Source organism: Acidiferrobacter sp. (genome assembly GCF_054609335.1).
In genome coordinates this window covers 56593-113694 of sequence record NZ_JBTRWP010000001.1, presented here as the reverse complement: position 1 = coordinate 113694, position 57102 = coordinate 56593, and the positions used below count along the sequence as shown (strand labels likewise).

Annotated in this window: 56 protein-coding genes and 1 tRNA gene (2 of these 57 cut by a window edge); 17 read left to right on the top strand and 40 right to left on the bottom strand. The window is 62.5% G+C overall.

Going from position 1 to position 57102, the window contains the following annotated elements:
- The 5 genes from ACYCTF_RS00585 to ACYCTF_RS00565 form a co-directional block, all read right to left on the bottom strand.
- Positions 1 to 51: the beginning of an ATP-binding protein gene (locus ACYCTF_RS00585; protein ID WP_461282246.1), read on the bottom strand. It extends 1332 nt beyond the left edge of the window; only the first 51 of its 1383 coding nucleotides appear in the window; the start codon lies at positions 49 to 51; its stop codon lies off the left edge, out of view.
- Positions 48 to 941: a phosphate/phosphite/phosphonate ABC transporter substrate-binding protein gene (locus ACYCTF_RS00580; RefSeq protein WP_461284404.1), complete on the bottom strand. Its 894-nt coding sequence runs from the start codon at positions 939 to 941 to the stop codon at positions 48 to 50. Before ACYCTF_RS00580 ends, ACYCTF_RS00585 begins: the two co-directional genes overlap by 4 nt.
- 130 nt (positions 942 to 1071) lie before the next feature.
- Positions 1072 to 2250 carry a porin gene (locus ACYCTF_RS00575; protein WP_461284403.1) on the bottom strand — a complete coding sequence of 393 codons (1179 nt, stop codon included), beginning with the start codon at positions 2248 to 2250 and terminating at the stop codon, positions 1072 to 1074.
- Positions 2251 to 2437: 187 nt separating this feature from the next.
- Positions 2438 to 2677 (bottom strand): hypothetical protein, encoded by a 240-nt coding sequence (locus ACYCTF_RS00570; RefSeq protein ID WP_461282243.1) that lies wholly within the window; start codon positions 2675 to 2677, stop codon positions 2438 to 2440.
- A gap of 391 nt (positions 2678 to 3068) precedes the next feature.
- Complete coding sequence (locus ACYCTF_RS00565) at positions 3069 to 3992, bottom strand: sulfurtransferase (protein WP_461282242.1); 924 nt, start codon at positions 3990 to 3992, stop codon at positions 3069 to 3071.
- 292 nt (positions 3993 to 4284) lie between these two features.
- On the opposite strand from ACYCTF_RS00565, the gene ACYCTF_RS00560 reads away from it, so the two are divergent.
- The 3 genes from ACYCTF_RS00560 (at position 4285) to ACYCTF_RS00550 (ending at position 6165) form a co-directional block, all read left to right on the top strand.
- A complete protein-coding gene (locus ACYCTF_RS00560) occupies positions 4285 to 4425 on the top strand; it encodes a hypothetical protein (RefSeq protein WP_461282241.1) in 141 nt (46 codons plus the stop codon).
- 199 nt (positions 4426 to 4624) lie between these two features.
- Positions 4625 to 4831, top strand: a complete 207-nt coding sequence (locus ACYCTF_RS00555; RefSeq protein ID WP_461282240.1) for a hypothetical protein — start codon at positions 4625 to 4627, stop codon at positions 4829 to 4831.
- A gap of 98 nt (positions 4832 to 4929) precedes the next feature.
- Positions 4930 to 6165, top strand: a complete 1236-nt coding sequence (locus tag ACYCTF_RS00550) for a multiheme c-type cytochrome (protein ID WP_461282239.1) — start codon at positions 4930 to 4932, stop codon at positions 6163 to 6165.
- A gap of 12 nt (positions 6166 to 6177) precedes the next feature.
- Here the strand turns inward: ACYCTF_RS00550 and ACYCTF_RS00545 are convergent, their stop codons facing one another.
- On the bottom strand, positions 6178 to 6528 hold the full coding sequence (locus ACYCTF_RS00545) for a heavy-metal-associated domain-containing protein (RefSeq protein WP_461282238.1): 351 nt from the start codon (positions 6526 to 6528) through the stop codon (positions 6178 to 6180).
- A gap of 9 nt (positions 6529 to 6537) precedes the next feature.
- On the bottom strand, positions 6538 to 6918 hold the full coding sequence (locus tag ACYCTF_RS00540) for a mercuric transporter MerT family protein (RefSeq protein WP_461282237.1): 381 nt from the start codon (positions 6916 to 6918) through the stop codon (positions 6538 to 6540).
- A gap of 192 nt (positions 6919 to 7110) precedes the next feature.
- On the opposite strand from ACYCTF_RS00540, the gene ACYCTF_RS00535 reads away from it, so the two are divergent.
- Entirely contained in the window at positions 7111 to 8961 is a 1851-nt protein-coding gene (locus ACYCTF_RS00535; protein ID WP_461282236.1) for a glycoside hydrolase family 15 protein, read from the top strand.
- Here the strand turns inward: ACYCTF_RS00535 and ACYCTF_RS00530 are convergent.
- The 3 genes from ACYCTF_RS00530 to ACYCTF_RS00520 all read right to left on the bottom strand — a co-directional run bounded on the left by ACYCTF_RS00530 (position 8937) and on the right by ACYCTF_RS00520 (position 12174).
- Positions 8937 to 9593, bottom strand: a complete 657-nt coding sequence (locus ACYCTF_RS00530) for a class I SAM-dependent methyltransferase (RefSeq protein WP_461282235.1) — start codon at positions 9591 to 9593, stop codon at positions 8937 to 8939. The genes ACYCTF_RS00535 and ACYCTF_RS00530 overlap by 25 nt on opposite strands.
- Before the next feature lie 91 nt (positions 9594 to 9684).
- Complete coding sequence (locus ACYCTF_RS00525) at positions 9685 to 10476, bottom strand: sulfite exporter TauE/SafE family protein (RefSeq protein ID WP_461282255.1); 792 nt, start codon at positions 10474 to 10476, stop codon at positions 9685 to 9687.
- Positions 10477 to 10575: 99 nt separating this feature from the next.
- On the bottom strand, positions 10576 to 12174 hold the full coding sequence (locus ACYCTF_RS00520) for a gamma-glutamyltransferase family protein (RefSeq protein ID WP_461282234.1): 1599 nt from the start codon (positions 12172 to 12174) through the stop codon (positions 10576 to 10578).
- A 698-nt stretch (positions 12175 to 12872) separates the two neighbouring features.
- On the opposite strand from ACYCTF_RS00520, the gene ACYCTF_RS00515 reads away from it, so the two are divergent.
- Complete coding sequence (locus tag ACYCTF_RS00515) at positions 12873 to 13169, top strand: hypothetical protein (RefSeq protein ID WP_461282233.1); 297 nt, start codon at positions 12873 to 12875, stop codon at positions 13167 to 13169.
- Positions 13169 to 13867 carry a nucleotidyl transferase AbiEii/AbiGii toxin family protein gene (locus tag ACYCTF_RS00510; RefSeq protein ID WP_461282232.1) on the top strand — a complete coding sequence of 233 codons (699 nt, stop codon included), beginning with the start codon at positions 13169 to 13171 and terminating at the stop codon, positions 13865 to 13867. The genes ACYCTF_RS00515 and ACYCTF_RS00510 overlap by 1 nt, the downstream gene beginning before the upstream one ends.
- A 460-nt stretch (positions 13868 to 14327) precedes the next feature.
- Here ACYCTF_RS00510 and ACYCTF_RS00505 read toward each other — a convergent pair whose 3' ends face one another.
- The 5 genes from ACYCTF_RS00505 to mtnA all read right to left on the bottom strand — a co-directional run bounded on the left by ACYCTF_RS00505 (position 14328) and on the right by mtnA (position 19895).
- The gene (locus ACYCTF_RS00505; RefSeq protein ID WP_461282231.1) at positions 14328 to 14717 is read right to left on the bottom strand and encodes a cytochrome O ubiquinol oxidase; all 390 of its coding nucleotides are present in this window, start codon (positions 14715 to 14717) and stop codon (positions 14328 to 14330) included.
- On the bottom strand, positions 14714 to 15349 hold the full coding sequence (locus ACYCTF_RS00500) for a cytochrome c oxidase subunit 3 (protein WP_461282230.1): 636 nt from the start codon (positions 15347 to 15349) through the stop codon (positions 14714 to 14716). Before ACYCTF_RS00500 ends, ACYCTF_RS00505 begins: the two co-directional genes overlap by 4 nt.
- A gap of 98 nt (positions 15350 to 15447) precedes the next feature.
- On the bottom strand, positions 15448 to 17526 hold the full coding sequence (locus ACYCTF_RS00495) for a cbb3-type cytochrome c oxidase subunit I (protein ID WP_461282229.1): 2079 nt from the start codon (positions 17524 to 17526) through the stop codon (positions 15448 to 15450).
- A 15-nt stretch (positions 17527 to 17541) separates the two neighbouring features.
- The gene (locus ACYCTF_RS00490; protein WP_461282228.1) at positions 17542 to 18414 is read right to left on the bottom strand and encodes a ubiquinol oxidase subunit II; all 873 of its coding nucleotides are present in this window, start codon (positions 18412 to 18414) and stop codon (positions 17542 to 17544) included.
- 419 nt (positions 18415 to 18833) lie between these two features.
- Positions 18834 to 19895 (bottom strand): S-methyl-5-thioribose-1-phosphate isomerase, encoded by a 1062-nt coding sequence (mtnA, locus tag ACYCTF_RS00485; RefSeq protein ID WP_461282227.1) that lies wholly within the window; start codon positions 19893 to 19895, stop codon positions 18834 to 18836.
- A 77-nt stretch (positions 19896 to 19972) separates the two neighbouring features.
- Between mtnA and ACYCTF_RS00480 the strand changes: the two genes are divergently transcribed.
- From ACYCTF_RS00480 to gph, 5 genes are read left to right on the top strand one after another with little or no spacing between them, the layout of a single operon-like run.
- Positions 19973 to 20788 carry an ABC transporter permease gene (locus ACYCTF_RS00480; protein ID WP_461282226.1) on the top strand — a complete coding sequence of 272 codons (816 nt, stop codon included), beginning with the start codon at positions 19973 to 19975 and terminating at the stop codon, positions 20786 to 20788.
- An 8-nt stretch (positions 20789 to 20796) separates the two neighbouring features.
- On the top strand, positions 20797 to 21528 hold the full coding sequence (locus ACYCTF_RS00475) for an ABC transporter ATP-binding protein (protein ID WP_461282254.1): 732 nt from the start codon (positions 20797 to 20799) through the stop codon (positions 21526 to 21528).
- Positions 21529 to 21552: 24 nt separating this feature from the next.
- Positions 21553 to 22875: a TRZ/ATZ family hydrolase gene (locus ACYCTF_RS00470; RefSeq protein WP_461282225.1), complete on the top strand. Its 1323-nt coding sequence runs from the start codon at positions 21553 to 21555 to the stop codon at positions 22873 to 22875.
- Complete coding sequence (gene ubiG / locus ACYCTF_RS00465) at positions 22872 to 23585, top strand: bifunctional 2-polyprenyl-6-hydroxyphenol methylase/3-demethylubiquinol 3-O-methyltransferase UbiG (RefSeq protein ID WP_461282224.1); 714 nt, start codon at positions 22872 to 22874, stop codon at positions 23583 to 23585. Before ACYCTF_RS00470 ends, ubiG begins: the two co-directional genes overlap by 4 nt.
- Positions 23582 to 24229, top strand: coding sequence for a phosphoglycolate phosphatase (gene gph / locus ACYCTF_RS00460; RefSeq protein WP_461282223.1), 648 nt, complete (start codon positions 23582 to 23584; stop codon positions 24227 to 24229). Before ubiG ends, gph begins: the two co-directional genes overlap by 4 nt.
- On the opposite strand, the gene queD is transcribed toward gph, so the two are convergent.
- Complete coding sequence (queD, locus tag ACYCTF_RS00455) at positions 24212 to 24586, bottom strand: 6-carboxytetrahydropterin synthase QueD (RefSeq protein WP_461282222.1); 375 nt, start codon at positions 24584 to 24586, stop codon at positions 24212 to 24214. The two genes, gph and queD, sit on opposite strands and share 18 nt — an antisense overlap.
- A gap of 7 nt (positions 24587 to 24593) precedes the next feature.
- Positions 24594 to 25358: an HAD-IA family hydrolase gene (locus ACYCTF_RS00450; protein WP_461282221.1), complete on the bottom strand. Its 765-nt coding sequence runs from the start codon at positions 25356 to 25358 to the stop codon at positions 24594 to 24596.
- 135 nt (positions 25359 to 25493) lie between these two features.
- Here ACYCTF_RS00450 and dksA point away from each other — a divergent pair, with 135 nt between their 5' ends.
- From dksA to ACYCTF_RS00430, 4 genes are all read left to right on the top strand, one after another.
- Complete coding sequence (gene dksA / locus ACYCTF_RS00445; RefSeq protein WP_461282220.1) at positions 25494 to 25934, top strand: RNA polymerase-binding protein DksA; 441 nt, start codon at positions 25494 to 25496, stop codon at positions 25932 to 25934.
- A 156-nt stretch (positions 25935 to 26090) separates the two neighbouring features.
- Positions 26091 to 26732: a DedA family protein gene (locus tag ACYCTF_RS00440; protein ID WP_461282219.1), complete on the top strand. Its 642-nt coding sequence runs from the start codon at positions 26091 to 26093 to the stop codon at positions 26730 to 26732.
- A 629-nt stretch (positions 26733 to 27361) separates the two neighbouring features.
- The gene (gene acs, locus ACYCTF_RS00435) at positions 27362 to 29338 is read left to right on the top strand and encodes an acetate--CoA ligase (RefSeq protein ID WP_461282218.1); all 1977 of its coding nucleotides are present in this window, start codon (positions 27362 to 27364) and stop codon (positions 29336 to 29338) included.
- Complete coding sequence (locus tag ACYCTF_RS00430) at positions 29335 to 30339, top strand: hydrolase (RefSeq protein ID WP_461282217.1); 1005 nt, start codon at positions 29335 to 29337, stop codon at positions 30337 to 30339. Before acs ends, ACYCTF_RS00430 begins: the two co-directional genes overlap by 4 nt.
- A 52-nt stretch (positions 30340 to 30391) precedes the next feature.
- On the opposite strand, the gene ACYCTF_RS00425 is transcribed toward ACYCTF_RS00430, so the two are convergent.
- From ACYCTF_RS00425 to rimP, 9 genes are all read right to left on the bottom strand, one after another.
- Positions 30392 to 30880 (bottom strand): DsrE family protein, encoded by a 489-nt coding sequence (locus ACYCTF_RS00425; RefSeq protein WP_461282216.1) that lies wholly within the window; start codon positions 30878 to 30880, stop codon positions 30392 to 30394.
- A gap of 64 nt (positions 30881 to 30944) precedes the next feature.
- Entirely contained in the window at positions 30945 to 31958 is a 1014-nt protein-coding gene (locus ACYCTF_RS00420; RefSeq protein WP_461284402.1) for a class I SAM-dependent methyltransferase, read from the bottom strand.
- A gap of 128 nt (positions 31959 to 32086) precedes the next feature.
- Positions 32087 to 34171 carry a polyribonucleotide nucleotidyltransferase gene (gene pnp, locus ACYCTF_RS00415; RefSeq protein ID WP_461282214.1) on the bottom strand — a complete coding sequence of 695 codons (2085 nt, stop codon included), beginning with the start codon at positions 34169 to 34171 and terminating at the stop codon, positions 32087 to 32089.
- A gap of 42 nt (positions 34172 to 34213) precedes the next feature.
- A complete protein-coding gene (gene rpsO, locus ACYCTF_RS00410; protein WP_461282213.1) occupies positions 34214 to 34483 on the bottom strand; it encodes a 30S ribosomal protein S15 in 270 nt (89 codons plus the stop codon).
- A 54-nt stretch (positions 34484 to 34537) separates the two neighbouring features.
- Positions 34538 to 35449 (bottom strand): tRNA pseudouridine(55) synthase TruB, encoded by a 912-nt coding sequence (gene truB / locus ACYCTF_RS00405; RefSeq protein WP_461282212.1) that lies wholly within the window; start codon positions 35447 to 35449, stop codon positions 34538 to 34540.
- Positions 35446 to 35919 carry a 30S ribosome-binding factor RbfA gene (gene rbfA / locus ACYCTF_RS00400; protein ID WP_461282211.1) on the bottom strand — a complete coding sequence of 158 codons (474 nt, stop codon included), beginning with the start codon at positions 35917 to 35919 and terminating at the stop codon, positions 35446 to 35448. Before rbfA ends, truB begins: the two co-directional genes overlap by 4 nt.
- Positions 35829 to 38312 (bottom strand): translation initiation factor IF-2, encoded by a 2484-nt coding sequence (gene infB, locus ACYCTF_RS00395; RefSeq protein WP_461282210.1) that lies wholly within the window; start codon positions 38310 to 38312, stop codon positions 35829 to 35831. Before infB ends, rbfA begins: the two co-directional genes overlap by 91 nt.
- 13 nt (positions 38313 to 38325) lie before the next feature.
- Positions 38326 to 39828: a transcription termination factor NusA gene (gene nusA / locus ACYCTF_RS00390; protein ID WP_461282209.1), complete on the bottom strand. Its 1503-nt coding sequence runs from the start codon at positions 39826 to 39828 to the stop codon at positions 38326 to 38328.
- Between the two features lie 18 nt (positions 39829 to 39846).
- Positions 39847 to 40326, bottom strand: a complete 480-nt coding sequence (gene rimP, locus ACYCTF_RS00385; RefSeq protein WP_461282208.1) for a ribosome maturation factor RimP — start codon at positions 40324 to 40326, stop codon at positions 39847 to 39849.
- Between the two features lie 128 nt (positions 40327 to 40454).
- On the opposite strand from rimP, the gene ACYCTF_RS00380 reads away from it, so the two are divergent.
- A tRNA-Met gene (locus ACYCTF_RS00380) sits at positions 40455 to 40531 on the top strand.
- 592 nt (positions 40532 to 41123) lie between these two features.
- On the opposite strand, the gene ACYCTF_RS00375 is transcribed toward ACYCTF_RS00380, so the two are convergent.
- The 3 genes from ACYCTF_RS00375 to ACYCTF_RS00365 all read right to left on the bottom strand — a co-directional run bounded on the left by ACYCTF_RS00375 (position 41124) and on the right by ACYCTF_RS00365 (position 44180).
- A complete protein-coding gene (locus ACYCTF_RS00375) occupies positions 41124 to 41492 on the bottom strand; it encodes a zinc ribbon domain-containing protein (RefSeq protein WP_461282207.1) in 369 nt (122 codons plus the stop codon).
- Complete coding sequence (locus ACYCTF_RS00370) at positions 41450 to 41584, bottom strand: hypothetical protein (protein WP_461282258.1); 135 nt, start codon at positions 41582 to 41584, stop codon at positions 41450 to 41452. Before ACYCTF_RS00370 ends, ACYCTF_RS00375 begins: the two co-directional genes overlap by 43 nt.
- A 220-nt stretch (positions 41585 to 41804) precedes the next feature.
- A complete protein-coding gene (locus tag ACYCTF_RS00365; protein WP_461282206.1) occupies positions 41805 to 44180 on the bottom strand; it encodes a TonB-dependent receptor in 2376 nt (791 codons plus the stop codon).
- 251 nt (positions 44181 to 44431) lie between these two features.
- On the opposite strand from ACYCTF_RS00365, the gene ACYCTF_RS00360 reads away from it, so the two are divergent.
- A complete protein-coding gene (locus ACYCTF_RS00360; RefSeq protein ID WP_461282205.1) occupies positions 44432 to 45127 on the top strand; it encodes a cytochrome b/b6 domain-containing protein in 696 nt (231 codons plus the stop codon).
- Between the two features lie 44 nt (positions 45128 to 45171).
- On the opposite strand, the gene ACYCTF_RS00355 is transcribed toward ACYCTF_RS00360, so the two are convergent.
- The 11 genes from ACYCTF_RS00355 to nuoE form a co-directional block, all read right to left on the bottom strand.
- Entirely contained in the window at positions 45172 to 45627 is a 456-nt protein-coding gene (locus ACYCTF_RS00355) for a c-type cytochrome (RefSeq protein ID WP_461282204.1), read from the bottom strand.
- 234 nt (positions 45628 to 45861) lie between these two features.
- On the bottom strand, positions 45862 to 47295 hold the full coding sequence (nuoN, locus tag ACYCTF_RS00350; RefSeq protein ID WP_461282203.1) for an NADH-quinone oxidoreductase subunit NuoN: 1434 nt from the start codon (positions 47293 to 47295) through the stop codon (positions 45862 to 45864).
- Positions 47296 to 47304: 9 nt separating this feature from the next.
- Complete coding sequence (locus ACYCTF_RS00345) at positions 47305 to 48804, bottom strand: NADH-quinone oxidoreductase subunit M (protein ID WP_461282202.1); 1500 nt, start codon at positions 48802 to 48804, stop codon at positions 47305 to 47307.
- Positions 48805 to 48812: 8 nt separating this feature from the next.
- Positions 48813 to 50774, bottom strand: a complete 1962-nt coding sequence (gene nuoL, locus ACYCTF_RS00340) for an NADH-quinone oxidoreductase subunit L (RefSeq protein ID WP_461282201.1) — start codon at positions 50772 to 50774, stop codon at positions 48813 to 48815.
- A gap of 4 nt (positions 50775 to 50778) precedes the next feature.
- A complete protein-coding gene (gene nuoK / locus ACYCTF_RS00335) occupies positions 50779 to 51084 on the bottom strand; it encodes an NADH-quinone oxidoreductase subunit NuoK (RefSeq protein WP_461282200.1) in 306 nt (101 codons plus the stop codon).
- Between the two features lie 34 nt (positions 51085 to 51118).
- The gene (locus ACYCTF_RS00330; protein ID WP_461282199.1) at positions 51119 to 51730 is read right to left on the bottom strand and encodes an NADH-quinone oxidoreductase subunit J; all 612 of its coding nucleotides are present in this window, start codon (positions 51728 to 51730) and stop codon (positions 51119 to 51121) included.
- A gap of 12 nt (positions 51731 to 51742) precedes the next feature.
- Entirely contained in the window at positions 51743 to 52231 is a 489-nt protein-coding gene (nuoI, locus tag ACYCTF_RS00325; RefSeq protein WP_461282198.1) for an NADH-quinone oxidoreductase subunit NuoI, read from the bottom strand.
- A 12-nt stretch (positions 52232 to 52243) separates the two neighbouring features.
- Entirely contained in the window at positions 52244 to 53290 is a 1047-nt protein-coding gene (gene nuoH, locus ACYCTF_RS00320; RefSeq protein WP_461282197.1) for an NADH-quinone oxidoreductase subunit NuoH, read from the bottom strand.
- A 3-nt stretch (positions 53291 to 53293) separates the two neighbouring features.
- Complete coding sequence (gene nuoG, locus ACYCTF_RS00315; protein ID WP_461282196.1) at positions 53294 to 55669, bottom strand: NADH-quinone oxidoreductase subunit NuoG; 2376 nt, start codon at positions 55667 to 55669, stop codon at positions 53294 to 53296.
- A gap of 17 nt (positions 55670 to 55686) precedes the next feature.
- A complete protein-coding gene (gene nuoF, locus ACYCTF_RS00310; RefSeq protein ID WP_461282195.1) occupies positions 55687 to 56964 on the bottom strand; it encodes an NADH-quinone oxidoreductase subunit NuoF in 1278 nt (425 codons plus the stop codon).
- A 2-nt stretch (positions 56965 to 56966) separates the two neighbouring features.
- On the bottom strand, positions 56967 to 57102 hold the final stretch of the coding sequence (nuoE, locus tag ACYCTF_RS00305; protein ID WP_461282194.1) for an NADH-quinone oxidoreductase subunit NuoE. It continues 335 nt past the right edge of the window; 136 of the gene's 471 nt are visible here — the last part of the coding sequence; its start codon lies beyond the right edge, outside the window — the gene reads right to left on this strand; the stop codon is at positions 56967 to 56969.

Below are 57102 nucleotides of genomic sequence, written 5' to 3'. Positions count from 1 at the left end.
CGAGGCGACCACCTTGAAGCGAAAGGTCTGGTAATAGCGCAGCGGTCTCATGGCACAGGCGCCATCTTGCGGGAGATAGGCCAGCGTGGGATGGCGGCATAGTCAGCTGGCGTGGCAATGGCAAACCCGCCAGGAATCCGCATGCGCCGTAGAAGGCTGCGCCCCGCGACACTCCGCGTAAGACCCATGAGTGCTTGTTGCAGGGCTTTCACCGTCTTCTCGCTCAAGCTGTCGCGCACGACGATCGGCATCTCCGGTCCCGGCGGCGTCCGCGCCAAAACGCGCACCCGCGCGCGCACGCTCGCCGGCTCCTGGTCGAGCGACCAAGGCCAGGTCCCGCCCAAATCCACAAGACCGCGCGCCACCGCCAAGATCACGGAATCCTGGCTGCGCAAATAGATGGGGTGCATCTCGGTATCCACGTTCACCCCGCGCGTCTGCAGATAGCGCTTCACCATGAGGGTCGCCGCGAATGCTTGGCGATCTGGAAACGCGATGGTCCGCCCCTTGAGGACCCGGGGCGTCAAGGCCACGATACCGCTTCCCTTGTGGGCGATCAAAAGGCCAATGAAAGGGAGACCCTTGATACGCGCCACGGCGCGGTACCCGGAGAGCTGCCGATAGAGATAGGGGTTCAGAAACAGAATATCGTAGCGGCCGGCCTGGGCACGCGCCATGAAACGCTTAAAGTCGGGTGCGGTCGCGAAGATGACCGGCCTATGCAGAACCGTCGCCAAGCGCGCACACAAGGGTATGAAGAGCCGCGCCAAGACCACCGGGGTTTGCAGGGGCAACACGCCGAAACGCAGCGCAGACGCCCTGGTCGCGCCCCACGCAGGGATCCACATCAGCCCCAAAAGAAGAACGCACAACGCGAGCGGACGCAAGCTGCCGCATCCCGTATACCTGCGAACGCTTACCAACACGCGTTTCAGGTTCATGTCATGCCCCGCATGCGGTCTCGCGCCCGACCGCCAAGACACAAGACCCTGGAGGCCGATGAAGAAAAAAGGTGGGGAGGATCACTCCTCCCCCAATCTAACGACGCTAGGAGAACCTCTGCATCACCCCTCAGTGGAGTAGGCGCACACCAAACGGCACGCTCAACATGACGCTCACCGCGTTATCACTGGGCATAGCGCTGTTGTTGTTAAACGTCGTATGGTCGAACTCCACGTAATAGCGCACCCCCTTGCGCGCCAGATACACACCGATCAGGCTGTCCTGATTGAGACTCACGTTCGTCGTCGCGGTGTTAAAACCGGGTGTGAATACGGGCCCCGCCGTGTTCGCCGTCACCGAAAGGAGATTCTCGGTGTTATAGGCGCTGTAGCGGAACACCCCCATGAACTTCTTCACGGGATGGAAGCCTGCGGCCGCAAACCAACCGCGCGCCGTGCCATTCCCTTCGCTGCTTGGCTGCCCATTATTGGCATGTTGATACTCATACCACAGCCACAGCGGGTCCTTTATGTAGTTCCCGAAACGCACATCGATCGCGTACTTGTTTTGATGGAAGCTTTCATGCAGATATGCGCCCGCTCCGCTGATCACCTGCCGCCCCGCTTCGTAGCTGCCGGCAATCCCCAAGGGACCGAAGTCGAAACCCCCATGCACAAAAGCCTGATCCGGATGGTTCATACTGCTTTCGGTCTGCGATAAACCCGTACCGTTGAAATACCCCACCGCGTAGTCGATGGCCATCGGCCCATGGACGAACTGGTTGAAGGCCATCACCCCCATCTCGCGACCGCCATTGAAGAGGCCGGCCCCAGGCGCGTCAATAGCATTAGGAGCGGGAGCCGAGGCAAACTCGTTGTAGTCGATGTTATAGGTGGCGGGCGAGTAATTCACCCATGGCAAAACGCCAGCGGCCGTCAACCCCTCCTCGCCGAATGGCACCAGCATCTGCCCCACCTGGACATGAACGCCCGGGATGTAGTTCAAGGTCACATTGCCATCCAAGACATGCGCGTGGCCCACCACGCCGTTGTTGGGATTCGCCGGATTATTCCCGAACTCAGCGAGAAAATAGTAATCGATGTTGGGCCCTATCGAACCGCGCACGCCCGGACGCAGGCGGTAGAATTTGAACTGCCCATTGCCCGTGACGGTCGCAGTCGCAGGCGGGCCCGACTGGATGTAGGAGTACCCGGGCTGCACCACACCAAAGAGCAACATCGTCGGTTTCTGTTGCGGTTTCTCGGTGCCGTAGACCATGGTCCATGCCGGCATTGGTTTTTCACTCATGGAAGGCAACAATCCTGCGAATGCCGTGGCCGACGTCGCCAACATCGCACCCGCCCCCAGGACCCGTGCCCAGCGCACTTTTCTTCTATTCGGCTGCTTCATCACACTCCTCCAGTTCCTTTTATGGTTATGACGAGATGACGGCGCGGGAAGTCCGCGTGTCGCCTCGCTGTTTCACGAACCCCTCTTAAGCCCCGCAGGCGTTGGCCATAGCGCCCTGCTTCCCTCCGGCCGGTTGTTTTGTCCCGCCGCCCGCCATCCCGCCCGAGTGCACCCCGCCGACGCTCGCCACAGCGGGTGCAGCCGCCGCCCCTGTAAAACTGGCTGCGGCGCCCTGATTGGCGGACTTGTGATGGCAGGCGGCAAGAGCAAGCAGAACCACCGCCATGGCCGTGGTCCTCAAAATGCGCCTAGTTTGGATAGGCATTTCTCCTCCCCCTTCTTTAAGCGTCGACCTTTGTCTGTATCGCCCCGCACAAAATCGCTCGATCAAAACGTGCCACGGTGTTGCGGCCCTGTGGCCCAAGCCCCCGTACCGTTTTCTACCCCCTTGGAAAGGAGCCACTCCGGCTTGAATGGGCCCCTCGCATGCTCTTAGGGCAGCCTTGGGTCTTTAGCTATGTCATTTGTCAAATATTGGCCCCGCTTTGGGGCACTACACGACACGCGGGATGTCCTTGCGCCCGCCCGCTTAATCGCCGCACGAGACGCCACGGTACGCCCTCCCCCATGACCGGGGCGTACCCCTACGCCCTTGCCACGCGCACGCGGGGACCCCTCCTTGCGGAAGAACGCGGAAGCACACATCGCCGGCCGCCCTAATTCACGAAACCGACAGAGATCGGATCGCGGCGATGGTAGGCCCACTGGGTCATCGATCCGTCGTAAAGACGCACATTCTTGTAGCCGAGCTCTTGGGTCGCCACGAACCATCCGATGCTCGCCCAATGCCCGGTATTGCAGTAGGTCACGACCGGCGCCTCGCGGTTTTGCGGCAGACCCGCAAGGCGCGCCAAGGCCGCGAGCTGCGCCTTCGGAAGGAGATTGCCTGTGGGGCCCACTATCCAGCTCACGGGGTAGGGCACGGCGCCCGGTATGTGCCCATAGCGCGACACGAAAGGGGCTTTGGTGAGGCCCACGATCTGATGCATCGGGCGATTGTCGACCAATACGACATGGTGGTGCAGATCGGCGCGGACCTGTTGCAAGGTCGCATAGAGTTGCGGCTGGTAACGGGCGACAAAATTTCCATGAGCCTGTCTTGCCGTCGTCGTCACAGGACCGTGGTCCTGCTGCCAAGCCCCGAAACCACCGTCTAGAAGTGCCTCCCCCTTGTGACCCAACACCTTGAGGGTCCAGAAGGCGCGTGTCTCGGCCCCCAGTCCGAGCCCCATGGGGGTGTCGATATCGTTGTAGATGACGACCTCGGAGTGATTACTGACGCCGACCGAACGGAGGTAGGCCTGAATGACCCGAATCGGTGGAAGCATGCGATTCACGTTGCGAACCATCATGCGCCAGTGAACATACGGCGCGGAGATGGCCCCCGGTATGTGACCGGCGGCATAATCCTTAGGTGGGCGCAGGTCGAGGACGACGAGATTTTTGTCACCCAAATGCCCTTGGAGCCAATGGGGGCTCACCAGGGGTGCGGGCAAAGCCGCGAACGCGGCCCCCGACAAAGCGCCTAGGCACAACCCCGCCCAGAGTTTACGGTGCCACATTGATATTTTTATAGTCATAAGATTCCCCCCGCAATAGTGATCTGGATGGAGTTGCGGGAGGTTTGTAGCAAGAGACGGACCAGCACGCGCCGGCCCAGAAAAATCGCGGCTTCTAGCAACCAAGACCCAGAAGTCGGTCACCAGCATGGTGACTGATATCACCAATTTGGTGATAAGAGAAATGTCGCGGAGGCGTGAATGGCCTTGGGCAAGCCCTGATGTCAGAACCGAAATGGGCAACCGCCATGGAAGGACCGTGAGACACGAGGCGCGCCCGGCTGCCCCTTGCCCGCGGCCAAGCCGGGATCGCATGACCACGAGAGACAGCCCGATTACGCTCGTGACGCTCTTCGACGCCGCAGGCACCGCACACGCCCCGGGCGTCCTTAACCCTAAGGCGCCCTCGCGCCCCACGGGTCAGGTATTCGGAAAATCCCGCGACCCCGTGTAATATCAAGGGGGGTCGGCGTGGCGCGGGAATTTCCCTCAAGTCCGCGCCCGGACTGCCGCACCAAGAAACCCGGGAGGGCTGGGGGGCACAGCCACCATGCCATGGAAGCCACCACCGGGCCTTGAGGAGGGATTGGGTCGAATCGTCGCGGTCCCATGCCGAAATTGTTTCCACAACGCGAGCATTTTTAGGAGCCTTTATGAAGAACACAAGCACCGCATTGTCTATCTTGATGGCCCTGGCCGCCACCGTGGCCCTCACCACCGCCCAGGCGAACACATCGAAAATGGGAAAGACGGGGAGCATGGGGAAGACGGGGAGCATGGGAAAGATGGGGAACGCCTGCGGCTCCATGGGGCATGCGGCGAAAAAGAATAGCCACATGAAGAACGCCTGCGGCTCCTGAGGACGTGACGGGCGTCTGTGGTGGCGCGACGCCCTAACCCCAGAAGGCCCCGCTCGCATCCTCCGAGCGGGGCGAGCGGGCCGCCAGTGGAGGCACGATTGCGGAAACGCGGAGGCAGGGACAAGGCCTCGGGGCTTGTCTTAGCGTGCGCGCTTTGGCTATGGGCGGCGCCGGCCTGGGCCTGGCCCACGACCGCCTTCTTGAGCCGTTACTGGCATCGCCCTCTCCCGGTCGGCGGCCGTTTGCCACCCCATTGGCCCGCAGCCCAGCTCGCCCTGTCGGCCCGCGCCTGCGGCCAATGCCACATCCGCCAGTACCGCGAGTGGCGCCGGAGTCGGCATGCGCTCGCCATGGGGCCGGGGGTCGTCGGGCAGCTCATGGCCGCAGGCCGTGGCCGCTGGGCTTTCATCCGCGGCTGCCTCTTCTGTCACGCTCCCGCCGGTCGCCAGAACCGCGAGGTCCGGGCCGCGCTTATGGGCGCAGCGCTTGGCCCCATGGCGCGCCAAGGCGTCACCTGTGCCGACTGTCATGTGCGCGCTTATCGGCGCTTCGGCCCCCCGCTCGAGAGCTATCTCGCCGCAGGACGTATCGTCCACGACGGCTTCACCCCCAGCAAGGACTTCACGCGCAGCCGCTTTTGTATCAGCTGCCATCAGTTCCATGGCAACGGGGCGCGCCTGCACGGCGCACTCCTGGAAAACGTATACGGGGAATGGCGCCGCAGCCGCTACGCGCGCGTGGGGGTGACGTGTCAGACCTGCCACATGCCGAAGGGCCGGCACGACTTCTACGGCATTCATAACCCGCGGTTCGTGCGCAAAGCGCTCACCATCCGCTTACGTGTCGAGCCCCAGAAGGCAAAGCGCGATCTTGTCGCCCGCCTCAGCATCATGAATTCCGGCGTAGGGCACGACTTCCCGACCTATACGACCCCGGAGGTGGTGGCGACCATCTGGCAGGACTGCGCAAGGCACATATGTCCCGGTACAGCTCGCCGCCTCGTCATAGGCCGGCGCATCAGTCTCGATCTTGAGCGCCAATACTTCGATACGCGCCTGAAACCCGGGCAGGCACGGCAACTGTCCTACGATGTCGCCCGCGCCGCCCACGCCACGGCGCTGGAGGCTCGCATGATCGTCTCCCCGGACGCCGCCTATGTACGCTTCTTCCGCGCTTACCTGGCCCGCTACCGCCTCACCCCCAAGGAGCGCGCCGCCATAAAACGCGCGCTCGCCCGTGATGAGGACTCCCGGTATGTCTTGTGGCAGACCAAGCGGCCTTTAAGTCGCGCCACCCAGCCGGACTCTCCCTCGCCTACGTCGCCTGACCGCTGAACAGCTCGGGTCTCAGGCGGCCTTGGGGCGTACGAGAGTCCCAGGGAAGCCCGCGTTCTTGACGGCCTTCAAGAACACGGCCGGGCTTGTGCGGCCCGGGATATATTTCACAGTGACATTTTGCGTCGATTCATCGACACCCACACCCATCACCCCCGGCAGACGGATGAGCGCCATATAAACGGTCGTGGCGCATGAATGGTTGCTGCAGGTCATCCCAGGAATGTGAATGACCGCCTGCGAAAACTGGAGAGCCGCCACGCGCAGCGATCCCGTGGCACCCCTTGCGGCCAGCGCCGGGACTGCTATCGCGACCGAGGTCAGGGCCGCGGTAAGAACAATAGAGCGCGTAACGTTTTTCATGGGATCTCCTTAAGGGCTCGTGGGGATGGCAGGCATAATCAAGACCGGGAGCACATAGGGCGCAAGCAGGGCGCCCGCGACTAGGGCGGTGCCGACCCAGAGCCACACAACTGTGCGCGCAGACTGCGCCTGGCAGTCGCAGACCGCGCGCTGCCTGGCCCGCCACTGACGGATATGGGCGAAGCCAAGCAGTCCGACGGAGAGCGCGGTAAGCCAGGGACGTAGCGGGTCCAAGCCGGTGAGCATCGCGACCCATGCCCCACCGATACCGGCCGCGACCAGTACGAGCGGCCCGACACAACAGAGCGAGGCCAGCAGGCCCGTGACGACCGCGACCCACAGCCCGCTCGGGCCCATCGGGCCCGTGCGCACCTCCATCCCTTTGTCCATATCCCTCGCCAAACGCCCCTAGGAAATACAAGTCTAAGCCCCGTACCTAAGTACGGGGTCAAGCCGCAAGCGGCACGAGAAGGCGCGCCGCAGCCTGCTTCGGGGCTTGCCCGCGACACAACAAAAGGACTATACAGGCAAGGAAGCATAGGGCGGGGCGATAGGAACCGCTTCTGCACGACGAGGGGGACCATGTCAGTCACAAACGATCACACCCTGAAAATCGAAGACTACGCCCTCATAGGCAACACCATCACAGGGGCCCTGGTCGGCAACAACGGCTCGATCGACTGGTTCTGTGCGCCACGCATCGATTCTGCGGCGTGCTTCGCGGCACTCCTCGGCGACCGGGAGAATGGGCATTGGCAGATCGCCCCTGTGGGCGGTAGCCGCGCCGCACGCCGTCGCTACCGCCCCGACACCTTGATTCTCGAAACCGAATTCGAGACTTCGGGAGGCTGTGCCCGTATTACGGATTTCATGGTCATGAATGGCCATGATTCCGAGGAGCGCTGCCACCTCGTGCGCATCGTCGAAGGGGTGCGCGGCACGATCGACATGGAGATGGCGCTCGTCATTCGCTTCTACTACGGATCCACGGTCCCGTGGGTGCGGCGCGTGCACGACGCGCGGCTCGCGGTTGCAGGCCCCGACAGCCTCTACCTGACCGCCACGATCCCCGTACACGGCAAAGGTCAGACCACGGTCGCCCGCTTCACGCTTACAACGGGGCAGAAGGAGGTCTTCCAGCTCAGTTACCAACCGACGCATCACGCAGCCTGTGCGCCGCCCGAACCGTTCGCGGCCCTCGCCCACACCGAGGCCTGGTGGCGCGCCTGGACCGCGCGAGGCCATTACGAAGGCCCCTGGCGAGACGTAGTCCGGCGATCACTCATTACCCTGAAGGCCCTGGCCTGCCGCTCCACGGGGGCGATCGCCGCAGCCCTCACGACCTCCCTTCCGGAACAACTGGGGGGCGCGCGCAACTGGGATTACCGATACTGCTGGCTGCGCGACGCGACCTTTACCCTCTGGTCTTTGCTCACCACGGGCTACACCGAGGAGGCCACTGCTTGGCGCGAGTGGCTCCTGCGCGCAGTCGCCGGCAATCCGGCGGACCTCCAGATCGTCTATGGCGTAGCCGGCGAGCGTTGGATCGGGGAACGCGAGATCCCGTGGCTTCGCGGCTACGAGGGCGCAGCACCCGTGCGCGTCGGCAATGCGGCCGCCGATCAGTTCCAAATCGATGTCTATGGCGAGCTCATGGATTCCTTGCATCTGGCACGCAGCGTGGGCCTCCATCCACAAGCTCACGTCTGGGACATCCAATGCGCCATCATGACGTTTCTCGAGACCCATTGGCATCTCCCCGACGACGGTATCTGGGAGGTCCGCGGTGGTCGACAGCACTTCACCCACTCCAAAGTCATGGCCTGGGTGGCCTTCGATCGCGCCGTAAAGGACGCGACAGACTATGGCCTAAAGGGGCCAGTGGCGCGCTGGGAGCGGATCCGCGACGACATTCACGCGGATGTCTGCGCGCATGGCTTTAATGCCGCAAAGAACAGCTTCACGCAATATTACGGCGGCGAGACAGTCGATGCGAGCCTGCTCATGATGGCGCTCGTAGGTTTTCTTCCGGCCACCGATCCCCGCATCGTCGGTACGGTCCAAGCCATAGAGACCGACCTCATGGTGGGCGGCTTCGTGCTCCGCTACCGTACAGAGAGCGCGCGCGATGGACTCCAGCCAGGCGAGGGCGTCTTCCTGCCCTGCTCCTTTTGGTTGGTAGACAACCTTGTTTTGCAGGGCCGCCGCGCCGAAGCCGAGCAGCTCTTCACTCGACTCGCGGCCCTCTGCAACGACGTGGGCCTGCTCTCAGAAGAGTACGACCCCGGGGCCCAGCGACTCGTCGGCAACTTCCCGCAGGCCTTCACCCATGTGGCGCTCGTGAATTCCGCGCGCAATCTCGCAGGCAACGGTCCCGCGGCCCACCGTTCCCGCAACCACGCGCGATGTCAGGAGGCAGCGACGCGCCGATAGACACAGGTAAGCCAAAACAGGGTGTGGTTCTCCAAAATCCGCTCAAAGCCCGCCTCACGCATCCACTGATCGATGAGGACCGGGTCGTGGATATAAGGCCGATAGGCGCTGCCCACGATCCGAAGAAGGCTGGCGCCGAGGCGCGAAGCCACGCGGTTCACAACGTGGCGCCGGGGAAGGGTCAGGGCACAACTCTCTTTGGTACGACCTACGGTCGCCGCGAGTAGCCCCGCCGCGTCGGGATAACAGCAGACCACCTTGTCGAGCACGGTGATGTCGGCGGCCTCGAGCTCGGAGGCCATCAAACGAAAATCCCCTTCCATATAGCGGGTGCGCCCCGCGAGACCCTGCCGCTCCGCTAGGCCCCGCGCCTCACTCAGCATAGTCTCGGAGAGATCGACGCCCACCGCCGTGGCCGCGCCCCTCAGGAGCAAGTATTGGTGGAGATAACCGACCCCGCATCCGACTTCGAGGAGCGTGCGACCGTCGAAGCCCGCCGCGAGCAGGCCCGCGACCAACTGCTTTTGCGTCGTCTCAAGGCCGTGGCGCTCATAGCGACGGACATAGCGGCGCGAGAAATGGGAAAAACAGCGGCCGATCCCACATGACGTATCACCGCAACATCCTGTCATAAGCGCCTCCTCAATACGAAGCATCGCCCTGGGTCGGCGCCCCTTGCCCTCTGGCGCCACGACCCCAAAGACTTAAAGCCGCACTCCTCGATCACTGTCCCAGTAACATCTGCGTGCCGACTGCGATCAAGAGTACTCCAAAAAAACGCCTCAATCGCGCAACCGGCAGGTTGTGGGCGAGATGCACGCCCACGGGCACGACCACCATAGCCACGGTCGTAAGTCCCGCCAGGGCGGGCAGATAAATATAGCCGAGAGTCGCCGGAGGGAGACCCGCCCTATGGAGACCAGAGAGCGCGAAACCAGTGGCGCCAAAGAGTGCGATCGGAAGCCCGAGCGTGGCGGAAATGGCGATCGCCCGACGCATTTCGACGTTGCAGGCGGTCAAGAACGGGACGGTCAGGCTACCGCCCCCTATACCTAGGATCGCAGACAAGGCCCCAATGCCGAGACCCACACCGAAAAGCACCGGGCGTCCCGGCAGCCCCCAGTTCGCAGGCGGCGCCCAGCGCGTCAAGAGCTGGAGCCCCACGAGACCCAGGAATACCCCGAAGACCTCCTTCAAGACGAGTCCTGGCAGAAAGCCCGCGATATAGCCGCTTACCAAGCTCCCAACGAGGGTCGCGACCCCAAGCGGCAAGGCCACCTCCCAATCGATGGCGCGGCGCTTCTGTTGCGCGCGAATGGCGGCAAGCGACGTGAAAAGGATGCTCGCAAGCGAGGTACCGATGGCAAGCTTCATGGCAAGCCCGGGCGGCAGATGCTGATGCGCGAAGACAAACACCAGGGCCGGCACGATGACGCTGCCGCCCCCGATTCCGAGCATGCCGGCCAGCAGTCCCGTAAGGAGTCCCAGTCCCATATAAACAAAAATCGACGCCATCACATCGTCGCGCCCCTAAACGCCCACATCAAAAGCCTTCTATCATACCTATCCGAGCGGCCGTCATGACAGGCTGCCCGATCCTTGGCGCAGGCGGTCTCAATCGACCAGGACCACCCGACCATCGCTGCGCGGATCGGCCCCACCGAACACCCGACCATGGGCGTCGCGCACCAGCATGCCGGCATGGCCCACGGTCTCGTCGAAGGGTGCAAGCCGCGCAATATGGTGACCCCGGCGCTCGAGCTCCTGGAACACCGCATCAGGAAACCGCGCCTCAATCTTCAGGTCATTCGAGGGGTCTCCCCAGGCGCGCCCCAAAAGCCAGCGGGGCGCCGACACTGCCGCCTGCGGATCGTCGCCATAAAGGGCAAGACGCGTAAACACCGCGGCCTGAGTCTGGGGCTGGCCGTCGCCGCCCATGGCCCCATAGGCCAACACGCGCCCATCATTTAAGGTTGCAATCGCCGGGTTCAATGTGTGATAGGGCCTGCGACCGGGACCAATACAGTCGACTGCGCCCGCGGTCAGGGAAAAGCTGGCGCCACGATTCTGCCAGCAGATCCCGGTACCTGGCAGGACCACGCCGCTACCAAATTCATGATAGAGACTCTGAATGAAACTCACTGCCCGGCCCTCGTGGTCTATCACCCCGAGCCACACGGTATCAGCCGGCCCCTGGGTGGCCTGCCACGGCGCGGCCTGCATCCGGTCGATCGCGCGCGCCTCGGCATCGAGCCGCCCGGACTCAAGCCACTCGGCGACATCTCCGCCGGACTCCAGGAACCAGCCCTTGTGACGGTCGCGCAGACCGAAGGCGCGCTTGGCGGCCTCGGCCGCCAGATGGATCATGTCCGCCCCCTCGCGCGGGAGCCGCTCAAGCCCTACGCGATCCAGGATGCCAAGCATGAGCAGGGATAAGGCACCCTGCGTGGGTGGTGGGAGGTTATAGAGCATGCCCAGGCTGTGGGCCATCCGCAGAGGCCGCACCCGACGCGCCCGAAACGCGGCCAAATCCGCGACGGCCACAGGGCTTGCCACACGAGCCAGATCGGCGGCCACACGGGCTGCGATCTCGCCCTCGTAAAAGTCCCGCAATCCCCGCTGCGCGAGACTACGCAGGGTTGCCGCCAGCGCCGGCTGCTGCCATAGGGTCCCACGCGCGGGCACGAGCCCGTCAGGCGTGAGAAAGTGCTCCCGAAAGCCTGGCAGGCCACGGAGCTCCGCCAGGCGTCCAGCGGTGCTCGCGGCTTGGCTTTCCGTGACCGGAAAGCCCCGCTCGGCGTAGCCTATGGCGTCTTCGAAGAGGCGCTCGAGCGGAAGGACCGGCCCCTGCCTTTGCGCGCAGGAAAGCGCGAGCTCCCAGCCCCCCACCGTGCCGGCCACGGTGTTGGCGGCAAGTGGACCCCGCATAGGCATGGTCTCGTGACCTCTCGCCTTATAGGCGTCAGGGGTCGCAAACGCCCCGGCGGCGCCACCGGCATCGATCCCATAAGGATCGCATCCTGGTTCGCGAATGAGCCAGAATCCATCACCCCCGAGACCTGTCATGTGCGGGTAGACGACCGCAATCACGGCGGCAGCCGCCACCATAGCCTCGATAGCGCCGCCCCCATCGTTCAGAACACGCGCAGCCGCCACTGCCGCCGCCGCATGCGGCGCCACCGCCCCCGCCTGTGCGCCATCGCCCCACGCCATGACCCAGCCTCCCACAAACGCCCAAAGCCTTACAGTATCACGGTCGCGGGACACTATTACCCAAGCCAAGAGCCGCTACCGGCAGCAACGGTCAGACCCTCACCCCCACACCGCCCACAGTGCTGCCATCCGCACGCGAGTGGCGCAGGCCGCCCGGTCTGGCGCTCAGAGATATTGCGGAACTACGGGCTCGAAGGGCCCGCCTGGAGGAAATTGGGTCTTCGACGATCTGATCCGTCCACGGTCTCCCGGATCCTCGTTTGTGTTGAGAATGCGCATCGTGACGCGGGCGAAATCATTCCCGCCACCTGCACGTTGCCGCGCGCGAGCGCTTCGATTCGCTAATCCGCGCGATGACCCTTAAGCGCTCGCCTTATACCGTGAGATGTGTCGCGAGACTCGAAACCTCAAAGGTGCGGCCAGTAACGAGGTCTTGAGAAAAACGCCCATCGGCTGTTCGTTGCCTGTGCGTTGGCCAATCTCTACCTCGGCCGCTACGCTGCGACCATCCAGGGCGTAACCCGCCCACAACTCGGTTTACAGTCCAGAAAATGGCTCCAGAACGACGAAACGAAGTCCGAGCAAGCGCGAAATGCAGCGTTTAGCTTTTCCTCCCCCCAGAGGCGCATTTGACTCCGACTCGGTTGGCGTATTTCTGTATAATGAACGCGGGTTTTTGGTGAAACGGAGCGAGCCCGATGATCGGTGTGGATCCGGAAATCCTGAAACTCATGGCCCAGAAATACATCTGGTGGAAATCGCCTAACGAGGCGATCGCGATGCCGGAGCGCGTCATCGCCCAGGTCATGGACAGGGGCGATTATGGAGACGTGCAAAGGCTCGTGGCCACGGTAGGTAATGGCGTACTGAGGGAGGTCCTGTCTCAGGCGCAAGCCGGGCAGTTCAGCGCCCGCTCTTGGGCCTATTGGCACTATCGCCTAGGGCTTGCTGAGGTGGATCGCGTACCGCCGTTGCCTGTTCGGGTGCTTTCGTGATGTCGACTTTCGAACCTCGTTGGAATATCTTACCCGCGGCACAGAAACGCCTGTGGCACCAATTACGTAGAGCTGCGGACCTGGGGTTTGTCTTGTATGGTGGCACAGCCATCGCTCTTCGTTTGGGGCACCGAACGTCTATCGACTTCGATTTTTTTTCAGAAAGACCCGTGGACCGCGACGCGATCAAAGGGGCGCTCCCGTTTATGGCGCGTGCGACCTCGCTTCTGGACAAAGGTGATACCTGGAGCGTTATAGTGCCCTGCGGCGATTCGGAGCCCGGCAGCGTCCATGTGTCATTCTTCGGAAACATAGGTTTTGGTCGGGTCGGCCAACCCGATATTTCTGAGGACGGCGTGTTACAGGTGGCGTCGCTGGAAGATTTGATAGCCACCAAGGTCAAAGTCGTGCTTCAACGGGCGGAGGCGAAGGATTACCGGGATATCGCCGCCATGCTTCAAGCCGGTGTCAGCTTGGCCCACGGCCTAGCGGCCGCGCGGCTGATTTTTGGTCCGACTTTTCAACCGAGCGAAAGCCTCAAGGCCCTCGTCTATTTTGAGGACGGCGATCTGCATACATTGACGGCGATCGAGAAAAGCGTACTCGTTAATGCCGCGACAGCCGTCGGTGACTTGCCCGAGGTTACGCTTCTCTCGTGGCGATTGACACACAATGAAGAAGATACCGCCAGGACCTGAAAACGTGGGCGTGTTATGGCGGAGGCGAAACGCTTAGAGGCAACTTTAGGCGTTGAAGTAAGCGGCTTTAGCGGAGATGGTGCTCAATGCGAAGGTCCGCACGTTGGGGGTTGTGCTGGACGCCCCTAAAGGGCCCCTGCGCGATCGCGGTCGGCGCACGCAGAGCTCATGGGGAGTACGGTTGGGAAATAACCCAGCCACCCAGTAGTTCGCGGCGGGATGCTTGCGTGCTTGCGGGACACGACCTCTCTCTGGTATCGGTGCAGGCTCCCGGTCGCGGCCCGAGACACAAACAACCCACCCACCCCCGGACACTCCCAGAATCGCAGGATCCGGCTGAAGGTCGACTCCCTCGCACGATGCAGCCTTCATCGGCCCCCCGGTAACAGGGCTTATCCAACGGCACGCGACCCCACAAAGAGGGGACCGGCGCGCGACATCGCAAGCCGGTCCCCGAGGGCTAGGCGCCGCGCGGCTGCGTGGGCGTGGCGGGCGCGCTCAAGTGCGCCGAGGGCATCATCATGGTGCGGCGATAGAGCCCGTGGAACATCCACGAAGTGAGCCCTATGGTGATCACGAACAAGGGGATGAATAAAACCAGTGCCACCGTATGCCAAACCTGCGTCCGCGAGACAGTCATGTGAAGGAGCAGCACGCATTGCACGAACGCGGCGACCGCCGCTAGCGCCGATATCGCGACGGCAAGCCCAGTCGGGGCAAAGACGTGCCCCCGAACCATCCATAACGACAGACCCATAAGGGCCAAACCCACGACGAAGGCTACGATATAACCGCCACCGGCCAGCTGCACCTCGGGATGCTCCCAGGCATTATCCGTAGTATGCGTCATACAATTGCGCCTCGCAGATAGAGAAAGGTGAACATAAAAACCCACATCACGGCCTGGAAGTGCCAGAAGAGCCGCAGATTGAGCAACCGATAGACCACCTTCTCGGTCAGCCCCACGGAAGCGACCTGAACGAGCATAACAGCCATCCAGGCGATCCCCACCACCACATGCAGACCGTGATAGAACACGAGCGTAAAGAAGGCCGAAAGGAAACCACTACGCTCGGGCAGGGCGCCCATCCGAAAAAGATCCAGCACCTCACGGCCATCGACTGCGAGAAAGCCAAGCGCGATCACCAAAGCTGCAGCGATCCCCAGCAAGACCCCGCCGCGATTCCCCTTCTTCAGGGCCATCATCGCCAACCCATAGGCCAGAACACTTCCAAAGAGCCAGTAGGTCTCCTTAAAAGCGACACCGGCGTGGGCCACCGCCCTCACCCATGGGCCGCCCGCGGCGTTGAACGCGTGCCCAAGCACCGCGTAGGCCGCGAACAAGGCCGTGAACATCATGGCATCGCTCAACATGTAGAGCCAGAAGCCCAATGTCTTCGTCGATATGACGTCATGACCGTGACCGGATGACCACATCGGACTTCCCTTGGCATCCAGCGTACTACTCGTTGTCACACTCATCGATTCCTCTCCTGCAATGCATAGTTCCGATCTCAATAGCCGCATGGGCTGCGACCCGGGACGCACTTAAGCATCCGCATCCCGGGTCGCGCGGCCGTTTACACACCCTGCCGGAACGCCGGCACCGCGCCTCCGACGCCAGTAACGACCGGGCGCCCGCTCGGAACGTCACGGATGGCGCGCTCCATGCGCTCGATATCCGCGGCGGGGATCGTGTAATCGGTGTCGCGGTCGAAAGACCGGATCACGATGAGCGCGAAGATGGCGAGCCCGCAGACCTCGGTGAGCCACCACATCCGCCACACGAGACCGAAGGCCAGACCGAAGGAGAGCACCCCCAACCACAAGGGGATCGCAGTGTTGCGCGGCATATGGATATCCTCGTAGCGCTCTGGACGCATGGTGTCGACGCCGTGCTCCACACGCCACGCCCGCTCATCGCGCGCATGCACCTCGGGCGTGACTGCGAAGTTGTAGAAGGGCACGGGCGAATGTGTCATCCATTCGAGGCTGCGCGAAGTCTCCCACGCGTCAAGGCCTGCGCGATTCTGGGCACGGTCGCGGAAGCTCACATAGAGCTGAGCGACCAGGAACACCGCGGACAGTAGGTAGATCACGATCCCCACGACCTCGATATCGAGGAGCGGCCTCCACTGCGGAAAGGCGACATAGGCCAAACGCCGGGTCATGCCCATAAAGCCCAGGGTGAACATCGGGATGAATACCACCGCTGTCCCGGCCGTAAACAACCAGAAGAATATTTTTCCGAAGCGCTGCTCCAGGCGAAAGCCGAAGACCTTCGGAAACCAATAGTTCACACCCCCGAAAATGGCGTAGACGATAAGCAATAGCATCATGTGAAAGTGGGCGACCACAAAGACACTGTTGTGGACCATGTAATCATTAGTCGTAAACGCGTTCATCATGCCGGTGAGTCCGCCCACGAGCAGATAGAACAGGGCCGCCGAGGCCCACATCATGGGCAGCTCGAAGCGCAGGCGCCCTCGAAACATTGTAAATGCCCAATTGAAGACCTTGACACCCGTGGGGATGCCGACCGCCATGGTCGTAATGCTGAAAAAGGCGTTCACGGCGGGCGACGCTGCCATGGTAAAGAAATGGTGGAGCCAGACCCCCCACGACACGCCGGCGATACCGAGGGAGGCAAGCACCATCCCGAGATAGCCAAAGAGCGGCTTCTCGGAAAAGGTCGGGATGATCTCCGAGATCATGCCGAACGCCGGGAGGATAACGAAATACACCTCCGGGTGTCCCCATATCCAGAAGAGATCGTTATACAGCATCAGATTCCCGCCGAGGCCCGCCGTATAGAAGTGCGTCCCGAGATAGCGGTCGAGGGCAAGTAATGCCAACGCGACACTCAAGACCGGGAAGGTCGAGAGACTTATAAGGTTGGCGCTCAGAGAGGCCCAGGTGAAAATCGGCAACCGCCCCCATGTCATACCGGGCGCGCGCATCTTGACGATGGTGGCGAGCAGGTTGATGCCGCCCAGGGTCGTGCCGATACTGCTCAGCTGGAAGGCCCACATCCAGTAGTCGACGCCGACCCCGGGGCTGTAAGGCAGCTCCATGACAGGCACGATGCCAAACCAGCCGGCATGGGCGAAGTCCCCTATGAAGAGAGACGCCATGACGAGCGCGGCGCCCGCCGCCGTGAGCCAAAGCGACACGGCATTGAGATAGGGGTAGGCCATATCGCGGGCCCCAATCTGCAAGGGCACCAGGATGTTCATGATCCCGACCAAAAGCGGCGTGGCGGCAAACAGAATCATGATGGTGCCATGCGCCGTGTAGATCTGATCGAAATGATAGGGCGTGAGATAGCCGTGCGGCGAGTCCATGTAGCCGGCCGAATGCGGCCCGACCGCCATGGCCTGCTGGGCGCGCATCATAACGGCGTCCATGAAGCCACGAAACAGCATCACGAGACCTATAAGGATATACATGATGCCGATCTTCTTGTGGTCGACCGAGGTCAACCAGTCGCGCCAAATAGTGCGCCAGAGACCAAGGTAAGTGACGAGACCCCCAAGGATCACGGCAAGCAGCGCCGCGAAGACGAAGGTTCCGATGAGGATCGGATTGTTGTAGGGAATCTCGCTCAGCGCCAAGCGGCCGAGCAGCGGGCTCCATGGCCCATCGATGTGCACGAGCATGACCGGTTCCTCTCCTTAATCTCGATTGTGGGCGTCGCGACGGGCCTGGGCCTTGAGGTAGCGCGTCATGTTCTCAGTCATGGCCATAGGCGTCGGATAGGTCTTGCCGGCGGCGGTCTGCGCCACCACATGCCGAAAGAGTCCCGGCTGGACCTGCGAGAAATACGCGACACGCCCGTGGATATTGATCGTAGGCTGCGCGACCTGATCGAAGGCCGCATAGCTCAAATGGGCCGGCGCGCCCTGGACACGGGCGACCCAGGCACGAAACGCCGAACGGGATACGGCCTGGGTCTCGAAGTCCATCCACGAGAAGCCGGCACCACTGAAGTTGGCGGAATAGCCTTCATAGGTCCCGGTACGCGAGGCCAATAGGGATTGGCGCACACGCATAGCCGGCATCACATCGATCATTCCGACGAGTTGCGGGATATAGAAGTCGTTGACGACAGTCGCCGACGTCAAGCGAAAGCGCACGGCTACCCCCTTGGGGATCACGAGCCGATCGACGGTAGCGATACCTTGTTGGGGATAGATGAAGACCCATTGCCAGTCAGTGGAGATCACGTCGATGTCGAGTGGGTCTTTGGCGTGGGTGGCGCGGGCCATGACTGTCGGGCGATAGGGATTCACGGCGTAGATCGCCTTGACCGAGTAGTACGAGAGGACACCGACCGTAAGGATCGGGATACCCCACACCAAGGCCTCTAGGGCGTAGGAGTGGTCCCAGCGGGCATCGTGGCGCCCGCGCCCGCCATCGCGACGGTAGTGACGCATCGCCCAGACGATGAAGATCCCCGTCGGCACGATGATCAAGAGCATGATGAGCACGTCGAGGGTAAGGTAATGGTCTTGGGTCGCCGAGATGACGCCCTTGGGGTCCAGCATCCAAAAGTCATCCCCACCGCGCTGGTGCGCACACCCCCCGAGGGCTAGTAGCGGGAAAAGAGAAAGGAGACCAAGCCATCCCCTCGGTCGCAACCTGTTCGTTGGCATGTTCGGTTAAGCCTCGTAGACGTTGCTCAAAGCGCGCGAGCGGCCCCAAGAGGGACTGCGCTGCCGCAGACCGCCCTCGGATACACTCCCAACGCCCCCCTGAACTCGGGCTATACCGGAAGAGGAATACCGGGCCGAGCGGGCTCATCCTAAAGGGGTAGAGCAAGCCCTGTTTTGATCCAGGTCAGAGACATTGGCGTTTTATTATAGTAGCGATCACTGATCGACTGCGGCGACACACCAAGCGGAGCCCCACAAGAAGGGTGGCCGCCGCGCGGGCGGCCACGGGAGAGCGGATGCAGGCGCCTGCGTTAGGCGCCTGCAGGCTGCGCCAACAGGCGCGCGATGCGATCGGCGTCGGGGCGTGCGACCACCCCGCGCTCGGTGATCAAGGCATCGATAAGGGCGGCAGGGGTCACATCAAAGACCGGGTTCCAAGCAGAGACACCCACCGGGCTATGGGCCACCCCCTGGCAGGACAGCACCTCGGCCGCGGCGCGCTCCTCGATCGGGATGTCGGCGCCACAGGCGGTGGCCGGATCAATGGTGCTGATAGGTGCCACCACATAGAATGGAACGCCGTGATGGCGCGCCAGCACGGAAAGTCCATAGGTCCCGATCTTGTTGGCGGTATCGCCATTGGCGGCAATACGGTCGGCCCCGACCAAGACCGCCGCGATCGTCCCCGATCGCAAGAGAGCCGCAGCGGCGCTGTCGGCGATCACCGTCACCGGCAGACCCTCCTGCACGAGCTCCCAGGCCGTGAGTCGTGCCCCCTGCAACCAGGGACGCGTCTCATCCGCATAAACCATGCTGATGCCCGCTTTCGCGGCGGCAGCCCGCACAACCCCGAGCGCGGTCCCAAAGCCGCCGGTCGCGAGCGCCCCGGTATTGCAATGCGTGAGGACCCGAGCCGCGGGGGGTAGCAGCGCCGCCCCGAACGCACCCATGCGCCGGTTTGCGGCGATGTCCTCGTCATGCAGACGCCGTGCCGCAGCCTCGACGATCGGGATAGGTGAACCCTCGCCCACATCACGCAGGGCGCACTCCATCACATCCAGCGCCCAGCCGAGGTTCACTGCGGTCGGACGGCTCTGGCGCAGCAAGGCAAAATCGGGGGCGGCGGCGGCCCGCCAATCGTGCGGCGCACGACCATAGGCCGCAGTCACCGCAAGCACGGCGCCGTATGCGGCCGCCACCCCGATGGCGGGCGCCCCACGGACCACCATAGCGTTGATGGCGCGCGCGACCTCGGATGCGCTTGTATAGATCTCGTAGCGCAAAGTCCCGGGCAGGACGCGCTGATCCAGCAGATGAACGGCGCCATCACAGAATTCGACAGCACGCACTTTATCGTATAGAACATCACTCACCACACGTCCCCCAAGACCCAAGACACAATGTCCCGCAATGATGCTATCATGGCAAAGATCGCTTTTTCGTTGAGTCTATGGCAAAAACTCTCGAACACATCCCCCTGACGGGCCCCTCTGTAAGCGGACTGCGGTCCCTGCTCGCCTACAGCGACATGCTCCGGAATTTCGTGCGCAAGGACATCCAGGTGCGTTACCAGGGAGCAGCCTTGGGCTTCCTCTGGTCACTCATCAACCCGCTCGTCATGATCGGGCTCTATGTCTTCGTGTTCTCAGACGTCTTCAAGTCCAACTTGCCGAACTATCCGCTGTACCTCATGGCGGGACTCCTCCACTGGAATCTGTTCAGTCAGATCACGGGGCAAAGCTGCGACACGCTGCTCGCCAACGCCGGACTCGTAAAAAAGATCTATTTCCCGCGCCTGCTCGTACCGATCTCGTCTGTGGTCTTCAATGTCGTGCTCTGGCTTCTGGCCATCGTACTGCTCTTCATTCTCTACCCGTTCCTGGGCGGCAAGCTCCATCCGGTGCTCATGGCCTATCCGGTCGTTCTCTTATTCTTTTTAGCGTTCACCTTCGGGATCACGCTGATCCTATCGGTCTTGAACGTCCTCTTCCGGGACTTAAAGCACTTAGTCGACGTGATATTGCTCTTCTTGTTCTGGGTGACACCCATCGTCTATCAATATCACAGGATCCCGCCCCACCTCCGCCAACTCTTCGCCGTGAGCCCGCTCGTCGACTATGTCCTGATATTCCGGGGCATCCTCTATAGCGGACAACTGCCAAGCTGGCACATCCTCGCCATGGCGGCGGCATGGACCGTGGCGAGCCTTACGGTCGGGCTCTTCGTCTTCAATCGCTACGCCGACTCGCTCGTGGAGCGCCTTTGATGCGCTCATTGCCGGACGAGGTCGTGCAGGTCGAGCACGTATCGAAAGAATTCATCCTCCACCACAATCGCGTCGATAGCCTGAAAGGCAAGGTGGTGGGGCTCTTCAAGGACCGCTGGCGCACGCATCATGAGCACTTTCAGGCGCTCTCCGACGTGTCGTTCACGGTGCGCCGTGGCGAGGCCATAGGCCTCATGGGCCGCAACGGCTCGGGCAAGAGTACGCTCCTGCAGGTAATCGCGGGCATCTTGAAGCCGACCTCGGGCCGCGTCATCACGCGCGGACGGGTCGCGCCCCTCATAGAACTCGGGGTCGGCTTCCACCCGGAGCTGACAGGCGAGGAAAACGTGTACCTGAACGCGAGCCTCTATGGATTTCGCAACAAGGACGTGCGAGGTCGCTTCGACGACATCGTCGAATTCTCTGAGCTCGCCCATTTCATCGATACGCCGGTCAAGAATTACTCCTCTGGAATGTACATGCGACTTGCGTTCGCGATCGCCGTGCATCTCGAACCGGATGTCCTGCTTGCCGACGAGATCCTGGCGGTGGGCGACGCGGCCTTCCAGGAGAAATGTCACGACAGGATCGCGAGTCTCCGACGCAACGGCATGAGCATCGTGCTGGTCTCGCACAACGAGCAGCAGGTCCGGGACTTCTGTAACTCCTTTGTCCGCCTCGACGGAGGTCGGGTCGTGGAGACCGGGACCTTCCGCACCAAGACCGCGCACACACGCTAAGCGCCCACCGCACCCGAGGCCACAATGAATTTTGATCTGTGTCTCAAGGCCAGCTGGATCATCCCCGTCGAACCGCGCGGCCAGGTCCTGCGCGACCACGCCCTACTCGTACGCGACGGACGCATCGCCGCCATCGCACCACAGAACAAGGCGCCACGAGCCGCCGTCACGGTGAACCTCCCAGGCCACGCATTGCTCCCAGGCCTCATCAACGCACATACGCACGCCGCCATGACACTCTTTCGAGGGCTCGCCGACGATCTGCCGCTCCATCAATGGCTGCACGAGCACATATGGCCGGCCGAGGGCCGCTACGTCAACAGCGATTTCGTGCGTGATGGCAGCGCGCTCGCCGCGCTCGAGATGATCAAAGGCGGCACCACCTGCTTCGCCGATATGTACTTCTTCGCCGACGAGACCGCGCGCGTAGCCACGCAGGCCGGTCTGCGTGCGGTACTGGGCCTTGTGGTCATCGACGTACCGACCGCCTGGGCCCGCGACCCGGAGGAATACCTGAGTCGCGGCATCGCCCTGTGCGACAAATGGCGCCATGATCCGCTCGTCAAGCCGCTGCTCGCGCCCCACGCCCCCTATTCGGTCTCCGACGAGACCCTAACGCGCATCCGCGTGCGCGCCGACGAACTCGATATCGGACTGCATATGCACATCCACGAGACCGCAGGCGAGATCGAGCATTCTCTGCAAAATCACGGTGTGCGCCCACTCGCGCGCCTAGACCGCCTCGGCATCGTGCATTCGGACCTCATGGCCGTGCACATGACGCAGCTACTGCCAGACGAGATCGCGCTATGCGCCGAGCGCGGGGTGAGCGTGGTCCACTGCCCAGAATCCAACCTGAAGATCGCCGCCGGCATCTGTCCTGCGACGGCGCTTGCACACGCCGGCGTCAACCTGGCCCTAGGCACCGACGGCGCGGCCAGCAACAATGACCTCGACATGTTCGGCGAGATGCGCACCGCGGCCCTGCTTGCCAAGGGCACGAGCGGCGATGCGACCGCGGTGCCGGCCGCCTACGCGCTCGAGATGGCGACCTTAAACGGGGCACGAGCCCTCGGGCTTGCCGCCGACACGGGCTCGCTCGTGGTCGGCAAGAGCGCGGATCTGATCGCCGTGGACCTGAATGTCCCCGCCACCCAACCCCTATACGACCCGATCTCGCAGATTGTCTATGCCGCCAGCCGCGACCAGGTCACGCATGTGTGGGTCGCGGGGCGGGCCTTGCTCGCCGGCCGCCGCCCGCTGACCCTGGACGAAAAGGCGATCATCGGTCGGGCAGCGGCCTGGCGTGATAAGATACGTGCATCCGATCCCGGAGAGGTCTCATGACCGTGGCGCAGAACGCCGATCCCAAAGAACTGCAACGATTCGAGGCGGTCGCCGGCCAGTGGTGGGACCCTGATGGCCCGCTCAAGACCCTGCACGGCATGAACCCCCTGCGTCTGCGCTTCATCAAGGACCGCGCCCCACTGGCGGGGCTGCGGGTGCTGGACGTGGGGTGCGGCGGGGGGCTGCTGGCCGAAGCCATGACCGCCGAGGGGGCGACCGTGACCGGCATCGATCTCGCTCACGAGGCCCTGCTCGTCGCGCGCCTGCATGCCATAGAGAGCGGTCTGACCATAGATTACCGCGAGACCTCTGTGGAGGACCTCGCGCGCGATGGCGCGGACGGATCCTTCGATGTCGTAACCTGCCTCGAGATGCTTGAGCATGTCCCGAACCCCGCGTCGGTCATCTGCGCCTGCGCGCGGCTCGTCAAGCCCGGCGGCCAGGTCTTTTTTTCGACGATCAACCGAACGCCCAAGGCGTGGCTCACCGCAGTCGTGGGGGCCGAGTACTTGATGAACATCCTTCCGCGCGGCACCCATGAATACGCACGCTTCATCCGCCCGTCGGAACTCGCCGCCTGGATGCGCGCGGCGGGCCTGCAGGTCACGACGATGAGCGGTGTGCGTTACTGGCCGCTGGTACATCACTTCGCGCTGTCATCCGATCTCGGTGTCAATTACCTGGTCACCGGACGACGCGACACACCGTGAAGCGCGATGTCGTGCTGTTCGATCTGGACGGCACTCTGGCCAATACCGCCCCGGACCTGGCCTTGGCCTTGGAAGCCCTACGGGCGCCAGGGAGCCCGCCTCTCGATCAGGATCGCATCCGGCGGGCGACCGCCGTGGGAACGCGCGCCCTGCTTTGGGAGGGACTCGGCATCGCGCCGGACGCAGACGGCTACGAAGCCGCGCGAGGGGCGTTTCTCGCGCACTACGATCGCCTGATCGGACAGGCCACCGAGCTCAATCCCGGCATCGCCGCGGTCCTCGACGCCCTGGACGAGCGCGGCCTCCCGTGGGGGGTCGTGACCAATAAGCCCGAACACCTAGCGCAGCGCGTGCTCGTGGCCCTCGACCTCCAGGGACGCGCCCGCTGCCTGGTCGGCGGAGACACGGCGGCTCGCGCCAAGCCCTACCCAGACCCCTTGTTGCACGCCTGCGCCCTTCTGGGCGTGGCCCCGGCGCGTTGCGTCTATGTCGGCGACGACCAAGGAGACGTCGATGCAGCCCGCGCCGCCGGTATGTCGGCGCTGGCGGTGGCCTTCGGCTACGCCCCTCCCGAGGAGGCCGCGGGCTTCGGCGCCGACGGACTCCTCGCGACCCCCGCCGATCTCTTACCTTGGGTCCTCTGAGCGCGGGCCTTCATAGGCGCATCCGGCCGTGCAGGTCTCGTGGATCACGACACGTGCAAGCCCGGGAAGGACATCGGCGAGCCGCCCCCACACATACTGCGCGAGGCGCTCGCTGGTCGGGTTCTCGAGGCCCGGGATATCGTTCAAATAGTGGTGATCGAGATCCTCGAAAATCGGCCGGAAGGCGGCGCTCACGTCCCCGAAATCCATCACCCATCCGTGCGTCGCATCGACCGGACCCCGAATATGCACATCGATCCGGAACGAATGGCCGTGCAGCCGCCCACACTTGTGGCCCTCCGGCAAACCGGGCAATCGGTGCGCGGCCTCGACCCTGAAACTCTTAAAGATCTCCATGGCCGCCTCAACGCCGCTCGCAGAGCCGACTGAGCGCATTCAAAGCATCGACGTCGAGCAGTCGACCCGCAAAGGGGGCGCCCGAAAGCCGGGTCGACGGCAGCTCCGGCTCACCCAGATGGTCAACGACTAAAAGCCCCGCCGCTAGATCCTGATCGCGCGTGTAGTCGGTGACCGTGACGACCGTGCAAAGCCCGGCGGCCACCGCCGCGCGTAGCCCATTCTCAGAGTCCTCGAAGGCAAGACAAGCCTGGGCGGGCAGGCCTAGGCCGCGGAGGACGTGCTCATAGACATCCGGCGCCGGCTTCTTGGCGGCCACGCAGTCACCCGCCCCCACCATATCGAACCATCCCCGCGCACCGTCGCCCAAGGCGCCCCATAGGGGCTCGAGATTCTTCTCCGTGGTCGTAGTCGCGATCCCCAGGCGCAGGCCGCGGGCACGGGCCTCGAGGAGCAATCGGCGCACACCCGGCCGCAGCGGCACGCCCTCGGCATTCAAGAGATCACTGTAAATCTCGGTCTTGCGGGCATGTAGGCGCCGCACCACGGCGTCCGAATCCCCCGCCGGGCGCAGATCGGGGCGCACGCGCGTGAAGAAATGCAGCAAACGCTCCTTGCCCCCCGTGATGGCGAGCAGCTGCCCATAGAGCGGCACGTCCCAGACTATGGGTAACCCTTCTTCCGCAAAGGCGCGATTGAACGCCACGCGATGCCCATCCCGCTCCGTATCGGCGAGCGTCCCATCCACATCGAAAATCAATGCCTTCAACATCTCAGATCCCCTATCGTCACTCAATACCGGCCACACCCCGCTCGTCGGACGTTTTCTTGCGTGTCCCAGTCCTTTCTGGTATAGAATCCCGCTTGCTCGCAAGCCCTACCATTGTATCGAGCGCAGGAGTAATCGATGGCTGTCACCAAGAAAAAGGAAGTGCAGACTCTGCTGCATGGCATAAAGCCCTATTCCGTCGCCGAGGGCGAAGAATACATGAATAACCGGCAGCGCGAACACTTCCGTAAGGTTCTGCTCGCTTGGAAGGCGGAGCTGATCCAGGAAGTCTCTCGCACGATGCATGCCATGCAGGACGAGACAGCCAATCATCCCGACCCGAACGATCGCGCAAGCCAGGAGACAGATATGTCGCTCGAGCTGCGCAATCGCGAGCGCGAACGCAAATTGATCCGAAAGATCGACGAGGCAGTGACGCGCATCGACGCCGACGATTACGGGTATTGTGAAAACTGCGGGGTCGAGATCGGCGTGCAGAGGCTCGAGGCCCGGCCCACAGCCACCTTGTGCATCGACTGCAAGACCCTAGACGAGATACGCGAACGGCAGATGGCGTAGTCAACGCCCAAGCCCAGGTCCACCTGATACCGCCCCGCGGCCATCGGGTGGACCATCCCCAATGACGCGACCTCCCGCCGTCACCCAACCCAATCCGTGCCGCTCGCGGCCACACCCCGATTCCCTGCAACCCAAAAGATAGCCCTGGAGCCGCCTGTGATACATGCCCTGATCCATGCTATGGCTGGCGCGATCCTGATGACGATCCGCCAGACGGGCTACATCGGCATCGCCGCGCTCATGGCGGCGGAGAGCGCCTGCATTCCGATCCCCTCCGAGGTCATCATGACCTTCGCCGGCTATCTGGCCTCCGTGAAGACCCTGAGCTTCGTTGGCGTCATACTGGCCGGCACTATCGGCGGTGTCACGGGATCGCTGGCCGCTTACGCCCTCGGGGCCTACGGCGGCCTGCCCTTCCTGCGCCGTCACGGGCGCAAAATCCTGATATCACCGCGCGACCTCGATCTCGCCCACGACTGGTTCGCGCGTCACGGCCAGACGACGGTCTTCTTCGCGCGCCTACTCCCTATCGTGCGCACCTTCATATCGCTCCCCGCGGGCGTGGCACGCATGCCGCTCGCCCCCTTCATCCTGTATTCGACGATAGGCTCTGCGATCTGGTGCGCGGGCTTGGCCTGGATTGGCCTGCGGCTCGGGCAACACTGGCGCGAACTCAACCCTTATATGCACGGCATCGATGATGCCGTGGCCGTGGGCCTCGGGCTCTTGCTCATTTTGGCCGTGCGACGCCACCGGGCCACCCCGGCCGCAGACGATTCCGACGCGGGGCACAAATAATCGAGGGCCGCGCCAGCAACCGTGGCGCGTCTATCACCCCCGGAAGGGTTTGGGTATTCCCGCGCCGCTCTATAATTCGCTAATATGGAACGAGAGGACGACTTCGGCGCAAGCGCCAAGTGCCCTGGCAGGCCGGTGCAGGTAACACTCAAAGGAGGCGGGGCGCACCGGACCGAAGGGCCACACGACGTCACGGGGTGAAGCTATGGAAACCTATGACCGTAACGCCCGCATCGCGATGGGAGCAGGCGCAGACAATCGGCGCCGATGGGCATTTCGGGCGTCAGCGTCTCCGCGACATGCAGGATCGTATTCGGCATAGAAAGACCGAAAGACGCCCACTGGCCCCTCAAGATCGACTGATACACCTTGGGACGGAGCTCATCGCCCCTCGGGCTTCGAAAAACGCGCGCGAGATCACGCTTGCCCACCAAGACTCGTTGTCCCACGAGGGAGGGTGACCCGGAAATCCCCCAGTGCACGCCCTCACACGTGGTGAAACCCGTCCTTCGGGCCCGTTCGCTGGTGTAACCTAGCACTAAGAAACACGCACGGCAGGCGCAAGCCCTGCAAGCGCGCAGACAGATCCTCTGTACCAATGGGTACAGGCTTACAGGAGCAGCTAGATCATGACCGATGAGTCGCACGACGCCATAGAGTCACTCTTCACGGAAAGCCGTCTTTTCCCGCCGCCCAAGGACTTTGGGCGCGGCAGCGCTATGAGCGAGACGCTCTACCGAGAACTCCTGGCCGAGGCCCAGGCCGACTACGAAGGCTTTTGGGCACGATTAGCGCGCGCCGAGATCGATTGGATCACACCCTTCACCCGCACGCTCGACGAAAGCGATGCGCCGCAGTACCGCTGGTTCGACGACGGGACACTGAACGTCTCGGCCAACTGCCTGGACCGGCATATCGCCCAACGCGGCGACAAACCGGCCATCATCTTCGAGGGCGAACCGGGCGATGTGCGGGTACTTACCTACCGGCAACTCCTGGCCGAGGTGGGTCGCTTCGCCAATGCCCTGCGGGCCCAAGGCGTAAAAAGCGGCGATCGGGTGGTCATCTATATGCCCATGGTGCCGGAGGCCGTGATCGCCATGCAGGCTTGCGCGCGCATAGGCGCCATCCACTCCGTCGTGTTCGGCGGCTTCTCGAGCGAGTCCCTGCGGGATCGGATCGTAGACGCTCAGGCATCAATCATCGTCACCGCGGACGGGGGGCATCGCGGGGGGCGGGTCGTAGGTCTGAAGGCCATCTGCGACAAGGTGGTCGACGAGTGCCCCTCGGTGCGCGCCGTCATCGTCCTGAAACGCGCCGGCAACCCCATCGACTGGCGGCCCGGACGCGACCTCTGGTGGCACGATGTCGTGGCGGGGGCGAGCACCGAATGCGCGCCGGTGGCCCTGGCGAGCGAACACCCCCTATATCTGCTCTACACCTCCGGCTCGACCGGCCGCCCAAAGGGTATCGAGCACACGAGCGCGGGCTATCTCCTGGGCACCATCCTCACCATGCGCTGGGTCTTCGATATTCGCGAGGACGATGTGTACTGGTGCACGGCGGACGTGGGGTGGGTGACTGGCCATAGCTATGTTGCCTACGGGCCACTCGCCTGCGGTGCCACCATGGTCATGTACGAGGGCGCCCCCACCATTCCCGACCCGGGTCGTTTCTGGCAGATCTGCGAGCGCCATCGCGTGAGCGTCTTTTATACGGCCCCGACTGCCATCCGCGCCTTAAAGAAACACGGTGACGACTACCCGCGGGCCTACGACCTGAGCCGCCTGCGCGTCTTGGGTACTGTCGGCGAACCCATCAATCCCGAGGCTTGGATGTGGTATCACCAGGTCATAGGTCAAGAACGCTGCCCAATCGTGGACACCTGGTGGCAGACCGAGACCGGCGTCCATATGATCGCACCCATCCCCGGCATCACCGCCACCAAGCCCGGGTCCTGCACACTCCCCCTCCCGGGCATCGACGCGGATGTCGTAGACTCGGAGGGTCTACCGGTCACGGCACCCGACAAGGGCGGTTTCCTGGTCATCAAACGCCCCTGGCCCTCTATGCTGCGCACGATCTGGGGCGACCCGGAGCGTTATCGCGAGACCTACTGGTCGCGTTTTCAGGGCCGCTACTATGTGAGCGGCGACGGCGCGCGGCGCGATGCCGATGGCTACTTCTGGGTCATGGGCCGGGTCGATGACGTCCTCAAGGTGTCGGGCCATAGACTCGGCACGATGGAGATCGAGTCCGTCCTGGTCGCCCATCCCCTGGTCGCTGAGGCTGCGGTCGTGGGCCGGCCTGACGAATTAACAGGTGAGGCGATCTGCGCATTCGTCGTGACACGGGACCCGAGACCCACGGGCGCGGCACGCGAGGCGCGGATCGCGGAACTGCGAGCATGGGTCGGCGAGCGCATAGGCCCCATCGCCAAGCCAGCCGAGATCCGCTTCGCGGACAACCTGCCAAAAACCCGCTCCGGCAAGATCATGCGGCGCCTCCTGCGCGCCGTAGCGCGTGGCGAGACAGTCACAGAGGATGTCTCCACCCTCGAGAACCCCGACATCATACGCCAGCTCGGAGACCAGGGAACGGAATGAAGCCGTTCGAGGCACCGTTCTGGGCGCGCAATCCGCACACCCAGACCCTGCTCGGCGCCTCGATCGACCGCATGGGGCGGGAGGTCGCGTTGGCGCGCGAGCGCGTCACCTTGCCTGACGGCGACTTCCTCGATCTGGATTGGCTCAGAGCGCCGCCTGCTCCCGGACCGATCCTGCTCATCCTTCACGGACTTGAGGGCTCATCGCGCTCGCCGTATATCGCGCGGCTCCTGCGCATGTGCGCGAGCGCCCAATGGAACGCTGTGGTCATGCACTTTCGGGGCTGCAGCGGCGAACCCAACCACCTGCCGCGCAGCTATCACGGCGGCGAGACCTCGGATCTGCAAGCGGTCGTCGACATCATTATCCGCCGTCATGACCAGGGTCTCTGCGCGGTCGGTTATTCGCTGGGGGGTTCGGTCCTACTCAAATGGCTCGGCGAGCGCCGTGGCGACGCCGGGCTTAAGGCCGCCGCCGCGGTGTCGGTACCCTTCGATCTTGCAAGCGCCGCCGAGCGCCTCGATAGCGGCTTCTCGCGACTCTACCAATGGGTCTTACTACGCTGGCTCCGGCAATCGGTCGCGCGCAAAGCCCGGCACCTCGGTCACGCCGCGCCGCCCCTCAAGAGACTGCGCAACTTCCGCGACTTCGACCGCGCCATCACCGCCCCCTTGCACGGCTTTCGCGACGCCGACGACTATTACCAGCACGCGAGCTGCCGCCCCTATCTCCGACACATCAAGGTCCCGACACTCCTCGTGCAAGCCGCGGATGACCCCTTCCTGATGCCGCATAGCGCACCGGATCCCGAGGAACTCGCGCCCACCGTACGCCTGGAAATGTACCCGCGCGGTGGACATGTGGGCTTTATTTCGGGCGGGACACCCTGGGCGCCCCGCTTTTGGCTCGAGGACCGGCTGCGGACCTTTCTCGAGCCCGCCATGTGCTTAGAGCCGGGGCATTGTGCGCAGTCCACCCTCGCCCACTCCACGGGCGCCTAAGGCCACATATAGGCCTACCACACCTCGCGGCGTACTTAAGGAACCGCGGCCCTCACGGCTTCAAGAGATTGAAACCGTGCTGCTCGAGCTGCATGATCCGAACCACGCCGCCCGGAACCACCACGGCCTGCGGCAAAAGCTTCGGAAGATGGCCGGTCGCGGCCTTGATGCCGAGCATCGTCTGATGGCAAGCGTCAAACTCCACGCCCTGCGCGTCCAGACTTTGCACGCGCGCCTTGAAACGGCTGTTCGCAAACAGTAGCTTCAAGCCCGGGCCGTAGGCGACCACCACGACCTGGATCTTGTCGGAACCAAAATAATTCAGCACATTGGCGACATTGGAGAGCGCAAGCGCCCAACGGCTCGGGCGGCCTTGATCCACCTGGACGACCAGGTGTTGCTCAGCGAAGGGGTGCGCATGAATAAATTGCGGCTTCTGGAAATCGTAATGCCGAAAGAGCGTCCAGTTCTCGGCAAGCGCCGGCGCCGACAAAAGACCCGCCACTAACACCGCCGACAACCATTTCCCTAGCATCCTCATCGATCATCTCCTTTTCTCGCGTCCCGGAATCCCGCCCTCTATCGACTCGCCCTTGCCCGGCCCCTCAGGAGCGAGTACCGACCACCACCGCCTCACGCCCCTCCATGAACTGAAATATTTCCGGCGACAGATCAGCCGCCTTGAAGGCCTCGGCGATCTCCGTGGGCCTTAGAAAATGGTTCCCCTGAACGTGCTCGGTAAGGTTCTGGAACGCCACCATGCGCCGCTTGGGCTCCCGCAACGCAGCGCGCTCGGCGGGCCAATGTGGCTCCCAGATCACGGCCGACCCCCCGGACTTCAGATGGTCATGCAGAATAGTAAAGACCCGCTCCTTCTCGTCCCACACATGGTGTAAGGCGCGATTCAGGGCGATGATGTCGGCCGCCTCGGGGCTCTCGAAACTATAAATGTCGCCCGTGGTGAATCGTACCCGATCCCCCAGGCCCGCCGCCTCGGCGCGGGCCTGGGCCTGGCGCACGTTCTCCTCGAAGCCATCGACACCAAGGCATCGTAGATTCGGATAGGCGCGCGCAAGCCGCATAAGATACCAGCCGTTGCCGCAGCCAAGATCGATGGCAAACCCGCTGCGCTCCGCGGCGTGCGCGTATACGGGCAGCGCGGGCAGGATGGTGCTCTCGAACACGGGCCCGAACTGGGCCTCGAGCATGGGGCCAAACCACGGCAGGATGGTATCGCGCTCAGCGAGCACCGACTCACCCGGACGTTCCCCGCTTCTCATAAGTCCCGCAGCCCGCTCCGCCATATGCGCACTCAACACCCCCTGCACCGCGAAGGGCATGAGCGTCCCCGGGGCATCGGGCAGAAAGGCGCGCCCAAGATCCGTAAGCACAAAACCTTGTGCGCTCTCATCCAGGAGTTCAAAGGCGTAGGCGGCATCGCACCACCGCACCACATAGCCCACATCCTGCCCGCTCGCCTCGGCGACCGCCTTGGCCGTGGCGCCCCCCAAGCGCGCTACCGCTGCGAAGAGGCCGCCGCTCACACCGATATAGGCAATCGACAGCCGCACCGCCCCCTGGATGTCCTTCAAGATGGCCTCGCGTAGATTAGATGCCACCGGAGTGCTTGCCTTATCCGCTCCTTGCATGATGCGATCACCTCGAAGTTACAAACGCCCTAAAAAGAGAAGGCGCGCCGGAGACTGTCCCGCCGCGCCCTCACAAAAACCGTCCTGCGAGCCCGGCTTTATGCGCCTTCCACCGCCTTCATACTGAGACGGATGCGGCCTTGCTTGTCGACTTCCAACACCTTCACGCGCACCGTCTGGCCCTCGGCCAACTTCTCGCTCACGTTCTCGACGCGCTCATGAGAGATCTGCGAGATGTGGACGAGGCCGTCCTTGCCAGGCAGGATGGTGACGAACGCCCCGAAGTCCATGAGCTTTGCAACACGCCCCTCGTAGATCATACCGACCTGTACTTCTGCCGTGATCTGCTCAATGCGGTGACGCGCCTCCTGACCCGCCGCGTTGTCCACCGATGCGATCTTCACGACGCCGTCGTCGTCGATATCAATGGTCGCGCCGGTCTCCTCGCACAAGGCACGGATCGTGGCCCCGCCCTTGCCTATGACGTCGCGGATCTTCTCGGGGTTGATCTTGAAGGTAATGATGCGCGGCGCATATTCCGACATCTCCTGCCGCGCCTCCGGAACCGCCGTGTTCATGATCTTAAGGATATGCATCCGGCCCTCACGCGCCTGCTTCAGGGCGGTATCCATAATCTCGCGGTTGATGCCCTCGATCTTGATGTCCATCTGCAGCGCAGTCACGCCTTCGTTGGTGCCGGCGACCTTGAAATCCATGTCGCCCAAGTGATCTTCGTCACCCAGGATGTCCGTCAGAACCGCAAACCGGTCTCCTTCCTTGATGAGACCCATGGCGATACCAGCTACCGGCGCCTTGGTCTTTATGCCCGCATCCATCAACGACAGACTCGTCCCGCAGACGGTGGCCATGGAGCTTGACCCATTCGACTCAGTGATCTCCGAGACCACCCGCAGCACATAGGGAAACTCCGCCAGATCCGGCAGGACCGCCGCGATGGCCCGTTTGGCCAAGCGCCCATGCCCGATCTCGCGGCGCTTAGGGCTGCCCACACGGCCGGTCTCACCCACGGAGGAGGGTGGGAAGTTGTAGTGGAGCATGAACGGGTCTTTGCGCTCGCCCTCGAGGGCGTCGATCATCTGCGCATCGCGTCCCGTACCCAAAGTCGTCACGACCAAGGCCTGCGTCTCGCCACGCGTAAAGAGCGCCGAACCATGCGTACGCGGCAGCACGCCGGTGCGTACCGTGATCGGGCGCACAGTCTTCGTGTCACGCCCATCGATGCGCGGCTCGCCGCTCAATATCCGCCCACGCACTATGCGTTTCTCGAGGTCGCCGAAGGCGCCCAGGACCTTGTCGGCATTCGGCTTGGGCGCATCGCCCGCAAGCTCGGCCACGGCCTTGTTTCTCAATTCCGCGACGCGATCCTGACGCGGGAGCTTCTCCCGAATCTGATAAGCGGCGGTAAGATCGGCCCCGACTACCGCGGCGATCGCGGTGGTAAGGTCGGTGTCTTTCGCGGGCGGCGTCCAATCCCAAGGCTGCACTTGCGCCTCCGCCACGAGTTCGTCGATCGCCCGTATCACGGCCTGCATCTGCTCGTGGCCGAAAAGGACCGCCCCCAGCATCACATCCTCGGGGAGCATCTTCGCTTCCGACTCGACCATCAAGACGGCATTGCGCGTGCCCGCGACGACCAGATCCAGCGCCGAGGTGGCAAGATCGGACATACTAGGGTTCAGGAGGTACTGGCCGTCCCGATAACCGACTCGCGCGGCACCCAAGGGGCCCTTGAAGGGCATGCCCGAGAGCGACAGCGCAGCCGATGCCCCGATCAGGGAAATGATGTCCGGGTCGATATCGGGATCCAGCGACATTACCGTCGCGATGATCTGGACTTCGTTGGTGAACGACTTCGGAAACAGCGGTCGGATAGGACGATCTATGAGGCGGGACGTCAGGATTTCTTTTTCAGAGGGGCGCCCTTCGCGTTTGAAGAAGCCGCCTGGAATGCGCCCGGCTGCATAGGTGCGCTCCTGGTAATCCACGGTCAACGGGAAGAAATCGCGGTCGGGGGCCGACTGTCGCATACCCACGACCGTGACCTGCACGACCGTGTCGCCCATACTGGCCATGACGGCTCCCGTAGCTTGGCGGGCAATCTCCCCGGTTTCGATCTTGATCGTATGGCTGCCATACGGGAACGTCTTTGTGATTTTACCCAACTCGCTATTCCTCCGCTTCGATGCTCTTCTCGGTGTCTTGCCTTACTTGCGCAAGCCAAGCCGCGCGACGAGGTCCCGATAGCGACCGGCGTCCACACGCTTCAGGTAGTCCAGGAGCTTACGGCGCTTACCCACCATGCGCAGAAGACCCTGTCGGGAATGATTGTCCTTTTTATGGACAGCGAAGTGCTGCGACAGGTCATCGATATGGGCCGAAATCAACGCCACCTGTACTTCGGGGGACCCGGTATCGCCCTCCCCCCTGCAGTACTCCTTGATTACTTGCATCTTTTTGTCCACTGTAAATGCCATACCGCCCTCGCTTAAGCCCCGAAGTCACTGTGAGAAAAAGGATAAATGCGTATTCTAACCGCGCGCGCCCATCGGCTCAACATGCCCGCCCGCTGCCGCCCATAGACGCTTGGGCCGGATTTCACCGGCCAGGGCCTGCCAACCGATCCCGAGAAAGACCCCGCCATCGTCGTACAGCCGAACCCAGCCCTCGCCGTCCCGGCCGCCGACATGCACACTCTGTCCGCGCCGCACGGCGCGCGCCAGGAATCCAGGCAGGGCGACCGCCGGCAAGCCCTCGAGCGCAGCATCACTTCGCTGAAGCGGGGTCTCTGGACCCACGTCAGCCAAGGGTACGGCCTCATCGATCGTGAACCGCCCAACCGCCAGGCGACGCAAGGCCTTCACATGCCCCCCGCAACCCAGGATCTCACCCAGATCATGGGCAAGACTACGGACATAGACGCCCTTGCCGCAGGCGATATCAAGCACGAGTTCGCAAGCTGTGCGGCTGATCACGTCGATCGAGGACACAAACACGTTCCGACTTGCCGGTAGGGTCAGATCGCCGTCCCGCGCCCGCTCGTAAAACGGCTTGCCGTCCTGCTTGATCGCCGAGAATCGCGGCGGAACCTGATCGATATGGCCCACAAAACCCCTCAGGGCCCGTTCGATTTCGCCATCGGACGCAGTCACGGGCCTGCGTGCCACCACCTCGCCCTCACGGTCGTACGTTGTAGTGCTCGCCCCGAGCTCGATCGTGGTGCGGTAGCGTTTGTCGGTGTCGACCAGAAAGGACGCCGCCTTCGTGGCCTCGCCGAAACATAAAACCAATACACCGGTCGCAAGGGGGTCGAGGGTCCCTGTGTGGCCACCCTTACAGGCGCGCAGCCGGTGTCGCGCCTGTCCCAGGGCCTGTGTCGAGGTCAAGCCCTCCGGCTTATCGAGCACGAGGAGACCGTCCCGTTGTACACAGGGGACCTTCATGAGTCTCCTTCTTGCCCGCCGCGTTCACGGCGGGCGCGGTCCAATAGCGCGTCGATGCGGAACCCCTGATCGACCGATGGATCGTAGGTGAAGACCAGATTGGGCACCGCCCGCAGCCGCAGCCGGCCGGCCAGATCGCGTCGCATGCGAGGCGCCAGCTCGTTTAAACGGGCCACTGCCTCGCGCGCGATGGCCTCACCCTTATAGTGTGTGACATAGATGCGGGCCTGCTTCAGGTCGGGGCTCATATCAGCCTCCGGTAGCGCGGCGGCACGCGTCTGGGCGTCGTCGATTTCGGTCAGGACCCACTGCGCCGCCTCGCGCAAGATGAGCGCGCCCACGCGAGAGGCTCGTGAACCGGACTTGGGCGCGTGACGTCTCAAAGGGTTCGTGCGACCTCGACCCTTTCGTAGACCTCGATCTGATCGCCCACGCGGATGTCTGTATAGTTCTTCAAGGTCATGCCGCACTCCGTGCCGGCCTTGACCTCCGACACGTCATCACGGAAGCGCCGCAGGGATTCGATCTCGCCGTCATATATGACCACATTGTCGCGTAGCAGACGCGCCAATCGTCCCCGCTTGATGGTCCCGTCAGTCACCAGACAACCGGCAATGGTGCCGGCCTTCGATGTCTTAAAGACCTCGCGGATCCCGGCATTCCCCACGACTTCCTCGCGGAACTGCGGTTTCAGCATGCCGGCCATGGCCGCCTTCACCTCGTTGACCGCGTCGTAAATGACGTTGTAGTAATGGATGTCCACGCCCTCCGAATCGATCAGGCGCCGCGCGCCCGTATCGGCACGCACGTTGAAGCCGATGATGACAGCATTCGACGCGACCGCGAGATTGACGTCGGACTCGCTGATCCCACCCACCATGCCGTGAACGACACGCACCTTCACCTCTTCGGTCGAAAGCTTCTCCAGTGCATCCGTCAAGGCCTCAACCGAGCCCTGTACGTCGGCCTTCACGATCAGCGTCAAAGTCTTGACGTCGCCGTCCTGCATCTGCTGGAACATATTGGACAGCTTGGACGCCTGCTGACGCTGAAGCTTCACGTCCTTGTATTTGCCTTGGCGGAAGAGGGCGATCTCGCGCGCCTTGCGCTCGTTCTCGACCCCAGTCACCTCGTCGCCGGCGTTGGGAACCCCCGACAGGCCCTGGACCTCCACGGGTATGGACGGTCCCGCCTCCTTTATGGAGCGACCGATCTCATCGGTCATGGCGCGAACCCTTCCGGACTCGCGCCCCGCCAGGATCACGTCACCCTTACGCAGGGTGCCTTCCTGAACCAATATGGTTGCGACTGGCCCACGGCCCTTGTCAAGCCGCGCCTCGATCACGATGCCGCTCGCCATGGTGTTGCGCACCGCCTTGAGTTCCAGCAGCTCCGCCTGCAACAATACCGCATCCAAGAGATCCTCGATCCCCTTGCCGGTCTTGGCCGATACCGGTACGAAAATATCCGATCCGCCCCACTCCTCCGGCACCACCTCGTGGGTCACGAGCTCCTGCTTGACACGTTCCATGTCGGCTTGCGGTTTGTCGATCTTGTTGACCGCCACGACGATCGGCACACCGGCCTCACGCGCATGGTGGATGGCCTCGACGGTCTGCGGCATGACCCCGTCATCCGCTGCGACCACCAGAATGACGATGTCCGTCACCTTGGCGCCGCGCGCCCTCATGGCCGTGAACGCCTCATGGCCGGGCGTATCAAGAAAAGTCAGCATGCCCTTGGGCATCTCGACGTGATAGGCACCGATATGCTGGGTAATGCCGCCCGCCTCCCCGCTCGCCACTTTGGTCTTGCGGATATAGTCGAGCAAAGAGGTTTTGCCGTGGTCGACGTGACCCATAACCGTCACCACCGGCGGACGCGGCTCAAGCGCCCCCTCATGCTCACCGGTCTTCAGGGCCGCCTCCGGGTCATGGCTGCGCGCCTCGTGGGCGACGTGCCCGAGTTCCTCAACGACGATGGTGGCGGTCTCGCGATCAAGCACTTGGTTGATCGTGACCATCATCCCAAGCTGCATCAAGACCTTGATGGCCTCCACCGCCTTGATCGACATCTGCTGCGCAAGCTCGGCTACGCTGATGGCCTCTGGCAGATAGACGTCACGCACGACCCGCTCGGTAGGCATCTCAAAGGCATGCTGACCACTCATGCTGGTCACCACGCGCTTGCCCCCCTGCGAGCCTCCTCTCTGCGGAGGGCTCGCGGGACGCGTCTTATGCTTGCGATCGGTCGCAGCCCCCTTGGGTAAGGGCCGCTCGCGGCGCTCGTTGCGTCCACGCTCGGGTCGCGTCTCCTTACGCGTATGTCGGCCAGCGGCGGGCTCCTTCGCCGCAACCGGCTCGGCCGCCGGGGCTGCGGGCGCCACGGACTCGGGTTCCGATACGGTCTCGGCTACGGGCGCAGGCGCTGCCACCAGGGCCGGTTCCGACGCCGCCGGTGATGGGCTTGCAGCCGCCTCCACCGGGATCTCGAGCGGACGCTCGACGACCGGCTCCGGCACAAGCTCGGGCTCGGGCATCACCGCCTCCGGTTCGCCAGGCGCGGGCCGCTTCACGAAGGTCCGCTTCTTGCGCACCTCGACCTGCACCGCGCGACTCTGCCCAAATCGCGAATTCTGCACGATTTTGCTGGTCGACTTCTGTGTCAGCGTAATGCGTTTGGCCTCCGGTTCCCCGGCGCCGTGGTGAGTGCGCAGAAAGTTCAAAAGCGCCATCTTCTCGTCGTCGCTCAAGGGATCGTTGCTCTTCTTGCCTGCAATCCCGGCGGCGACAAGCTGCTGGAGCAGTTTGTCAGGTCCTACGCCTATCTGTTCGGCGAAACTTTTGACTGTGGTTTCAGGCATCGTATGACGTCCGTCAGGCCCCCTGGCCCTGGTCGGCAAACCAGGGTGCGCGAGCAGCCATAATGAGGGTACGAGCCCGTTCCTCGTCCAGCCCTTCGATCGCCGCCAAATCATCGACCGACTGGTCGGCAAGTTCTTCCATCGTCTTAATCCCGTGGCTCGCCAGGAGTCGCGCGGTGTGTTCGTCCATCTCCGCCATCCCCAAGAGGTCTTCAGCGGGCTCCGCCATATCGATCTTCTCCTCGAGCGTTATGGCGCGGGTAAGCAGAATATCGCGGGCTCGGTCGCGGATCTCGTCGATCTGCTCCTCACTCAGGCCCTCGACTGCCATCATCTCTTGCTTAGGCACGTAGGCGACTTCGTCAAGCGTCATGAAGCCCTCGCGAACGAGGAGCTCGGCTGTCGCGGACTCCATCTTTAGCTGCTCCACGAACATCTCGATGGCGTTGATCGCCTCGGTTTCACCACGCGCCGAGGCGGTCTCCTCGGTCATCACATTGAGCTCCCACCCCGTAAGTTCAGAGGCAAGCCTCACGTTCTGGCCGCCGCGTCCGATCACCTGGGACAGCTGTGACTCGTCGACGATGACGTCCATGCTATGCAGTTCCTCGTCGACCACAATCGACTGCACTTCCGCCGGTGCCAGTGCGTTGATGACGAATTGGGCGGGGTCCGGCGACCATTGGATGATATCGACCCGCTCGCCCCCCAGTTCATTGGAGACGCTCTGGACACGCGAGCCGCGCATGCCAACGCATGCCCCTATGGGATCTATGCGCGGATCCTTGGAATTCACTGCGATCTTGGCGCGCAGCCCCGGATCGCGGGCTGCGCCGTGGATTTCGATGAGGCCTTCACCCGCCTCCGGCACCTCGAGCTTAAAGAGCTCCACCAGAAGCTGAGGGCTCGTACGGCTCAAGAACAGCTGCGGCCCGCGTGGCGCCGAATGCACATCCTCCAGATAGGCGCGCACCCGGTCTCCCGGGCGCAACCCTTCCCGCGGAATCATCGTAGACTTTGAGAGCAAGGCCTCGGCTGCACCCAACTCTATGATCGCGTCGCCGCGCTCCAAGCGTTTCACGACCCCCGTGACAAGCTCGCCCTGACGGCCCTTGAACTGATTCACGATCTGCTCGCGCTCAGCCTCGCGCACTTTTTGGACGATGACCTGTTTGGCGGCCTGGGCGGCGATGCGCCCAAAATCCGCGGCCTCGATCGGCTCTTCGACATACTCGCCGACCTGGATATCCGGACTGCGCTCGCAGGCTGCCGAAAGCCGCAGCTCGCGCCCGGGAAACTCAAGCGTTTCCTGTTCGTCGGGCACGACCAGCCAGCGCCGGAAGGTGTCGTAGTCTCCGGTCTTTCGGTGGATCTGGACGCGGGCGTCGATATCCTCCTTGTGGCGCTTGCGGGTCGCCGTCGCGAGCGCGGCCTCGAGCGCCCCGAAAATAATCTCCCGGTCGACGTTCTTTTCCCGCGATACGGCCTCAACCACCATCAGAATTTCGTTCGCCATCACTGCCTCCAGCCGCCCTCAGAGTTCGGGCACAAGTCTCGCCTTCTCGATATTGTCGAACGCGAGATCATAACGCGTTTCGTCCGCTTCCAAGACCACATTCTCGCCTACCAGGCCGATCAAGCGCCCTTGAAAGTTGCGACGCCCGTCCACCGGCGCCACGGTCTTAACTTTGATCAAAGATCCCGCAAACCGTTCGAAATCCCCTCGGCGGGCAAGCGGCCGGTCGAGGCCGGGCGATGAGATCTCGAGCGTGTACTGGCCCGGAATCGGGTCTTCGACATCAAAGAGTGCGCTCACCTGACGGCTCACCCGCGCACAATCATCGACCACGACGCCCTGCGGCCCGTCGATATAGATGCGCAGGACTTTTTGCCCGCTTATGAACTCGATGTCGACCACCTCGAAACCGAGGTGCGCCACGGCGGGCTCTACCAGGGCCCGCAGCCGATCTGCCTGAATTCGTTTCTCCATGACCATAAACGCAAAAGTGGGCATACGCCCACTTCCGCCAAACAACCTGTTACGAGATAAAGCCGGATTATAAGCCTTCCGTCGAAAACTTCAATGAGCGCGGCCAAACGCTTGCCATTGTCCTGGAACATGGTAGACTCTGCGCCCTTCGGTGCGGGGTGGAGCAGTCTGGCAGCTCGTCGGGCTCATAACCCGAAGGTCGTAGGTTCAAATCCTACCCCCGCTACCAACATTATTCAGTACAGAGACCGAAAGCGATGGTTTCGGGAGACCCTCCGGGACGCGCTCCTGCGCCGGGCGTCTCTGGCACGGGCCCGGATGGTCGGTCCATCGTGCGCGGGAAAATGCGCACTCGCAGACGCTGGGCCCCGAGTCGATAGCCTACTCAAACCTCTCTGGCATGGCGCCCGATAGCGCAGCTGCGCCACCCCAGTCAGTCTCGCGACACACCCAGACTTCGTTCCGCATGGTATCAAGACACGCCGCAGGGCCTCCGATGATCCTGGGGATTATTCAAGCGTCTTCGGATTCCATGCGCGCAACCGCGTATCCGCAATCATGCGTATGGCCGTGAAAGCGCCCACGCCATTTCTCGCGCGCAATAGTCCACCCGCCACGGGGAAGCTTCGAGAAGCGCATTAGGGCGGGTCCCTCAAGACGGCATGAGGTCGCCCCAGCACAAGCTGCGATCAACCCCCCCTCGTCGGATAGTGCCGACATCGCTTTGCTGCTTGACATCCCCCCCTCCCTCGACCTCACGATCGCCGCTCACGCGGAATGGGCCATACGGCCCACAATGAGGAAGGGGATTCCTACAGCGCTCAGGCGGCTTGCGCCTGAGTCGCTTCGGTGGGTTCCTGTTTCATCGAGCGGTCTAACGGGACCTTCTCTCCGCAGGCTAACAAGCGATGTCCTCGCGCTAAAATAGCGATCGCACCGATCATATCGGCGTTATTCTCATAACCGCATGCCACACAGACAAACCGAGCTTGAGCGCGGCGATTCCCGGCTGAGACATGGCGACACGATGGGTAGGTCTGACTGGTATGGTGAGGCGGTACCACAAGAACCTCGCCTCCGCGCCAGGCCTGCTTGTACTCCCATTGCTGGCGAAGATCGGCCCAGCCCTGGTCGATGATGGACTTGTTCAGGCCAGACTTGGCCCGAACGCGCGCCCGCAACGGCGCCATGGCGTTGCCGCTACAGCCAGCGCTGCGCTCAAAGCCAACACGGCCCGCGTACGCTCCAGGATCACCGCAAGGGTCACGACATGTGCGGGCACTGCAGCCTCTCCCTGCCGGCGTTCGGCCACTCGAGCAGTATAATGATGCAAGGCATGAGGGCGACGACACTATGACCATGCCTCACTGCGCCCGGGCCGCGGGGGGAGCCTCTCGCCCATGGCCTACTATATTCTCCCTGCCCCGGGGTCCACTTCCCATAAAAAAGAAGGCCTTAAGGCTTGCCCTTAAGGCCTTCAAGGTGAGGAGCCGGGAGACGCGTTAGAAGCGCGCGTTCACATTGATGAAGTACTGCCGGGGCGCCCCAGGATCGGCGAGCACCGCGCCTGCGCTATTGCCACCGAAGTAGCCCCCGCTCGTGATGTACTCGATCGGGTTGTAGCGCTTATTGAAGAGATTGGTCACGCCCACCGTCAGAGTCACCGAGGACAGCCCGGCAAGTCCGGTCCCGGCCTTGATCGCCACCTGTGTGTTGACGATGTTGTAGGCCGGCATCTTGACGTTGTTCGTGGGCGCATTGACCACGTTGTTGAACAGATATTGGCTACCCGTATACTGATCGGACACGCCCGGCGATATCAGGTAGCTCCCCAAGGCCACCCGGTAATCCAGACCCATGGAGGCAGTGATGTTCGGGCTGTACGAGACCGGATAGCCGCCATAGTTCGTGTTGCTGCCGCTTGGCACATACGAATCGAAATGCGCGTGCGCAAACGAGGCGGAGCCAAACACGTGCCAGTGCCAAGTCGGGCTATCTTGCACGCTCAGGTTCAGGCCCTTGTAGGTGGCGCTTGCCGTAGCGAATTCCGTAGTCGCAAAGTTCCCACCCGTTGAGATATAAGTGGCCAATGTCTCGTTGCTCAACCGGTCCTGGTAGACATCCGCATTCATCACAAAATGACGCAGGATGCCGGCGCGGCGGATGAGAAGCCGCGTCCCGAGCTCAAAGTCGACGCTCTTCACGGGCTTCAGGCTGCCGAGATTGATGGCATTGCTTCCGCTATAGGCACCAAAGGCGTTGTCCCCCGGGTTCTGATAAGTCTCCGCGGCGTTACCGTAGAGAGACCAGTGGGGCGCAAGCAGGAAGACCACCCCAAGAGACGGCTCGACCCGGGTGAAGACCTTGCTGTCGCTCGGTGCCACCGTCTGATTGGTCGCCCCGGGCGGCGTCGCGCTTGCGCCGTTATTGAAGAATTGCGTCTGGAAATCGACAGCCGCCACACCCGGGGTGATCGTCAAGGCCTTGATCGGTGTAATCGCGTCCTGAGCGAAAGCCGTGAGATAGGTGTTGGTGAGCGTATCGTTATTGTACTGCACGGGATTCGACGGGCTCGTCCCGTAGGTCTCGTTATAGCCCGTATAGGGAGTCGAATACGTCTGGTTGATCCATGAACCGCCGAACTCGACCCGGTTCATAGGTAGATTCCAGTCGAAGGCCAAACGGTTACCGTAGGTATCAGACCGCGGGTTGTAGTACTCGGAGTTCACGGTCCCCGGGGGGGCGCCGTTGTAATTGTAGTTGTCCACACGCCAGTGCACGCGATGACCGTGGCGGTACCAAACCATGTCATGGAGGGTGAGATGCGGCGCGAGATCAAGCCGCAATTGCGAATACAGCATGCGGTCGCGTACCACAATTTGCTTGAACCACACCGACTCGGGCAGTGACGAGTAAAATCCCGTCGTAGATTGGCTATAGAGCGGCGTGTTGGCCGTTCCATCCACGGTGACAGCACCGCCATTTGCTCCGGCTGTGATCGGCGCCACCGGGATGAAGTTCGGGCGAAACTCCGTGGTGTCGTCTGCATAGCCACCGACACTGAACGATCCATTGCTGAAGGTCTTCACAGTCTTCGCGAAAAGCGCCGAAGAACGGCTTGGGGCCGAAAACGAACCGGTGCGAAAGGTATTGTCGCGCACAAAGCCGCCGGCTACCACGGTCGACCAACCGTCATGCGTGCCGGTATCGGCGATAAGATCTGCACCCTCCGTCTGGTCGCTGCCGTAGGTGAGACCGAGGCTTCCGCCGGCCTTCACGGTCGGCTGCACGGGCACGAAGTTCACGGTCCCGCCCACGCTATCGAACCAACGGGTCGCCGGATTGCCCGGCCCATAGATGACATTGACCCCGGAGATAAGCTGCATGATCGGGACCTCATTCGAGTCCCAGCCACCGTTGTGCGATATGAGGTTGTTCATGGGGACGCCGTCAAAAAGCGCCGTAATGCCATTGCGCTCGACGTCGCCGTTCACGCTGGACCAACCGACCTTGACGCCGCGCATGGCAATCTCATAGCGCGCCGTTCCGCTGATACCGCCGTAGCCGCGCACCGCGATACCAGGTGCCATCGCCAAGGCCTGAGCGGACCCCGCTACCGGTCCGATCGCCCTAAGTTGCCGCTTACCAATGACGCGCACCGTCTGCGTCGACTTGAAGACGTGGCGCTTTGTGAACTTTGTGCTAGTCGCCTTCAAGGCCTTTTTGGCGCTTTGCGCGTTTACCGTGCCCACGTTGACGACCGATTTGTCATGAGCGAAAACGGGAGATGTCCCTGCCGCAAGCGCACAGAGGACCATGGATGTGACGACGGACAGACGGACAGGCGCCGCCGATGAATAGCGTTTGCAGGACGACATGATGCAGGTTACCTCCACTGTTTTTTTGGGTTGCGGGAACTTTTATGGCGCTAATCTGCCGTACTCATGTGACATTACGGTCGGCGATTCGTGACGGAATTCTTACAATGGGCGAGCGACATGCGAGCGGCAGCCAACACCCTCGTTCCAGATTAATAAACCTGATAGCATTGCGGCCTTCGTCGTAATGTCGATATTATCTATATGGTGGTCTTATGAGAATCTGGCGTGAAGGAGAGGTTGAATCTTATATGAAACGTGAAGCGCAGGTGGGCCCCCGGCTTGGCAGTCAAGACCGGCCGCGGATTTGGGACATCCCAACGCGGGCATTCCATTGGACCTTGGCGATCCTAGTGGGCTGGGAGTGGGCGTCGGCCCATCTGGGGCACGGCTTCCTCCGCTATCACATGTGGGGTGGATACGCGATACTTACGCTGCTCTTTTTTCGACTGATATGGGGTTTCGTGGGAAGCCGGACCGCGCGCTTCTCGCACTTTCTATGCTCGCCTCGGCGGACTTGGGCATACATAAAATCGTGGCGCTCCGGCGTGAAGCCGACCTACGGGCACAACCCCCTCGGGGGGTGGGCGGTGGCGGGCTTCCTGGTGGCGCTATTGGTCCAGACCGGCACCGGGCTATTCGCAACCGACGATGTCCTGACATCGGGGCCTTTGAACGGCCTGGTGGGCTCGAACACAGGCGACTTCCTGACCCATATTCACAAGCTCAATTTCGACATCATCCTTGCGCTCATCGCCACCCACGTGACCGCCGTGGTCCTGCATAAGGTAATCGGTGGTCACGATCTCGTGCGGCCCATGATCACCGGACGGGCATCGACGCATACGCCGGCCGACGCGCCGCACCTAACCTTCGCGCGACCCTGGGTCGGCCTGATTGCACTGGCGCTCTCCGGGCTTGGCACCTGGCTCATCCTGCAGATCTAGGTCCGGACGCCCGACCTAAGTGCGGCGCCCGGAACCCGCGACGGTCAACGAATGAAGCGGTGGTGACAGGATCGGCACGAACCCGCAACGCGTTCGAGCGGACGCGCCGCGCGTGTAAGCGGGCCCTGCGAGGTGGCCTGGGCCAGGGTCCGTGCGAGCGCCTCGAAACGCGTCACGGCCGCCCCAAAAGCGCGCGGCTCGCGCCAAATCCGCACACTGGCCTTAGTCGCCCCGCGATCGGATCCCGGGACGAACGCCACCCAAGGAAGCGAGGCGAGCGAGGCGAGCGCTTGCCCCTCGGCCGCCAAGCGCGCCGGATCGTATGGCCGTTGATGCCGAAGCGTCTGAGCGATGCGCACGAGGTTCCATTGCATGGCTGCCATCAATTCGCGCCTATAGGCGATGTCCGACTGGATACGGGTCTCGGCCGAAGCGGCATAGGGCGCGAGCATGGCGGCCAGACAGACGAGCGCGGTCGCCTTCTTCAATCTCTTTATCACAAGCTAATCTCCTTCAAAGGGGGTTACCGCGACTCGAAATGGGTCGGGCGTGGAGAGCATACAGGCGCTTCGTGACCCCTGGATGACACCTAAGGACGACTTGGGCCGTGGGGCGCGAAAAACGCGCCCGCGGGACATCAGCGCCTGGGAGCGAAGATGGCAGCCGCCCAGACCAGGCGGCCCTGCGCTGCCCCCCCTGGAGGCCTCACACAACCCCCACGTCAGCGGGCGCAGCTAGGGCAGGCCGCGTACCGCAGCGCGGCAGATGGCAATGAGCGTCCCAGCCCACGGCGCTGCCAACAACATGGCCACGCCATTGGCGCTCAAGAGCCATCGGAGGTCGCCTGCCTTGCGCAGCGGGGCGGAGTCTACGGGCGCGTCAAAGAACATGAGCTTCACGATGCGCAGGTAATAGAAGGCGCCTATCACCGAGAACAGCACCGCGATCACGGCAAGTCCGTAGAAGCCAGCGCTCACTGCCGCCTGGATCACGGCGAGCTTGGCATAGAAGCCGATGGTCGGCGGGATGCCCGCCATCGAGAACATAAACAACAACATCATCCAAGCGTACCAAGGGCTGCGCTGATGGAGACCACGCAGATCCTCCAATCGCTCGGCCTCGAAGCCCTTGCGCGAGAGCAGGATAATGATGCCGAAGGCACCGAGGCTCATGAAGGCATAGACGAGGGCGTAGAACAGGGCGTCGGCATAGCCGCCGACACGCGCGCTCAAGATCCCCATCAACAAGAAACCCATGTGAGCGATGGCCGAGTAGGCGAGCATGCGTTTCATATTGGTTTGCGCGATGGCGACAACGTTGCCAACCCCCATGGAGAGCACCGCGAGCATGACGAGCATCTCCTGCCACGCCCCGGACAGGCCATGGAGGCCCTCCACCAAGAGACGCAAGAAGAGCGCGAACGCGGCCACCTTGGGTGCCGTGCTCACATACAAAGTCACCGCAGTCGGCGCCCCTTCATAAACATCCGGTATCCACATGTGAAAGGGTACCGCCCCGAGCTTGAAGGCGAGCGCCGAGAGCACGAAAACGAGCCCCAGCGTCGCCACCAGATTATGAGGCGGCAGCGCGGCAAGCGCACTGGCCACCTGCGTGATGCGCAGGCTGCCGGTCGCCCCGTAGAGCATAGACATGCCATAGAGCAACAGACCTGATGCCAGCGCGCCCAGCACAAAGTACTTCATGGCCGCCTCGGTCGCGCCAATGGAGTCTCGCTGCATGGCGATGAGCGCATAGAGGCTCAACGACAAAAGCTCGAGCCCGAGATAAAGCGACAAGAAATGCGCCGCGCTCACCATGACGCACATCCCGACGACACCTGTAAGCGCGAGCACGAAATATTCGCTGCGGAACACCCCCCGCTCGGCGATATAGGTGCGTGAATAGGCGAGCACGCCGATCGTCAGCATGAAGATGGCGATCTGGAAAATGGCGCTCAAGCGATCGCCCACCACCATGCCATGGAAAATGACGGTGGGCGCATCACCCAGCATGTGGTAGGCCGCGAAGCCCGCGCCTATGAGCGTTGCCTGCGACACCCAATACATCAAGCCCTTGAATCGTCGCCTCCAGAAGAGGTCCGCAAGCAAGATCACGCAGGCCATGGTCAAAACGATGATTTCCGGCAAGACCGGTGTTATATACGCCATGGTGCCACCCTAGGGAGTCGCGCCGCCGAGCTGTACGCCCGGGCGCAATAAAAGATGATGCACCGACGCCGCCATCACATGCAGCAGAGGCGCCGGCCATAGACCCAAAAACAAGACGGCGACGCCTAACACGGCGAGGAACGTGAGTTCGCGACCTGTCACGTCCGAAAGACCTGCGACGGCAGGCTTCGTGACCGCGCCAAAGATCACCCGCTTATACATCCAAAGCGTATAGGCGGCGCCCGATATAAGCGTGGTGGCCGCCAATACCGCGTACCAGAAATCCGCCTTGAAGGCGCCGAGGATAACGAACAATTCCCCGACGAAACCCGAGGTTCCGGGCAGTCCGGCATTGGCCATGGCAAAGAGCATCATAAAGGCCGCGAAGATCGGCATGCGGTTTGCGACACCCCCGTAATCATGGATGGCGCGCGAATGGAGGCGGTCATAGAGGACGCCTACGCACAAAAACAGGCCCGCTGACACGAAGCCGTGCGAAATCATCTGTACCAACGCCCCTTCCATGGCGATGTTCTGGAAGAGGAAGATGCCCAGGGTAACGAACCCCATGTGCGCGATGGACGAATAGGCGATGAGCTTCTTCATGTCGTCCTGCACGAGCGCGACCAGACCTATGTAGACGATCGCGATCAGCGACAGGGTGATCATGAGGCCCGCGAGCTCGTGGCTTGCCTCAGGCACGATGGGCAGACTGAACCGCACGAATCCGTAGGCACCCATCTTCAGCATGATGGCGGCCAGAACCACGGACCCCCCAGTGGGAGCCTCGACATGGGCGTCGGGCAACCATGTATGCACAGGCCACATCGGAATCTTGACCGCGAAGGCAATCAGGAAGGCCAGAAATATCAGGATTTGTGGGGTGTTTCCAAGTGGCAGATGATAGAAGGACGCGATATTGAAGGTCTCGCCCGCCTCGAAATGCAGGTACAAAAGGGCGATCAGCATGAGCACTGATCCGAGAAAGGTATACAAGAAGAACTTGATGGTCGCGTACACGCGATTTGGCCCACCCCAGATGCCGATGATCAAAAACATCGGAATCAGCATGGCCTCCCAAAAGACATAGAAGAGCATGGCATCGAGCGCGCAGAAGACGCCGATCATGAGCCCTTCCATGATGAGAAAGGCGGCGAAGTATTCCGCCACGCGCTCCTTGACCGCAGGCCCCGCGGCGATAACGACGACGACACCTATGAAGCTTGTGAGCATCACGAGGGGCAACGATATACCGTCTAGACCTAACGCGTAGTTGATATGGAAAGCGGGTATCCACGGTATGTGCTCGCCAAATTGCATGGCAAACGAATGGGCATGAAAGAGCCCCCAGAGCGGCACGGTGGCAAGGAAGGTGATCCCCGCGCCCGCCGCCCCCAAGGGCCGCACGAGACTGGGCGCACGACCGCCCAGGGCTAGGATGACCAGGCCTGTGGCGATAGGTAGCCAGATCGCGATACTCAGGGCTATGTGTCGGTAGACGTCGATCATGACAGGCCTTATCCGTGATGCAAGAAGAACGTCATTAACACGAAGAGGCCCAGAATGACCGCAAACGCGTAATGATAGATATAACCGGACTGGAGGCGCCGCCCCCAGGCCGCGATGCGCCCAATGAGACGCGCGGTGCCGTTCACCATGGTGCCGTCTATGATCTGCACGTCGCCTACGCGCCAAAGAAACCGGCCCACGGCGCGCGCGGCGCGCGTGGCGCCTTGTTCATAGACCTCATCGAACCCGTACTTGGCGCGCAGGATGGCGTAGAGGATATGCAGGCGCCGCGCCAGCTGCGCGGGCAATTCGGGTCTTAGGATATACATGTACCAAGCGGTCGCGATGCCCGCGAGCGCCAGGTACAGGGGCGGTGACACGAAGGCCGCCGCAATGAAGGCCCACACCCCATGATAGTGGGGGGCCATGCGCAGCAAGGGATTATCCGCGGGCCGCACATACAGGGAGCCACGGAAAAAATGCCCAAAGAGCAGCGGTCTCATGAGCACGATGCCAGCCAAAGCGGAGGGGATGGCGAGCACTATAAGCGGCACTGTCACGACCCACGGCGACTCGCGCAGATGGTGACGGGCGTGGGCATCCATGCGCGGCTCCCCATAAAAGGCCAGGAACAGCATGCGGAAGGTGTAGAACGCCGTCACAAACACGCCTGCGAGGACCGCCGCAAAGGCGTAGTCGGCGCCCGGAAGCGTCGAACGCGCCACCGCGTCTATGACCGCATCCTTGGAGAAGAAACCTGCGAAGGGCGGGATGCCGGCCAGCGCCAGAGAGCCGACCCAGGTGGCGGCGAAGGTGATGGGCATGTAGCGCCGCAGGCCGCCCATTTTGCGTAGGTCCTGCTCATGATGCAGCGCAATAATGACCGACCCCGCTGCAAGGAACAGCAAGGCCTTGAAAAACGCGTGCGTCACGAGATGGAAAATCGCCACCGCGTAGGCCGACGCGCCGAGCGCCGCAGTCATGTAACCCAACTGGGAAAGCGTCGAATAGGCGATGACACGCTTGATATCGGTCTGGACCATGCCAAGCAAGGCCATGAAAAAGGCGGTCGACGCCCCCACCAACAGCACCACATCCCGCGCCACGGGGGATAGTTCAAAAAGCGGGGACATCCGCGCGACCATAAAGATGCCGGCCGTAACCATGGTGGCCGCGTGTATGAGGGCCGATATCGGCGTGGGGCCCTCCATGGAGTCGGGCAGCCAGACATGGAGCGGCATCTGCGCCGACTTCCCCATGGCGCCGATGAACAGGAGTACGCAGATGACGGTCAGCATACTCCAGGAATCGTGATTGCTGAGCCACAGCTTGGCATGGATGGCCGCGGGCGCCTGCGCAAACACCGTCGCGTAATCCAGGCTATGGAACACCGTGTAGATCGCGGCGATGCCGAGAATGAAGCCGAAGTCACCCAGCCGATTGACGAGAAAGGCCTTGAGGCTCGCAAAGATCGCCGACTCCCGCGTGAACCAAAAACCGATCAAGAGGTAGGAGACGAGCCCCACGCCTTCCCAACCGAAGAATAGCTGCATGAAGTTGTTGGCCATGACCAGCATCAGCATGGCGAACGTGAAAAGCGATATATAGCTGAAGAAACGCTGATAACCCGGGTCACCGCGCATATAGCCGATAGTGTAGATGTGCACCATGAGTGAGACGAAGGTGACCACCACCATCATGAGGGCCGTGAGCGGGTCGATCAGAAACCCCACGACCAGTGGAAGGCGGCCGGCATAGCCCCATGTATAGACGGTCGCGTCAAGGTCGTGCCCGGACATCACCTGTGGCAAGGCATATCCCGCCGACAAGGCAAAGGCCACCGCAACGCCTAGGATGGTGACGCGGTGCGACCACGCGGGCTCCAAAGCCCGGCCGAAAATCCCCGCGATCAAGGCGCCGGCTAGGCACACCAAGGGGATCGCCCCATATAGCGAAAGCGCGGAGACCATGGCGCTAGCCCTTCAAGGTATCGAAATCGTCGACGTTGATCGTGCGACGATTACGGAACAAGACAATGAGGATAGCCAGACCAATGGCCGACTCGGCGGCGGCAACCGTCAGGATGAAGAAGACGAAGACCTGTCCTGACATCCCCCAAAGGTAGTGCGAGAAGGCCACGAAATTCAGGTTAACGGCGAGCAAAATGAGCTCGATCGCCATCAACAACACCACGAGGTTCTTGCGGTTAAGAAATATACCGACGACGCCGATCGCAAAGAGCGCCGCCGCCAAGATCAGATACTGCGACAATGAAACCACAGACCTCTCTCCCCATTTATTAGAATGTACGGCGTCAAGCCTTGGGCTCCGTCCGCATCTTAACGATTCGCATCCGATCCTGGGCCCGCACTTCGACCTGTCGGGCCGGATCTTGATACTTAGTATCCGGGCGCCGACGCATGGTCAGCGCAATGGCGGCGATGATGGCCACCAGCAGAATGACCGCGGCGATCTCGAACGGATAAACGTAAGTGGTGTACAAAAGCAGGCCGAGCGCGCGCGTATTGCTGTAATGGGGATGCGCGACATGGGCGGCGGCGTGCGCGATGCGGCCCGCGGCGAATTGTTTGGGACCCACTGCGAGCGCGATCTCCGCGACCATGAGGACCGCGACAAGCCCGCCCACCGGGAGATAATCGGCGAACCCCTGCCTCAAGACCGCCAGATTCACGTCGATCATCATCACCACGAACAAAAACAGCACCATGACCGCCCCGACGTAGACAAGTACGAGGACGATCGCGAGGAATTCGGCCTTCAAGAGCATCCAAAGGCAGGCGGCGCTGACGAAGGCCAGCACCAGGAATAGCGCCGACTTCACGGGGTTACGGATGGTAACGACCATGGCGGCCGAACCCAGCAATACCGCCGCAAAAAAGTAGAAGATCGCGTCTTCGAACGTCATGGTCCCCCGCCCCTATCGGTATCGCGCATCGGCGGCGCGATCGGCCGCGATCTCTTTTTCGTATTTGTCGCCTATGGCAAGCAGCATCGACTTCGTGTAAACGAGATCCCCCCGTCTTTCGCCATGGTAATCAAACACGCGCGTCTCCACGATCGAATCCACGGGGCACGACTCCTCGCAAAACCCACAGAATATGCACTTCGTGAGGTCGATGTCGTAGCGTGTCGTGCGCCGCGTGCCATCGTCACGCTGCTCGGACTCGATCGTGATGGCAAGCGCCGGGCACACCGCCTCGCAGAGTTTGCAAGCGATGCACCGCTCCTCACCATTGGGGTAGCGCCGCAAGGCGTGCAGTCCACGAAAGCGCGGCGACTGCGGCGTACGCTCATCCGGATATTGCACCGTGATCTTACGCGCGAAGAAATGCTTGCCCGTGAGCGCGAGCCCCTGCAGAAGCTCGATGAGCAGAAAGCTATGCAAGTATTTCCGTATCGCTTTCATCAGGAACCCTCGCTAACGGTAAAACAAGAAAGCCCACGGCGTGAAAAAAATCACAAAGCCCATGAACCCGATCCAGACCAGGGTCACCGGGATCAGCACCTTCCATCCAAGCCGCATGATCTGGTCGTAGCGATAGCGCGGAAAAGTCGCACGCAACCACAGGTACAGAAACAGAATCACCGAGACCTTGAGCAGAAACCACCCGAGGGGCGGCACCCAGGTGAAGGGCGCGAAATCGAAAGGAGGTAACCAGCCGCCCAGGAACAAGATCGCCGTCAGGGCCGAAAGAAGGATCATATTCGCATATTCGGCCAGGAAAAAGAGCGCGAACGTCATGCCTGAGTATTCGACATGGAATCCGGCCACGATCTCCGATTCACCTTCGGCGACGTCGAAGGGCGCGCGATTGGTTTCCGCCACACCGGCAATGAAATAGACGAGAAAGAGCGGGAAGAGCGGTAGGAAAAGCCAATGCCAGAACCCACCGGCCTGGTCCAGCGCGATCTGGCGAAGGTTCAGGGTGCCGGCCGCCATGAGCACGCCCACAAGGGCGAAGCCCATGGCGATCTCATAGGCGACGATCTGGGCCGCCGATCGCAGACTGCCTAGGAAGGCGTACTTGGAGTTTGAGGCCCAGCCGGCGATAACCACTCCGTAGACCCCCATGGATGTCACCGCGAGCACGAACAAGAGGCCCGCGTTGACGTTGGCGAGCACCAAGGTGTTGGTGAATGGCACGACCGCCCAAGCCACGAGCGCCGGCAGAAGCGCCAAAACCGGCGCCGCAATGAATAAGGCCTTGTTGGCCCCTGACGGCACGATGATCTCCTTCAGGAGGAGCTTCACGCCGTCGGCGATAGGCTGCAGCCATCCCCGCGGGCCCACCCGGTTCGGGCCGATGCGCACCTGCATGTACCCTATGACCTTGCGCTCGGCGAAGGTCAGATACGCCACACTCAACATAAGCGGGATCACGATCGCCACGATCTTGATCAAGTCCCACAGCAAAAGCTGCGACCAGGCCGGCAGGGTGCTCCATAGCGCCGTTAACTCGCCCATGCGTCAAATCCGCCTCACGCTCAGGGTCCCGGACCACGGCAAGCGCGCAGTCTCCTCTATGGCGGCCGCGACGTAGGCGGCCCCATCCGGGACTCGGTTATCGATCGCGACCTCGAGGACCGCGTCTGCGTCCCCCATCACCACCCGTACCGTATTGCCCGCGGAAAGCTCGAGCCGCAAGGCCTGCCCCTCGTTCAGGCGCAAAATCGGCTGCCCCCGGTCGGCTGTCTGGTGCAGGACTTCGGAACGGCGCACGAGACTGTCCGAGTCATACAGGCCTACCTCCGCGATGCGTTCCAGGGCCACCTCCGCGATGCGCTCCAGGCTGGGCTCCAGCGACTCGCGACCAGCAAGCGTCATGGGCTGGTCGCGGAGAGAGGCCGCCGATAGATCGCCGACCGCCTCACGAATGGCCGCGGTGGAATCGTAGGCAAGCCCCGACACCCCGCACTTCTCGGCCAGTACCCGTAGGATTTTCCAGGCCGGACGGGCTTCGCCGCGCGGCGTCACGGCCGCCTCAAACGTCTGCCAACGCCCCTCGCCGTTCACGCAGGAGCCATCGGTCTCGGTGAACGGCGCCATGGGCAGGATGACCTGGGCGTAATCCAGCGCCTCGGAACGAAATGCCGACAAGGCCACCACGAATCGGGCCTCACGCAAGGCCGCGCGCGCGCGGCCGCCATCCACGCTATCGATCACGGGCTCGGCATCAACCAGCAGGAAGCCCTTCTGACTGCCATCCCACATCGCCTGCGCCGGACGTCCGCCACTCTTGCGCGCACCGCCCAGCGCCTCGCGATGCGGGACCACCCCCGCAAGCCACAGGCCCGCGGAATTGCCGGGCGGCATACGGCCCACTGTAGCCCCTGCGATCTCGCCCAAGACCGCGGCGAGTGACCGCAGCACGGCCGCCTGCGGATGGGAGTCGGCAAGCGCCCCCAGCAGGATCGCCGGGCGTTCGGCCACGCACAGCCACGCGGCCGTCCGGGTCTCGGCCTCACCGGCGGACAGACCCTTCGTCCACGCCGCCACCTCGGGTGGCAAAGCGGTCCCGGTACAAGCCGCTACCGCGACAAGCAATCTTCCGACCGCTTCCGGGAGCTTGCTCGGGGCCACTACGGTCTTGTCCGCCAGATCAAAGGTAAAAGCAAAATCCATGGGATTGATGGCCGCGATCTTGGCGCCGTCGAGGAAAGCCTTACGCAACCTATGAGCAAGCAGGGGCTGTTCCTTGCGGATATTGCTGCCAATGAGGATCACGGCGTCCAGACGCTCAAGCTCGGCGATTTCGACGCCAAGCGTGGGGTAGGCCGGGGCGCCCGCATCGTCGCGGAAATCCCCCTCCCGCAACCTATGGTCGACATTGTCGGACCCAAGGCCACGCACAAGACGCTGCAGGAGATAACCTTCCTCGACGGTCGCCTGTGCGGATGCGAGACCCGCAAGCGCCGCCGGGCCGTCCTGTGCTATCACGTCCCGCAGCCCCTGAGCGGCCGTCTCGAGCGCCACATCCCAATCAACCTCGCGCCAGCTGTCCCCATCCCTGACGAGCGGGACCGAAAGCCGCGTCTCGGCATCCAGCGCCGTGTAGCTGAAACGGTCGCGGTCCGAGATCCAGGTCTCGTTCAGCGCCTCGTTCTCGCGTGGCAGCACGCGCATCACCTTGTTACGACGCGTCTCGATCAGGATATTGGCCCCTACGCAATCGTGCGGGCTCACCGAGGGTTTGGCCACAAGCTCCCAGGAGCGCGCCGTGTAGCGAAACGGCTTTGAGGTCAAGGCCCCTACCGGGCAAAGATCAATCATATTGCCGGAGAGCTCCGAGTCGACAGTGGCCTCGACGTAGGTGCCGATGCGCATGTGCTCGCCACGGCCGGTCGCGCCCAACTCCATGATGCCGCCGATCTCCTGACCGAAACGCACGCAGCGCGTGCAATGGATGCAGCGCGTCATTTCGGTCGATATCAAGGGCCCTATGTCTTGATCCTTGACGATCCGCTTGGCCTCGGTGAAGCGCGAAATGTCGCGCCCATAGCCCACCGCCAAATCCTGCAGATCGCATTCCCCACCCTGATCGCAGATCGGGCAATCGAGAGGGTGGTTTATGAGCAGAAACTCCATCACGCCCTTCTGCGCCGTCCGGGTCTTCTCCGAGCGCGTCGAGACCTTCATGCCTTCGGTCACGGGCGTGGCGCAAGCCGGCACCGGCTTTGCAACACGTTCCACGTCCACGAGACACATGCGGCAATTGGCGGCAACCGACAGGTGCTTGTGATAGCAAAACCGCGGGATATAGATCCCAGCCGCGTCAGCGGCCTCGATCACCATGGCGCCTTCTTCCACCGCGAGCTGTTTGCCATCGATCTCGATATGCAGCATCGTCGTCTCCCGGCCCTTCACGCGGCCGCCGCCATCGGACAGCAGCCGCGCTCAATGTGGGCCTCGAACTCTTCCCGGAAGTTCTTTATGAAACTTATGACTGGCAGCGCCGCCGCGTCCCCCAAGGCACAGATGGTCCGTCCCTCCATCTTCTTTGCCATATCCGTCAAGAGATCCAAGTCCTGCATGCGCCCCTCGCCATGCTCTATGCGGTGCAGCACCCGCGCAAGCCACCCCGTACCTTCGCGACAGGGCGTGCATTGGCCGCATGACTCTTCGTAATAGAAATGCGAGATGCGTTCGAGGGCGCGTACCATGCAGGTCGTGTCATCCATGACGATCACCGAACCCGCACCCAACATGCTGCCGGCTTTGGACAGCGCGTCGTAGTCCATGGTCAGGTCCATCATGATATCGCCGCGCACCACCGGTACCGAGGAGCCGCCCGGGATCACAGCCTTCAGCTTATGGCCCCGCCACACGCCGCCGGCCATTTCGAGCAGCTTGGCGAAAGGCGTCCCCAAGGGTACCTCGTAGTTCCCGGGCCGGTTCACGTGCCCCGATACGGAGAAGATCTTCGGCCCGCCGTTATTGGGCTTGCCGATCTCCAGGAACCATTGGCCACCGTGGCGCACGATGGCCGGGATCGAGGCCAGGGTCTCGGTATTATTGATCGTCGTCGGGCGCCCGTAGAGGCCGTAACTCGCGGGGAATGGCGGCTTGAAGCGCGGCTGGCCTTTCTTCCCCTCGAGCGACTCCAAAAGCGCGGTCTCCTCGCCACAGATATAGGCCCCACCCCCTCTATGGACGTGCAGCTCGAAATCGATGCCCGAGCCCAAGATGTTCTTGCCGAGATATCCCGCGGCGCGGGCCTCGACAAGCGCCTCCTCGAACCGCGCAATCGGTTCGTGGAATTCGCCGCGGACATAGTTGTAACCCATGGTCGCGCCTATGGTGTAGCCGGCTATCGCCATACCTTCGATCAAGGCATGGGGGTTGAAGCGCAAGATGTCGCGGTCCTTGAAGGTTCCGGGCTCGCCCTCGTCGGAATTGCAGACGATATATTTCTGGCCAGGCGCGTTACGCGGCATGAAGCTCCACTTGAGGCCGGTCGGAAAGCCTGCGCCGCCACGACCGCGCAGCACCGACTTCTTGATCTCGTTCACGATCTCGTCCGGCGGCGTCCTTTCACTCAGGATGCGTCGCCATGCCTGATAGCCGCCATCGCTTTCGTAAACGCCGAGCGTCCACGGACGATCACGATGCAAGTTCCGAAAACAGACCTCGTTCGCCATGCTTACTCCAAGCCCGCCAGAATCTCATCGATGCGGCCGGGCGTCAGATTCTCGTAGTAGGTCTTGCCGATCTGAAACATGGGCGCGCCCCCGCAGGCTGCCAGGCACTCGACCTCTTTCAGCGTAAAGCGCCCATCG

Bases quoted from the DNA above. Each gene is read 5' to 3' on its own strand.
- ACYCTF_RS00570 (WP_461282243.1), bottom strand. From the start codon at position 2,677: ATGCCTATCCAAACTAGGCGCATTTTGAGGACCACGGCCATGGCGGTG.
- nuoN (WP_461282203.1), bottom strand. From the start codon at position 47,295: ATGGCGTATATAACACCGGTCTTGCCGGAAATCATCGTTTTGACCATG.
- ACYCTF_RS00330 (WP_461282199.1), bottom strand. From the start codon at position 51,730: ATGACGTTCGAAGACGCGATCTTCTACTTTTTTGCGGCGGTATTGCTG.
- truB (WP_461282212.1), bottom strand. From the start codon at position 35,449: ATGAAGGTCCCCTGTGTACAACGGGACGGTCTCCTCGTGCTCGATAAG.
- rimP (WP_461282208.1), bottom strand. From the start codon at position 40,326: ATGCCCACTTTTGCGTTTATGGTCATGGAGAAACGAATTCAGGCAGAT.
- ACYCTF_RS00565 (WP_461282242.1), bottom strand. From the start codon at position 3,992: ATGACTATAAAAATATCAATGTGGCACCGTAAACTCTGGGCGGGGTTG.
- ACYCTF_RS00505 (WP_461282231.1), bottom strand. From the start codon at position 14,717: ATGACGCATACTACGGATAATGCCTGGGAGCATCCCGAGGTGCAGCTG.
- ACYCTF_RS00575 (WP_461284403.1), bottom strand. From the start codon at position 2,250: ATGAGTGAAAAACCAATGCCGGCATGGACCATGGTCTACGGCACCGAG.
- nuoL (WP_461282201.1), bottom strand. From the start codon at position 50,774: ATGGTCTCCGCGCTTTCGCTATATGGGGCGATCCCCTTGGTGTGCCTA.
- nuoI (WP_461282198.1), bottom strand. From the start codon at position 52,231: ATGAAAGCGATACGGAAATACTTGCATAGCTTTCTGCTCATCGAGCTT.
- ACYCTF_RS00430 (WP_461282217.1), top strand. From the start codon at position 29,335: ATGAAGCCGTTCGAGGCACCGTTCTGGGCGCGCAATCCGCACACCCAG.
- nuoH (WP_461282197.1), bottom strand. From the start codon at position 53,290: ATGGGCGAGTTAACGGCGCTATGGAGCACCCTGCCGGCCTGGTCGCAG.
- nuoF (WP_461282195.1), bottom strand. From the start codon at position 56,964: ATGGCGAACGAGGTCTGTTTTCGGAACTTGCATCGTGATCGTCCGTGG.
- ACYCTF_RS00530 (WP_461282235.1), bottom strand. From the start codon at position 9,593: ATGACAGGATGTTGCGGTGATACGTCATGTGGGATCGGCCGCTGTTTT.
- ACYCTF_RS00520 (WP_461282234.1), bottom strand. From the start codon at position 12,174: ATGGCGTGGGGCGATGGCGCACAGGCGGGGGCGGTGGCGCCGCATGCG.
- ACYCTF_RS00515 (WP_461282233.1), top strand. From the start codon at position 12,873: ATGATCGGTGTGGATCCGGAAATCCTGAAACTCATGGCCCAGAAATAC.
- ACYCTF_RS00545 (WP_461282238.1), bottom strand. From the start codon at position 6,528: ATGAAAAACGTTACGCGCTCTATTGTTCTTACCGCGGCCCTGACCTCG.
- ACYCTF_RS00360 (WP_461282205.1), top strand. From the start codon at position 44,432: ATGAAACGTGAAGCGCAGGTGGGCCCCCGGCTTGGCAGTCAAGACCGG.
- nuoG (WP_461282196.1), bottom strand. From the start codon at position 55,669: ATGCTGCATATCGAGATCGATGGCAAACAGCTCGCGGTGGAAGAAGGC.
- ACYCTF_RS00560 (WP_461282241.1), top strand. From the start codon at position 4,285: ATGACCACGAGAGACAGCCCGATTACGCTCGTGACGCTCTTCGACGCC.
- ACYCTF_RS00425 (WP_461282216.1), bottom strand. From the start codon at position 30,880: ATGAGGATGCTAGGGAAATGGTTGTCGGCGGTGTTAGTGGCGGGTCTT.
- acs (WP_461282218.1), top strand. From the start codon at position 27,362: ATGACCGATGAGTCGCACGACGCCATAGAGTCACTCTTCACGGAAAGC.
- ACYCTF_RS00450 (WP_461282221.1), bottom strand. From the start codon at position 25,358: ATGTTGAAGGCATTGATTTTCGATGTGGATGGGACGCTCGCCGATACG.
- ACYCTF_RS00480 (WP_461282226.1), top strand. From the start codon at position 19,973: ATGGCAAAAACTCTCGAACACATCCCCCTGACGGGCCCCTCTGTAAGC.
- ACYCTF_RS00510 (WP_461282232.1), top strand. From the start codon at position 13,169: ATGTCGACTTTCGAACCTCGTTGGAATATCTTACCCGCGGCACAGAAA.
- ACYCTF_RS00495 (WP_461282229.1), bottom strand. From the start codon at position 17,526: ATGCTCGTGCACATCGATGGGCCATGGAGCCCGCTGCTCGGCCGCTTG.
- ACYCTF_RS00540 (WP_461282237.1), bottom strand. From the start codon at position 6,918: ATGGACAAAGGGATGGAGGTGCGCACGGGCCCGATGGGCCCGAGCGGG.
- ACYCTF_RS00535 (WP_461282236.1), top strand. From the start codon at position 7,111: ATGTCAGTCACAAACGATCACACCCTGAAAATCGAAGACTACGCCCTC.
- ubiG (WP_461282224.1), top strand. From the start codon at position 22,872: ATGACCGTGGCGCAGAACGCCGATCCCAAAGAACTGCAACGATTCGAG.
- ACYCTF_RS00555 (WP_461282240.1), top strand. From the start codon at position 4,625: ATGAAGAACACAAGCACCGCATTGTCTATCTTGATGGCCCTGGCCGCC.
- ACYCTF_RS00375 (WP_461282207.1), bottom strand. From the start codon at position 41,492: ATGGCGCCGTTGCGGGCGCGCGTTCGGGCCAAGTCTGGCCTGAACAAG.
- ACYCTF_RS00580 (WP_461284404.1), bottom strand. From the start codon at position 941: ATGAACCTGAAACGCGTGTTGGTAAGCGTTCGCAGGTATACGGGATGC.
- rpsO (WP_461282213.1), bottom strand. From the start codon at position 34,483: ATGGCATTTACAGTGGACAAAAAGATGCAAGTAATCAAGGAGTACTGC.
- dksA (WP_461282220.1), top strand. From the start codon at position 25,494: ATGGCTGTCACCAAGAAAAAGGAAGTGCAGACTCTGCTGCATGGCATA.
- ACYCTF_RS00345 (WP_461282202.1), bottom strand. From the start codon at position 48,804: ATGATCGACGTCTACCGACACATAGCCCTGAGTATCGCGATCTGGCTA.
- infB (WP_461282210.1), bottom strand. From the start codon at position 38,312: ATGCCTGAAACCACAGTCAAAAGTTTCGCCGAACAGATAGGCGTAGGA.
- nusA (WP_461282209.1), bottom strand. From the start codon at position 39,828: ATGGCGAACGAAATTCTGATGGTGGTTGAGGCCGTATCGCGGGAAAAG.
- ACYCTF_RS00470 (WP_461282225.1), top strand. From the start codon at position 21,553: ATGAATTTTGATCTGTGTCTCAAGGCCAGCTGGATCATCCCCGTCGAA.
- ACYCTF_RS00490 (WP_461282228.1), bottom strand. From the start codon at position 18,414: ATGCTGGACCCCAAGGGCGTCATCTCGGCGACCCAAGACCATTACCTT.
- ACYCTF_RS00365 (WP_461282206.1), bottom strand. From the start codon at position 44,180: ATGTCGTCCTGCAAACGCTATTCATCGGCGGCGCCTGTCCGTCTGTCC.
- queD (WP_461282222.1), bottom strand. From the start codon at position 24,586: ATGGAGATCTTTAAGAGTTTCAGGGTCGAGGCCGCGCACCGATTGCCC.
- ACYCTF_RS00525 (WP_461282255.1), bottom strand. From the start codon at position 10,476: ATGGCGTCGATTTTTGTTTATATGGGACTGGGACTCCTTACGGGACTG.
- ACYCTF_RS00500 (WP_461282230.1), bottom strand. From the start codon at position 15,349: ATGAGTGTGACAACGAGTAGTACGCTGGATGCCAAGGGAAGTCCGATG.